Below are 57,671 nucleotides of genomic sequence, written 5' to 3'. Positions count from 1 at the left end.
GAGGCTGAAACGACACCTGCGCCTGCCCCGACAAGTGCGCCAAACCTTGGCGGCGGGGGCAGGTTTTTTCGCACGCGCGGGACGTGACGAAGTCGTTGGCAAACTGCCGCTTTCTGCGAGCGCGAGGCACTTTATCCGAAGCGACCGGATGGAACGTCTCGCCCGGCTGCTCACGGCATCGAATGAAGACGAATTGTTTCAGCGGCTGGCGCGGCCACAGGCTGAAAACCTGGGACATCGGCGGCCGACCGAACCAATCCACGGCTATGGCGGTCCGCCGCTTGACGACCTGCTCTCCCGTCTTCTGTGCGATGACATGACGGGCTATTTGCCCGGCGATATCTTGGTGAAGCTGGACCGTGCCACCATGGCCAACAGCCTTGAGGGCCGGTGTCCTCTGCTTGACCACCGCGTTGTCGAATTCTCCTGGCGGCTGCCATCCAACATGAAAGTTCGTGATGGCGCCGGCAAATGGATCCTTCGTCAATTGCTGCGCCGCTATCTCCCGCAGCACCTGATCGAGCGTCCGAAACAGGGCTTCGATGTCCCTATCGCTGCATGGCTACGGGGTCCGCTGCGCAACTGGGCCACCGATCTTCTCGCCGACATGCGAACCGAAAGCAGTGACGTATTGGACCCTGCGAAGATCGACGCCTGCTGGCGCGATCACATTGATGGCCAGAACCGCTCGCGCGAATTGTGGTCCGCGTTGATGTTCCAGGCGTGGCGGAGCCAAGCCAACCGGCAAGCACAGCAAACCGGCCCAACTCATGAACTCGACCTAGCAGGAGTGTAACAATGGTAGGTTCCGCAATCAGCCCGATCCAGCTGCCACGGGTCAATCAACCGCCGGCACCGGTTCTCGAAGGCAGAGTGCACGTGCGGTCATTGCGTGAATATGTCGAGCCGCCCACCGCATCGCGCCAGCTCTTCGTGATTCTGGCAAGGCGAAAATGGTCCATTGTTGCCTTCGCTGTGTTGGGCGGCCTGCTGGCGGGGTTGCTGGGAAGCCTTCGGCCGGTTCTCTACGAGGCAACTACCCAGCTTATCATCGATGCCCCTTCGCGCGGTTCACTGCCCGTCGGCGCCCCGTCTTCGCAGGACCTCGTTGATTCAAGCATAGATGACCACATCACGATGCTATCGTCGCAAGATCACCTGCGCCGCGTCATGGCGGCACTGCGCAAGACAGGTGCGGCGGACACCGGAAAGGACAATTCCGCCACCAAGAATTCCCGGCTTGAGCCGTCTGCCATCCCTCCCCCGAGGACACGCTCACTTGCCGGTGGTCTACTGGACCGGCTGTGGCCAGGAGCGGACGAAACAATCAACGATTCACAAGCCGCGGATGCCTCCGAATTGAGAGCCCTGCGGCGAGGAATGCGGGTCGGGCAGGAGCTGCGATCGAGAGTAATCTCCGTCGCTTTCGCCGATGACAGTCCCGCACGGGCAGCGCTCGTGGCCAACACATTCGCTCAGGTCTATGTCGACAATCTATTAAGGAGAAGGCAGGCATCCGACCAGCAAGAACTCGATGCGATCACCACCAGCCTGCCTAGGCTGCAAAACGATCTTCAAGCAGCGGCCGACCGCCTCGAGAAATATCGGCTGAGCCACGGAGCCATCGACCAAGGCTCGGCGGACAATGCAGCCAGGGAACGGGCTGACCTCAGCCAGCAATTATCGATGTCAAACGCGGATCTGGCCGCTGTGGAAACTCGGCTGCGACATGTTCAGGAGCTTCGAACGCAGGGGGCTTCTTTCGCCTCTGTGGCTGAAGCTATTGGCGGGCCTGAACTTGCCGACCTTGCGGCTCGACAGGCTCGCGCGCCTGCGGATCAGGAACTCAGAAACACGACCGAAAGCAAGATCGAACAAGGCATCGACGAGATTGCTGCGGACGCAAACATTTTCCGTGCCCAGATCGCCACTCTTGAAAGCCGGAAGGCCATTTTGGATGCGGTCATGGCCGACACCGCCAGCCGGCTTTCCGGGTTGCGGGCTCTCGAGCCGCAGGTCAGTTTGCTGACCCAGCGATATAACGAACTTCTTGGCCGGCAACAGGATTTGACGCGGCGTATCGGAGTTCCCTCGGCTGGAATTTCCATCCTATCGGCGGCGTGGCCGCCGACCATCCCGCAGACCTTGCCTGCCATCTTCCTTGTCCCGCCCGGGATGATTGTGTTCGCTATTCTGGGGGCGATTTTCGTCACGATGCGCAATCACTTCGATCGGACTTTCCGCGGCGAGGCCGAGGCGGAAGCGGTGCTCAAGGTTCCATGTATGGGGCAAATTCCCGAAGCAGGCAGGGTGCATGCCAAACGACTGCGAACCCTTGTCCTGGGCGAGCGCAGCTCCGCCTATAGCCGCGCTGTGACGTCGTTGCTGATTGCAGCAGCACCCAATGCGCTGAAGGCTCGTTCGTCGTACACGGCGCTTGTCACCTCCAGCGTGCCGGAGGATGGGGGGACCGAGCTCGCATGGAGTTTGGCGCTGGCTGGCACGCGGATGGGCGGTCGAGTCCTCTTGATCGATCTTGAACGCAAGGGCGTTCAACTCACGCTCGAGTTCCTGCATCAGTTCAGCGAGCGCAAGAACCGCCATTCCTTCGCTGACTATGTCTGTGATCGCAGCAACCTGGAAAATGCCGTGGCCAGTCTGCATGAAATCGGCATCGACGTGATGACCGCTGCTCCGTCGGACGATCTGCTGGCGGTGTTGTCCTGCGAGGATGGGGGCAAAGTGATGGCGGATCTGCACTTGACCTATCGCATCATCATCATAAACCTGCCGTCGGCGCTCGGGCGGCCGGAAGCCAAATTTCTGGCTGGATGGGCTGATGCGGTGCTTTTCGCCGTCCGATGGAGGAAAACGCCACGCACCCTCGCTCGCGGGGTGCTGGAACTCCTTCAGGCGAACGGGTCTCTTGCGACACCTGTCGGCAGCGTCCTCACACAAGTGAACTTGAAAAAACATGCCGGATATCGGCTTGAGGATAGCGCCGACCTCCTGCGCGAGCAAATAGCATGACCAGGCACAGGCTCGTCCTTGGGCTGCGGACGATTAGGCGCGGTTCATCCAGGGAGGCTAGGACGATTCGCGGTGCAGCCTGTCCGCAGAGTGCGTCATTCAGGTGAATGATGGCAAGGTCCGGTGTGCATCGTAGGCTGCGGCAATCCCCGATATTTGCCTCCCTCGGAAGCGCGAACCGATGGCATCAAGCGACCTTCTGAGACCCAAGATGGTTCCCGCGGCCGACACAGCCATCATCGCTGTTCGGCCGAGCACGATCGGTTCGATCATTCGTGCAGCTGGTGAAGTGTCGGCGATGGCAATTGCCGGCCAACTCACCCTTCTTGCTGCAATTCCGGTTTTGGCGCGTCTCTATTCGCCTGCGGATTTCGGCATCTTTACGATTTATCTGTCGATCGTGAACATACTCGCCGGGGTCGCGGCATTGCGCTTCGAGGCGTCACTCTATGGGGTGAAGGGCAGCGCGCAGGCCTATGTGACGGTCAAGCTTATCCTTTTGGCTGTGTTCATGACGACCGTCCTGGCCTTTTCGGTCGGACAGATGCTGTCGCACCTTGCTCCCAATCGCCTCGGCTCGCTCGCCTGGCTCATTCCGATCGGAATGGGAGGCGCAGGTCTGGTCGAGGCCATGAACTGCTGGAGCCTGCGTGCCGGGCTTTTGCGCGACTTTGCCCTGGGGCGGCTGATCCTGCCGGCGAGCATGGCTGCACTGCAATTGGTCTTCGGCATCGCCAACCTCGGCGGCGAAGCGATGATCCATGCGCATATTTTGAGCCAGTTCGTCTTTATCGGGTATATCGGTTATCGGGTGACGAGCTGGGAAGATTTGCGCGGCATCGCCCGGGCACCTTGGCGCGCGGTGTTCGAAAAGGCTCGGCGAGAATACAAATTTCCTCTGTTCGATATCCCCGCAACGCTCGCGAGCATAGCGATCAACAATCTTCCGGCAGTTCTTGTCGGTGGGCTGTTCGGCACCGCATTTGCCGGATATTTGGGCGTAGCAACGCGCCTGGTTACCGGTCCAGTGACGCTGATCGCTTCACCGCTCAGCAATGTTTTTGTCGCCGAAGCAAACCAGAACAACAATCGTGGACACCTGCTTGGTGTGGCACGCGGGCTTCTCCTGCTGGCCGCCGGCTTTACCGCGGTGCCGATATTGCTGCTTGGACTCGCCGCGCCCTATGTGGTCGTTCCGCTCCTGGGCAAGCCTTGGATGCCCACTGCGGAAATCATGACCGCACTGGCGCTGATGGGCGCGGCACAAGCGTTGTCGACTCCGCTTAGCGATGTTCCCGCTCTGTTGCGTCGGCAAGGAACGAGACTGGTCATCGACCTCGCACGAGCGGTTCTCGTGTTTGGCCCGCTGCTCGCCGGCGCCCAGGCGGGCTGGCAGCCAGTCACCGTCATCTATTTCATGGCCGCCGGCGGCGCGGCGGGTTTCGCTCTGAAATTGGCAGCATCGCTGTATCTGTTGACCCACGACCCTCAACCAGCAGGCGCTGCAACGTGCATCCAACATGAATGTCTCGAGGAAAAAACACCATGAATTCGTCGTCGGTTGACAACCTTCAAACGGCAGTTGCGGTCACCCAGCATGACCGCGCCGATGTCTCATGGTCATGCCCTTTTATCTCGGTCGGGATACCAACCTTTCGCCGACCGGATACGATCCGCAGGGCGATCGACAGCGTCCTGGGTCAGGACTACGCCGATTGGGAATTGGTCGTGAGCGACGACGAGGGACCGGAGGGCGAGACCTGGGCTATCGTGACCGACTATGCACGAAGCGAACCTCGCATTCGCATCATCGAAAACAGCCGAGGTCGCGGTCAGGTGGAGAACACCAACAACGCTATGCTGGCTTGCTCCGGACGGTGGATCAAGTTGCTGCATGACGATGACTGGCTTGCGCCAGGTGCACTCAGGACATTCGCCGAAGTTGCCAATCAGCATCCCTCGGTCGCCTTCATGACGTCTGCCGCAAACATAATCGAGGACAAGCGAGTGAGATTTCGCCAAGTCCCCAAGGAGCAGGAACCGATCTCGTTTTATTCCAGCCAGCAGTGCCTGATGGACCTCTATCTGGTGCGCGCGACACGCTGCCTGGGGATCATTCCATCCACATTGTTGATCAACAGCGAGGTCATTCGTGCCGGCTGCTTGATGCGCACGCACAAAGAAATTCCGGCCGGAGTGGATCAACTGTTCTTTGTCGATCTAGCCAGCCATGGGGACATGGTGGCGATAAGCGATCCGCTTACCTTTTACGATGCAACGAACCATCCAAGCATTACCACGTCAAAGAGTTTCCGCGAGGTCGACGAAGTGACCCTCGCCGTCAAGCAGCTTAACTGGAATCTCATCAAGGATCGCAACCATCTCCCGCCTCCCGAGACATTGCTGCGGGCGTTGCGGGTTGCTCGTATTCCCATGAGGTTCCACCAGCAGTCCTGGTTGACCACGTTCCTGGATGGCATTCAGATCTTCCGGCCTTCGGTCATGAAGGTGGCGAGCTGGCACGTGCTCAACCACGTGTTTGCAATCCGCCCGAGATTGGGCCGGGTGCGCACGCGACGGCGGTAAGGTGGGGCTGGGCCAACAAGCACACAGGCGACAGATTGCGCGCGCACAAGCCTCTTGTGCGCGCGCATCGTGCGGGCGTTTACCTTACGGCAAGACGCATATGCGCCCAAGAAGAGCTACCAGTTCCGCCTGGCGCCGTGTATCGGTCTTGGCGAACAGCGACGCCAGCTGCGACCTTATCGTGGTCCGGCTCAAGCGCCGGTTACGGGCTATTTCCAAAGGGGCATCGCCCTGCGCCAAGCGCAGCGCGAGCTGCGTTTCGGCACTGGTCAGGCCAAACATTCTTTGCAGCGTCTGGGGATTTGGCCCGGACCTGTTTTCACGATCCAGCAGCGCCACGATACTTGTCGCGTCAGGCGTTGCTATGCCCTTCTCGTTCAGGATCAAGGGCCTGTCGCCCATGCCGCGGATCACCACCCATGAAAGCGTGCCGGGAAGGAAATTGCCCGGCACGTTTGCGATCAGCCGTCTAAGAGCAACAGACACCTTGCCGGCCGTATCAGCTGCCTCGCCCTCGCGCTCCAAGGTGTTTTGAGCGGCTGAATTCCACTCCATGACCTTCCTGTCGCTGTTCAGGATCAGATAGCCACAACCGATGCGATCAAGCATTCCTACAACAGATGCAAGGCTGCTCTGCCGTGGCTCGACAGCCACGCCGTCGAACCTTTCTGGCGTTTGATGCCAGGTGGAACCATGGCCACCTTGCGTTCTCAAGACGGAGACGGGCTTTCCCCCGAAACTCCCATATTGGCGACCAAGAACTCCATCATCTTGCCTACCAACCAATGCCATTTTCTTACCTCCCGCAAAACGGCAACGCCTCCCAGTCAAAAGGAGGTTCCTTAAACATGTCAGTCAGGTCGCTTGGAGAGTTGCGGTCCGATCCGCCCCCGACATTGTACAAAATGCGCGCTACAATTCCGGGGAACAATCGTGCGGTCGGACTAGTCTGTACGCTTTTCGGTCTAATCTCGACGGACTAGTCAGAAGGTTATAGTCTGGCACATGCGTCTGCATTCGCTCAGTTTGCATCCGAACAGCTCAGGCAAGTTGCTAACCCACCTTGCCTCGATCTCGCTCCTGATCGCGACACTTGCGGTCGAGACAGCGCTGCCCACCTCCACGGCATACGACATTGGTTTTTCTGAGTTTGTTCCCACCATTATTGCCATCTCATATCTCGAAGATCGCCTGATCGCCCTTGCGGCAACGTTTGTGATGGTGGTCGTCGGCTTGTTGGCGCGGGATATCCTGCACAATCCAATCGACGTCGACGTTTGGATTCAGGCCATTCTGCTGCTGGTTGCAGGGGGGATGATCGCCCTGACTTTCCACCGGCAGAGGCAAGACTACCGCACCCTTTTGCAGGTTGCCGAGGATAGACTCGTGGCCTTAGAGGCAACCGAAAACAGCTATCGTTGGGCATTCGAACGTGCCGCCATTGGCTTTGCCAACATGAGCGAGAACGGAGAGTTGCAACGGTCCAACAAACGCCTTTGTGAGATGACAGGGTATGCCGAGGAGGAGCTTTCTAGTATGCCGCTCAGCGCACTCATCCATCCTGACGACAACCACACTTTGGCGGAAGCGTTGACTCGCCTCAAAGACACGACTTCGTTCGGCTCGGAAATCCGTTTCCGGAGAAAAGACGGCACGGTTTTGTGGACAAGACTGGCACTGTCTTTGGCCGTGCCAGCCGATGCTCTCCCTCAAACCATCTTTGTAGTAGTGGACGATATATCGGGAGAGCGAACCGCCCGTGAGGCACTCCGGGCTCAGAAGGAATGGTTGGACTTAGCGCTATCGTCCAGCCGGTTGGGAACATGGCGCATAGATTTCGAGAGCGGGTCCGTGAACGGCTCTGCCGCGTTCTGGGACATGATGGGACTGGCACCCGCGCCGAGCCGTCCATTGCAGGAATTGGCCGCGGTCGTTCACCCCGCCGACTTGCCGAATCTGACCACACCGGGAGAGCTAGCATCAGGCGCCAACTATGACGCGGAGATCCGCATCAGGCGAACTGGCGGGCATATCCGCTGGATTGCTCTTCGGGGACGGGACGAATTGCGCGATGGACGTGCACAGCGAATAGGGGTCGCCGCGGATCTCACCGATCGGCGCATAACCATTCTGCTGCGGGCTGCGGCAAAGAAGCGAGAGCGGGCCATGCTTGAACAACGCCATAGGCTCAACAATCTGTTTCCGGTGATCACGGCGCTTGTAAATATGGTTGGTGACCCCGACAACGATATCGCCCGTTATAAGCAGACATTGATCGAAAAAATCGGCGCACTCCAGGCGACGCATCTGCTTCTTTCACGCGATGGCAGCCTGTCGGCTTCCCTGCGCGACCTCATCGTTCAGGAGTTGCAGCCCTATATCGGGACGCACAACATTTCGATCAGTGGACCAGAGCTTAAAATGGCTGAGGGTTCGGCTGAGAGCTTCGCAATGATCGTTCACGAACTTACGACCAATTCCGTTAAGCATGGGGCTCTCGGCACTCCGGCGGGCCGGATCGAGGTCGTGTGGCAATTCGCAGCCCAGGAGCCCGGCGCCGACATAGTGTTTGAATGGTCGGAATCGGGAGAGCGCCGGGTCTTCACCTCGGCTCGGCGTGGTTTTGGGTCGTTGATCATTGGAGCCGACGGTGAGCCTATCGTGGGCCACTCTTCCAAGCTTGAGATGCAGGATCACGGACTGAAATATTCGGTCCGGCTGCCGCCAAAAGCAATCGGCGCTAGTTGATGTCTCTGGCGGCCCATGTCTTCAGCAAGACCGCGGCTTCCGTCCGATTTCGTGCCCCAAGTTCGCGCAGGACGGCGGCAGCATGAATCTTCGTCGTCGCTTCTGCAATTTCGAGAGAGCGGGCAATCTCTTTATTCGAGTAACCCTCGGCCATCAACCTGAGGACTTCCCTCTGTCTGGACGTAAGTCTGCCCAGATTGTTGACGCTGATGGTCCTGTGGGGCATTTGCGTGGGAGCCTCGGATGGAAGGCGTACCGATTCCTTAGACCTTTGTGAAAGAAGTGCCGGAACGTAAATACGGCCGGCCAGGATTTCGTTCACCGCCAGGAGCACCTCCTCGTCCGTTTGGGACTTTACGATATAGCCATGAAGCCCAATCGAAAGGGCAGTCAGAATCTCGGCGCGTGAATCCGTCCCCGAGACAATTGCAAACCGTGTGTCGGGATGAGCCGGTAAGACGTCGCGAAGATCATCCTGACCGGACAGTCCCGGCATGTTCAGGTCGATGATGGCGAGATCAACGGGCGCCTGATCTTCAAGCAGGCTTATGACGGTATCAAAACACGCCGCTTCGAATATTTCCAAGTCTGGAATGCCGGCTGTCAATGCCAGTCGCAGCCCACGGCGATACAAGCCGTGGTCATCGGCGATGATAATTCGATACATGAACCACCCACCTTTTGGCAGCCCGCATGTGTCCCTAGCTGCCGAAACCTCCCTTTGGATGGACTACACGGTGACCCAACACGGATCAGCCGCCCGCTGATCCCCCGTATGTCGACGCTCGCCGCCGCCCATCCGCACATATCAACCTGCTAATATAGCTTACAATCGCACACATTTCAGGGCCAGATAGCAAAGTGTTTTTTTCGTACGAACGATAGCGATGCCCTTCCGAGAAGGTCGCTACCGGCGCCGGGCATGCGCGCAGTAGTTGCCAATCGAGTGGCCACAGCTCCCCCGCTCTGATTGATCGCCCTGTCGCGCCCATGTCCTGCCAGCTGGAATATTGAATCAAAAGGCCGGGAAAGTGCCATTCAAATGCACGACGACGCCTTCCCGGGCGCCACTTACCATCGCTGCACTCCGGAGAGGCGAAACCAACACTGGCGTACCTTCCGGCCGGTGGGCTGGACCCATCACACCGCGACAGTCGTATCAATAGGAGGACGAGATGAAAGCGGTCATTCAGTGCGGTGGAATGGGAACACGCCTTCGGCCTTTCACATCCATCTTGCCCAAGCCTCTCATGCCGATCGGTGCTCGACCGGTTCTTGAATTGCTTTTGAAGTGGCTGCGACGGAACGGCATTCAGGAAGTCTACGTCACGACCGGCTATCTGGGGCACTTGATCCGCACCGTATGCGGAGACGGATCACAGTGGAACCTAAGGATACGCTATACTCAGGAGCTGGAACCTCTCGGCACTATTGGCCCGCTCTCCCTAATCAGGGAGGAACTGGACGAGCCGTTCATTGTTCTCAATGGGGACGTACTTACCGATCTCAGTCTCAGCCGGTTTGTGGCATCACATCGCGCTCACACGGATCCAGTCACCATAGCCACCGCTTCGCGCGTCATCAAGATGGACTTCGGCGTAATCGACGAGATCGACAATACTGTGAAGGTATTTCGTGAAAAACCGACGCTATCTCATCTCGTAAGCATGGGAATATATTGCATGAATCCAGACGTTTTCCGCTTTATCCCTGACGGAATCGCCTTCGGATTCGACGACCTCATGCTGCAGATGATGCAAAACGGCACGAATGTCCACGTCTACAAACATGACGGGCTTTGGCTGGATATCGGACGCGTTGAAGATTTTCAAAACGCACAAACCATCGCTTGGGAAGAGCAGTCCGCATCGATCGAGGTCTCGGCAGCGGCCGCTTAGGGCTGGGCTGAACGCTCGACCGCGCCAACATGAGGAGGTCGTAATGCTCTTGGTCAGCGCTCCTATTCTTGGCTTTCCGGAAAAGGCGGCCCTGGCCAAAGTTGTCGACAGTGGATGGCTGACGATGGGGGACCAGGTACGAGCCTTTGAAGAGGCCTTCGCGGCCGTGCATGATGCGGCCGATTGCGTTGCCGTCAGCTCTTGCACCGCCGCCCTGCATCTCATTCTCCATGCACTTGGGATCGGCCCCGGAGACGAAGTGCTGGTTCCCTCGCTGACCTTCGTGGCGACCGCGAATGCAGTGCTTTACGTGGGAGCAACACCGGTATTCGTCGACATAGAGTCGGCCGAAGTGCCACTGATGTCCCTAAGCGACGCGGAAGCCAAGTGCACCGGACGTACCAAGGCTGTCATTCTCGTCCATTTTGCCGGCTACCTCGCCGACCGGGAAGAATGGCAGAGATTTGCCCGTGTGCGAGGACTGCATATCGTCGAGGATGCCGCGCATGCTCCCGGCCTTAAGGAGGTGGGGACTTATGGTGCCGCCGCGGCCTTTAGCTTCTACGGCAACAAGAACATGACCACCGCGGAAGGTGGGGCCGTTATCGCCCGGGATGCACGGCTCCGTGAAGCGATCCGCCAGGCTCGCGGACATGGGATGACCAGTGGCACACATCAGCGGCTGAACAGCCGCACGCCGCAATACGATGTGACGATGCTCGGTTTCAATTATCGCATGGATGAATTGCGCGCCGCTATTGGCCTGGTCCAGCTTCAGAACCTGCAAGAATGGAATGAAATCCGGCGCATATTGGTCGTCCTTTATCGACGCCTGATCGCAGACTATTGCTCGGCCGTGACAGTCCCGTTCTGCAAACCGCGGACGTCGGCCTACCACATCATGCCTGTCCTCCTGCCACATGACGTCGACCGGCAAACGGTGATCGACCATCTGCGAACGAAGGGAATACAGACCACAATCCACTATACGCCCGTGCACCAGATGACGCTCTATCGCCAAATGTTCACTGAGATCCATCTCCCGAAGACCGAGGACTTCGCGCAGCGGGAGTTGACGATTCCACTGCACCCGCAAATTACGGCAAGTGCGATCGAGTCGGTGGTTGTTGCATTGGCCACCGCGATTGAAAGCAGCGGGCGTGCGGGAGCGGCGGCATGAACGCACTCGACGTGACGATGCATCGGCCCGCCGTAGCTGGCACCAGCCACGGAATTGCCAGACGCTCGATGGACATCATCCTCGCCGCAGCAGGGGGAATGGCACTCGCTCCACTGATGCTGCTGATTGCTGTTGCACTCTTTGTCGAAGGTGGTTGGCCCGTGCTTTTCGCACAGACGCGCCTGGGCGCTGGCGCAAAACCGTTTCGCATGTACAAGTTCCGCAAATTCAAGACGACGGCCGATCCTTTCGGCCTTGCGCTGACCATGAACGATGACAGCCGCATGACGCGAATAGGTCGTTTTCTCGCGGCAACGAAACTTGATGAGTTGCCCCAACTGTGGAACGTTTTCACGGGAGACATGGCAATTGTGGGCCCGCGGCCGGAAAGCCTTGCTTTCGCCGACTGTTTCCGCGGCGGCAATGAAGCTGTTCTACAGTGGAAGCCTGGCCTGCTCGGCCCCACCCAGGTTCTCTTCCGTCACGAAGCCTGTTTTTACCCGCCCTCCCTTGATCCGCTCCTGTTTTATCGAGAGGTCCTGTTCCCGGCCAAGGCAACGATCGACCTCGCCTACTACCCGCGGCGCACGATTGTATCGGACCTGGTCTGGATAATGCGAGGCTTCAGGGCGGTTTTCGGCGTGTCCCTGCCTCCCGCGGCAAGTGGGTAGAGTTGGCAAGTGAGGAGAGTTTGGCATGAATGGATTGTTGTTCGTTCGCCAGTTTGACGGCTCACACGATCGAAGGAGTGCACGGTCGTGAGCTATCACGGCAGGAAGGTCCTGGTCACGGGTGCGGATGGATTTATCGGATCCCATCTCACGGAAGCGCTGGTGCACGAAGGTGCCGATGTCACGGCCCTGGCCCTCTACAACTCGTTCGACAGCCATGGCTGGCTGGATGATTTGCCCGACCACGTTCGAAGCCAGTTGCAATGCATTCGAGGGGACGTTCGTGACAGCGCGTTCATCAACAGGATCGTGCGCGGCCAGGCGGTGGTGTTTCATCTGGCTGCGCTGATTGCGATTCCCTATTCCTACGCGGCTGCCCAATCCTATGTGGAAACCAATGTGCTGGGCACAGTGAATGTCCTTGAAGCGGCACGCCACTGGGAAACCGAGCGCATTGTGCATACGTCCACAAGCGAGGTTTATGGCACCGCCCTGACCATGCCGATCCACGAATCCCACCCGTTGCAGGGACAGTCCCCCTACTCTGCATCCAAGATCGGGGCGGACATGATGGCGGCGTCCTATGCCAGGTCGTTCGATGTGCCGGTGGTCATCCTGAGGCCGTTCAATACATACGGGCCGCGCCAGAGCGAGCGGGCCATCGTGCCGACCATCATAAGGCAGGCTCTGGACGAGAACTGTCCGGCGATCATGGTCGGCGACACCAGCCCTATTCGTGACCTTACCTTTGTGGAAGACACTGCGGCGGCATTTGTGGCGGCAGGGGCGGCCGAGCTTGAATTTGGCCGTGCCTACAATGCCGGCAGCCAGCGCGCCGTCAGTGTCTCGGACGTTTTGGAGTTGGTGCTCGAGTTGAGTGGCACCAGGAAACCGGTCCGCCGCGATGAGAGCCGGATGCGGCCGCAGAACTCCGAGGTTCGCGCGTTGCTCGCCGATTCCTCAAACCTTGAAAATAAAGTCGGATGGCGGGCACGTACGAGCCTGCGTGATGGTCTGGAAAGAACCATCGAGTGGTGGCGCTCGCGCCTCAGCGAAGGCCGCGTCCGGCGCGAAATGAGCTACATGACATGACCTTGCCGCGGCTCATACCAGCCATGCTGTTGATGGCCGCTCTGCTGGCGCTCCACACGGCCGGGAACCGGCCGAGCGGTGCGGCAGGCACGGAGCCGGCAATGGATCTGCCCGCTTATCTGAAACCTGCAACTGATCCGGCGACAGGGATCAGCTTTACTCGGATCACACAGCCCGGAGCTCTTGGCAACGGAATTGTCTGCGGCAAAATCTATTGCAGTCATCGTTACTCGAGCGCGCAAGCCTGGAATGCGGATCAGAGCCTCCTCGTCCTCATGAACGGCTGCAACGGCATGTGCTTCCTCGACGGGAAAACCTACCTCCCTTTGTTTCATCGCAACAAGTCGGGTGAGTGCGAATGGCGCCCTCGAAATGCGGAGCTAATGATCTGTGTCGACGGTCAAAAGATCTCGACCTGGGCACCCCGCACCAATCGTGAGGACATAGTATTTGCCGCAACGAAATATCGGGATCTCGAATTCGGCCCGTCCAAGGGAAATCCTAGTCGTGACGGCAACCGCATTGCCGTACGCGCGACCCGCGATGATGGAGCTGCCGTCGTCTTCGCATACGACATCGACCGGCGTCTGAAATACCCGGACATCGATCTCGCCCAAGTTGCCGGAACGACCAGTGCCTGCACCATTTCTCCGCTCGGAGAGAACATCCTGTGTTTCCAAAACCTGATCGACGGCACCGAGCAGCGAGCCATTTTCGCTGTCGACGGCACCCTGCGCCAGAGGTGGAAGGACCATCATCGGCCCGGCCATGGCGATTTGACCCTCGATGCGGATGGCAGCGAAATTTACGTCGGAACCAGCAAATCCGCTCCGGACGAATATCAGGTGATCAAGCGTCGGCTGTCCGATGGAAAGGTCACGTCGCTCACGAAGTACGGTGAGGCCGAGCATACGTCGCTGCGTGCTTTGGACAGGCCCGAATGGGCGTTTATAAGTTACGGGGGCAATCCTGATGAGGTTCGGAGCCATCCGAACTGGGCGCCATACACGCGCGAAGTGATCGCGCTGCGTGTCGACGGCCGTCAGGAGGTCCGACGCATCGTGCAGACGCGAAACATTCCGTTTGACTATTGGAGCGAGACACATGCCTCACCGTCCCCTGATGGGTCGCAAGTGATCTGGTCGAGCAATTGGGGAGTGCCTGGTGGGCCGATCTACGAATTCGTCGCCCATCTCGACTGGCCGCAGCAGCCGGGCTTGAATTAAAAGGGAGATTGCCATCAATGGCCTTCGTTAGCCGAATTTTCTTTGCAGCCCTTGCCGGCTGCCTGGTCCTGGATATCGCAGCCGCAGCTGAAGCGCCGGTCGCCTATAAGCTGTCGCCCGGCGATACGGTGGAGATAGGAATTGCCTCCATAGCGGAACGAACGCAACGCGCGATCGTCCAGATGGATGGCTCGATCGCGCTGCCCGAGTTCGGGATGATCCCGGTTGGCGGGCTGACGCCGGCCGAATTGCAGACACGCATGGAGGCGGTGCTGCCAACCAAAATAGTCCACCAGCGCCTGCCTGATGGCCGGGAGCAAATGATCGTCATCAAGCCGAGCGACGTCACGGCCGTGATCGCGGAATACCGCCCGATCTATGTGACTGGTGATGTGCTGACGCCAGGACAGCAGGCCTACCGACCACTCATGACTGTCCGGCAGGCAATTGCGGTCGCCGGCGGTATCAGCCTCCTGCGGTCGCGGGCAAGCCAAAGCGGACCTGATCCCGTTGATCTGCGACGCGACTACGAATCGATCTGGGGCGATTACATCCGGGACTATTTTCATGGCGCCCGCACCCGCGCCGAACTTCAGAACCAGGCAGAGTTTGACATGCAGCCGCCGCAAGGCTCGCCCCTGTCGAATGCATTGGTGTCGGCGGTGGCGCAGGCGGAAGCGGAAGGTCTCAAAATTTCACTGAACAATTTTCAACAGGAGCAAAGCTATCTCGACAAGGCCGCCAAGGATGCCGAGGCTCAGGTCGAGGTTCTGCTCAAGCGCGAGCAGACGGAAGCGGCCGCGGTGAAACAGGATGAGGACGATCTGGCGCGGGTCACCAAATCGTTCGAATCGGGCAACCTGACCAACAGCAGGCTCGCTGACGTCAGGCGTGCCGTGCTGATGTCGTCGAGCCGGGCGCTCGAGACCTCGGTCGAACTCATGAGAACGCGGCGCCAGCAGGAAGACTTCGTCAGGCAGCAGGAACGCAATGAAAATCAAAGAAGGATTGGCCTTCTGAACGAGTTGAGGGACACCGACCTTCGTCTCGCCGAGACCACTGCAAGGCTCCACGCAGCCAGCCAGAAGCTTCAGCCATCAGGGGCGTCCGCTCTTCCGCTGCCGGTCGCCGGCGAAACCTTTCAGGCGCGGATCACAATAACCGGTGGAGCCGGCGGCGCGTCGAGAGGTCGACCGGTCGACCAGGACACTGAGGTCGCGCCTGGAGACACCATCGAGGTGAGGTTCAGCAGTGAATTGCAGAGCGCGGCGATCCAGTAGTTGCGCGGACGTGAACCGAGCCCGAACCACGTGGTTGATGGCTCGCCTCACGGCGTGAAGACCGGGCGCCTGAGAAGTCAACAAGGGAAAAATCAAGAAAGCGGGTTTGCCGTGATTGGTGAAATAGATGTCGCCAGCGCCTACAGCACCGGCCGCACCGACTTCATGGGACTGAAGTTGGTTGTCGCGCCCGGCGTGCTCGTCCCTCGCCCGGAGACCGAACTGCTCGGCAGCGCCGCCCTCAATGTGCTGCGTGAACTTAATCGGCCGGTACCGCGTGTCGTGGACATGTGCTGCGGGGCGGGCAATCTCGCCTGCGCCATTGGATACAAGATCCCCACCGCGCGTGTCTGGGCGAGCGATGTAACTGACAGGTGTGTCGAAACCACCTGCCGGAATGTCGCCCATCTTGGCCTGGCCGGACGCATTTCGGTGCTGCAGGGCGACCTGTTCAATTCCTTCTCGGGTCTGGAACTCGAAGGCACGATCGATCTGGTCGTCTGCAACCCGCCTTATATCTCGGAGAAGCGGCTCGAAAATGACCGCGCGCATCTGATGGAGCTTGAACCACGTGAGGCCTTCGCTGCCGGGCCCTACGGCCTGAGCATTCATATGCGGGTGATCAAGGAGGCGCGGCGCTATCTGCGGCAAGGTGGGATGCTGCTTTTCGAGGTCGGGCTTGGCCAGGACCGGCAGGTCATGAGTTTGGTTGAGCGTTCCAAAGCCTACGAGAGCATTCGCACGGTTGCGAACAAAGCCGGTGAAGCCAGGGTGGTTTGTGCACGGGCCAAAGCGCCAGCGTGAGCTGCGCCATGGGTGTGCGCTCGGCGGGGGAGACGCCTTAAACCTAGCCCGGCGATCAGTTTTCCTTGCTGACCACGTAACGTGCAATTCCCTGGATGGAATCGAAATTCTCAGGCAGAAGTTCACTGTCCTCGACGGTGATGCCGAATGTCTCCTCGACGAAGCCGATAACTTCAAGCACTCCAGTCGAGTCTATGATGCCCTGGTCGAGCAACGACGTTTCAATTTCCAGCGCACGCGGGTCGGCCACGTAGAAGTTTGAGGCCAGAAAGGCGCGGATTTGATCGCTGTAGGTGTCAATTCTGTTGTTCGTGCTCAGCATTGAATTGGCCTCCGATCCAAATGATTTCCGTGAATCGCATTATGACAACGCTATTTTCTTGAGCTTGCCGGTGTCCGTCATCGGCAGACTGGACACAATGTGGATGGACTTCGGAATCATGAAGTTTTCCAACCGCTTCTGACATTCCATCCGCAGCTGCTTTTCGCCCATGATCGTTCCTTGCTCCATGACGACAAACGCTTTCACTGCTTGCCCCAGCAGGTCGTCGGGAACTCCGACAACCGCGGCTTCCCGTACTCCCGGGATTTCCATCAGCACATTTTCGACTTCCTTAGGCGCCACCTTTTCTCCCCGCGATTTTATGATCTCATCGCTGCGGCCGACAAAATAGAGGTACCCTTCCTCGTCCATTCGGCAGTAGTCGCCGGTGTACAGAACCTGCTCGCCGGGCAAAGGGCCAGGCTTGAGCTTCCTCGCGGTGGCCTCCGGCTTACCCCAGTAGCCCTTCATGACTGTTGCCCCGCGAATGACCAACTGGCCGACGACATCGGGACCGACCTTTCGGTCATCCTCATCGACAATCCACATTTCGGTGTTCGGGATGGCGATCCCCACGCTCAAGGGTTTTCGAGCAAGATCGTCCGGCGGAAGATAGGTGCAGCGTTTGCATTCGGTCAGGCCGTACATCGAATAGATGCGGGCGTCGGCAAACAGCTCCTGGAGCAGGCGAATGTGCTTGAGCGGCAGGGCCGCGGCCGTGTTCGTGACATACCTTATGCTTGCAAAATCATTTGCCTTCAGCGTCTTGAGATCCGACAGCGCGGCAAAGATGGTTGGCACGCCGGGGAAGCCTGTAACTCTCTCCCTTTCAATGACCGCAAGTATCTGTGCGGGGAAGGCAAACGAGCGCTCGAGGACCAACCGCGCCCCGGTACGGAATGCCATTATCATCTGATAGAGGCCGTAATCGAAGGCCAGGGGCAAGACATTGAGGATCACGTCGTCTTCGCCAAGTTCAAGGTACGAAGCAATCGACGTGCATGCTGTCATCATGTTCCTGTGCGTCAGCATCACGCCTTTGGGTTCGCCGGTCGAGCCCGACGTGTAGATGATGGCTGCGAGATCGATATCGATGCGGCGGCGGGCCGGCGCTTTGCCGTGGCTGGCAGCCGCCTCATTCCAGCGCACGGCATGCGGCAATTCCCGAAGTTCGGCGTCGTCCACCGGACCGGAGACGATGAGCCGCCGCAGCGACGGACAGTTACGCGCCGGCTCAGTAAAGATCGGCTGCAAATGTTTGTCGGTGATCAATGCTGCCGGAAGGCAATCGTTGAGCAAATACCCCAGCTTGTCGCTCTTGGTGAGCGGATTGACGACGCATACAACGGCGCTCGCCTTGAGAACCGCCCAGAAGCTGACCACGGTCTCGACGGTGTTGTCGGCGAAGATCATGACGCGGTCGCCGGGGGTGATCCCGGACGCGACAAGATGACAGGCGACCGCGCTGGAACGTGCCTCAAGCTCGTCATAGGTGAGCCGATGTTCGCCGCACACCAGCGCCATCTTGTCGCCGAGCCGGCCGGCCGAATGGCTGAGGTAATCGTCCAGCAGAGGTACGGCGCCATGCATCATACCAGCACCTCTTCCCTGTGCAGGTGATCGACATCTATCCTGAGGTCGACCGCACGCCCACTCGATGGGCGGCTTGCGACAAACTGCTGATGGAGGAGCTGCGTCGACAGCACGCCGACCAACGCCATGTTGTCCGAGTTGGACAGATCGCCATCGCCGGTCTTGGCAGCGCATTTGCCCAGCAGGCGCGCGACCGAGTTCGGATCAAAGACATTCGCCGCGCGCAGCGCAGTCTCCGAGAGTGCTTCGCGGACATAGGCGGGTGCGCCATCGCCCGTGAAGCAAAGTGCGTTGGGCGCCCGGTAGGGTTGCTTCTTGCGGGCCACGATTTCCGCGGGCACGATTGATTTCGCCACACGTTTCAGCACGTGTTTCTCATCCAGAATGCGCAGCTTGTAGTCGGCCGGAAGCGAATTCGCCAAGGCCACGAGCTTATCGTCCAGGAACGGGAAGCGCCCCTCGACCGAGTGGGCCATCAGCATCCTGTCTCCTTGCGAGGAAAGCAGGTAGCCCGACATCAGCGTCCTGATCTCAAGGTACTGGTCCTGCGCGAGAGGACCCCATCGTTGGAACTCTTCGGGCAGGCGGCCGAGCAGGTCCGCCACCGCGTTGTGGCGCGCCGCTTCGGCGTGCATGTCGGCCGAGAACAGCCGTTTGATGGCGCTGGTGGTGCGCCAGCGGGTGTCATGCGCGAAGCCGGGAGCGCCAAATGCATGGATACCGTGTCCGAAGAACTGGCGCGCCATCGCCTGCTGCTTGACCGGCGAGCGGCTCAGATAAGGGTAGAGACGTTCCAGCAGTCGCGCGCGGCGGGCGGATGTGGGCTGCCGTCCCCAGAAGCGGCGGACCTTGCCTTCACGGAACAGGTCGTAGCCGGCGAACATCTCGTCGGCTCCTTCGCCGGTCAGCACGACCTTGATGCCATGTTCGCGCACCAGCCTCGAGAGAAGGAACAACGGCGCCGGCGCGGTCCTGAGAATTGGACGCTCGGCGTGACGGATCACATCTGGGAAAATGTCGGCGATGTCACCGCGCGAAACCATCACCTCGTGGTGCTCGCCGCCGCTCGCACCGGCAACCAGCCGCTGGTAACGGGTTTCATCATATTCGGCGTCAGCAAAACGCAACGAGAAGGTCTGGAACGGCGCGCCGGCGAAGCGCCTCCCGAGCATGGCGACAAGCGAGCTGTCGAGCCCGCCGGAGAGGTAGCAGCCGACCGGCACATCCGCCTTCACCATTCTAAGCGCCGTCGCGGCCTGCAAGGCGCTGCGCACTTCGTCCACCGCATCGTCCAGTGAGCCCGTGAAGGTGCCGTGGGCCGGGTCCGCGATCTCGGGATAGCAAGGTTTCCAGAAAGCGTGCTCACGAACGCTGCCATTGTCGTAGATGCGTACATGGCCGGGGGTAAGTTCCTTTACTCCCTGAAATACGCCTTGCGGCGGTACGACCGTCCAGAGCGTGAAGGTCTGGTCGACGCCCGCCGGATCGAAGGCCCGCGGTATCGCGGGGTCGGCTGCGAAAATTGCCTTCACTTCGCTGGCGAAGTGAAGGCGGCCAGCGTGTTCGCACAAATGCAGGGGGCAGATGCCGAACCGGTCGCGCGACAGGACGAGGCGGCCTGTCAACGAGTCCCAGATGGCAAGTGCCCACTGCCCGTTCAGCCGCTCGAACGCAGCCACGCCCCAGGCGCGGTAGGCGTGCACGACGACCTCCGTATCGCTGCGGGTGCGGAAACGATGTCCCAGAGCCATGAGTTGTTCACGCAGCTCGACGTAGTTGAAGATCTCGCCGTTGAACACGATCCAGGTGGTATCGCCTGTGTCGGCGAGGGGCTGCTGCCCGGTCGAGAGATCGATGACCGACAGGCGGGTATGCGCCAGTCCCGCCCGCCTATCGCGGTAAAGGCCGCTCTCGTCTGGGCCTCGATGGGAGAGCGCGGCTGCCATTCGTAGAAGCGCGGCTCGTGAAGGAGGCTCCGCAGCCGCGTTCAGCGCCACAATTCCGGCGATGCCGCACATGGGTCAATCCCTGTCCATCGCAGCGGACAGCAGCGGCCGTGCGTGAAGGTAGCGTGCGGCGCGGCGTTTGCTGACGATATCCTTATAGACCTTCTCGACTTGCTCGGCCGTGAGGCCGGCGGCGGCGGCAACCACGCCGGCCGAGATTCCGTGATTCATGCCGTAGAGGCACAAATCCATCAGTTGATAGGGCAAGGCGAAGTAGAATTCCTCCTGGGTTTGCGCCATGGAAAACGTATCCGTGGTCGGCGGCCTTGTTCGGACCTCCTTGTCAATACCGAGATATTCCGCCAGTTGGTAAACCTGGGTCTTGTAGAGATGTACGATAGGCATCACGTCGGCGACGCCGTCGCCCTGCTTGACGAAGAAGCCCTGATCATATTCGAGCCGGTTTGGCGTGCCTGCCACTGCATAGTTGAGGCGGTCCGCATGATAGTATTCAGTCATCTTGCGAACCCGCTGCTTGTAGTTGGTTGCAGCGACAATCTGCAGGTAAGCCGCCGGCGACAGACGCACGGTGTCGATCTTTCCGTCCGGATCCTCGACCGTAAGGCGCGTGATATTGAGGCCGCTGCTCTCCAGCACCGATGCCATGACCAGCTTACATTTCCAGCCTTCGCCATATCCAGGGACGGCAGTTCGAATGGCCTCCATCTGTCGGGCGTAGGCGCCGATGCCCTCGAGCGCCGGCTGTATATCTTCAAGGATTGTGTCGATGCCAAGCTGCCCAGCGACGCTGCGGCCAAGCCTCAACGAGTCGCCGGACGAATCGCGCTCCGGCATGAACAGGCCCAGTACCTTATCCCTGCCGAACGCCCGTGCGCACAGCGTTGCGACGACCGAACTGTCGATGCCTCCGGAGAGCCCGACGACCACTCCGCGACGCCGTTGTGTGCCGAGAACCTGTTCGCGCAAGGTCTCGACGATGCGATCGATCTCCAGCCGGGCATCGAGCGCCAGCACGTCGCTGCTGAATTCGCCGATCAGGTCGATGACACTGCCTCCTGTTTGCGTGACTCGATTGAAGAGTAGGTCTCAGTCACAGCGTTTTCGATGAGCGGGCGATTGACGGTCAAATGAGGCTCCACGACCATGTCGATGTGGGTGCCGGCGATCGGAATGACGTCCAGATGGACGAATGCCCGATCCCACCCAAGTGCAAGCGGCATTCCGGGCCGCGCGCAACGGAACAAGGTGCCGGTGATCGGCAGTATCGGCCTGGGTTCTGTCAGCCATTGGAAGAAGGCGCGCGCCCGCAGAACTTCCTGTAATTCCAGTTTGGTTCTGAAGCTCGTCGGGTTGAACTGACCCTCGGCATGGCGGTCGAGGAAGCTGGCAAGCCGGGATTCGCAGTGCATTTTGACCGCGACCTTGGCAAGCGCGCGGCACGCCACCCGACTAGCGGATATACGATTGGTTCGAATCCGGTGAAATGTCCGGGTAATGGTCTCCCAACGCTTGCTGCGCTCGCCAACCAGGCTGGTATCCAGAATGCCCGTGAACGCTACCGCTCGCCCTTGATCAAGCAGACGCGCGGCAACCTCAAAAGCGACCGCTCCTCCGAGCGAGTGACCAAGCAGGCGAACACAGCCGGTCGGCTGCACGCGGTTGATATGATCGATTGCAGCTTCGACCATTGCGGCGACAGTGTTCTGACCTTGCAGGATCATGCCCAGGGCGGGATATCTGATGGGAGACACCCTGGCGACCTTGCTTATTGCTGATGCGAACGAAGCAAGGCTCGGACCATAGCCGACCGACCCGGGGAAAAGGAAAAGCAGCGGAGGCTCATGTTTCCAAGCGGGCGAATGCTCGCCGCCTCCTTGAGCGGAAATGACCGCTGCAACCATCTCATCGAAGCTCATTCCAACCGTGAAGGCTTCCAATCCGAGCTCCTGCCCGATCGCGCTTTCGATTTCCATGACGCAATGCAGCAGCTTCAGCGAATCCCCCCCCGCTTCATCCCAGCAGCCCAGGGCGACCCGCGTCTTGAGGACCTTGGTCCAGGCACGCCGTACGATCTGATGAGCAGGAACTTCATTTCGCGCATGGGGGATTTGCGGTGGGGGCGTTGTTTCCCGAACCGAAAGGTCGATTGCAGCCAGCATTGCCATATCGATCTTTCCGCTGGCCAGTCGCGGTATCTCGGCGCTTGCATGGAGCCGCAGCGGGCAAAGCGCCGGCGGCAATTTTGTCCTGGCAAGTTGGCGCAGCTCGTCGCAAAAACCGGCTCCCTCCCCGCCGTGCGGTACGGCGAACGCAACCAGTTCATTGGCCGGAGTGACGATGACCACGGCATCCTTCACCGACGGCGCGCCACGCAGAACCCGTTCGAGTTCGGCCGGCTCAACGCGCCGTCCATTGACCTTTATCTGGCGCCCTTTGCGACCGATGATCCGCAACAGGCCATCACTGCCAATTTGCACAAGATCGCCCGTCGCAAAGACGCGAACCGTCTGGTCTTCGGGATCTGCTTCAAACGGAACAACAGCCCCGTCTTCCCAATATCCAAGCGCGACATACGGGCTTCTGATCCACAGTTCTCCGATCTTGCCGGGCTGAACCGGATAACCCTCTTCATCGACCACCGCGAAGCTGATTCCCGGAAGCAGCCAACCGACGGGAGCTGAAGAATCGAATTCCGGCCAATCGTGCGGCAAGAACCACTGCGATCCAGTCGTTTCCGTCGATGAATAGCCGATCTGCACCAGGCAATTTGGCGGGACAGCCTTGCGCACGAGGCGGATGTCGGCCGACGACACCTTCTCGCCTCCAATTCGGGCAACCCTGAGCGAACCAAAGGCGTCCGCGGGCTCATCCGCCAGGAGAGCGCGAAGCAGTGCCGGCACCAGATAGGTGATCGTCACGCCTTCCGACTGCATACGGCCGCGAACCGCGCGCAGGCCAACGGCTTCGACCTCCACAAGCTGCAACGTGGCACCCGTGAGAAGAGCGGCAAGGATTTCCCGACAACCGGCGATGGTTGCCGGGCCGGTCAGGGGCAGGAAAACATCCTGTGCATTGATGTGGCACGCGTCGACATATTGCTGCACTCGGCACAGCAAGCTCCGCTGGCTGTTGACAATCCCCTTGGGACGGCCCGTGCTGCCGGAGGTATAAAGCACGATTGCCGGTGCATCGACAGAAACGATACGGTGTGCGGCTGGACGAGGCGTTGCCTGCAACGATTGCGCCATCTCGATCCGGGCAACGTGCTGGGGCAGATCAAGGCCGTGGATGCCTTTGTCGCCAATTATGGCGGAGAGCCTCGCGTCGGCGACGATTTCGTTGATGCGCGAGTCCGGATCTCGCACGTTAAGCGGCACTGACGGTCGGCCGGATGCCATGCTGGCCAGCATCGCAACGGTGTACCAGACCGAGTTGGCCTGAAGTATTCCAACCGCATTTCCGTCGGGAACCACGGCTTCAATCCAGCCGGCCAATGTCTCGACCGCCCGAAAAAGCTCGGAATAGGTCAATCGGTTGGTGCCGTCGCTGGCGGCTAATTTTTCGGAATAACGCCCGGCGATTTCCCTCAGATGATCAAAGACAGGGACGTCGGCGAAGCCGGTTCCCATCCGTTGATGCAGACGTAGAACAGGCCCGCCATGGTCAAGAGCATGATCGGGAGCTTTTGACCATCGACAAGAGACCACCGCTTGGTAGTCAGCCTGCACCGTTTGAATCGCCCTAGAAGATTCTAAATGCGCCAGAGACATAAGGGCCCCACGCTAGGATTGTTGCCGCTTATCGCCCCGCGGCATGATCTTTTCATCAATCATTCGGATGATGCGCGAAGCGGTCTTGATCGCTTGAATCATTCGAGGTTGAGCATGCCAGCCTGCGCTCGCTCGGCTGTGCTACCTTACCGCAGTGTCGGGCTGTGCGCTGCCGTCCGCTTCGCCAGTGCCTGAAACGAAGCAGTATGCGAATACTTCCCCTCCAAGCTCATCCGTGACACGAACCCAATTGTTTTCCCATATCCGCAGGGTAACCTGGCGTCCCGTTGACATAGTCGCCGCCGTGAACGGGCTGGACGCATTGACATTACTCGCCGCGACCACGTCGTCCCCCTCCATTTGTTCCACCAGATATGTTTGCATCACTGCTCCTGACTGCAGGGCATGGCCGGTCAATTGCGTGTAGCTGGAGGCATGAACTCCCAACCGCGGGGAACGGATTTCGTTCCATGCCACAGGCACCACTATGCCGGCAGTCAGCGCTCAGCCCCCCTGGCAGGACCGTAGCCCTAGCCGCTGAATGACTTGGTCAGGACTGAGCTATGTTTTGGCGGAGATGGACCCTCGCGCGGCGAAGCCGCATACTTCTGGAATAGTGCAATCTTGTCGGGATAGGTAATCCGGATTTCGCTGTGACACCCCTCACAGCGATATTTGGATGCAACCTGGAACCAACGCCCGGGTTTCAGCAGAGCCAATCCGCAACGCGGACATTTGAATGTCATTTCAAGAGGGCATAGATTCTGACACAGCGGCATTTCGCAACTTCCATAAGGGATGCCTAATGCTAGGCAACGACAGCCGGCTGAAATCGTTCCTGGACGTCGTTCTTTTCGTCAGGCCGATGACCAACCCCAGACGCCAGGAGATTATTGGGTTATCCGCGATGCCAGATTCACTGGCGCAGGCCTGAACTCAAACGCACCACGATTACTGGTGGCGTCGCGCCGTTGCAGCTGTTGAGTGGTGCCAGGAACTTGAAATCTGAACGAGCAAAGCCCGGAGCGCCTCACTGCGTGGGCAGGACGAAAAGCGGCCAACCAGGCGGCAATCCTCGAGCATCTCGCCTATATCGTTGCGCTCGGCAGCCGCGATCCCGACCGAATTGATGGATATGGAGGCGCTGTTGAAGGGAACCGACGCATTCCTTGGCGAATGCGTCGGTTCCAGAAGCTTATGCGTGGCGGATTTCCGTTCCCAGCACCTTCAAACATTCGCGGATGAACGCAGCAAGCGCCGTCCAGCCTTTGGCCGAAACCATTGTCCCGTCCACATAGGCCTCGGTCGGCGACAGGTCGATATAGGTGCCACCCGCCAGTGTCACCTCAGGCTCGCAGGCGCCGAGTGCTGCGACCTTCTTGCCACGCACCACGCCGTCGACAGCGATCAGGATCTGCACACCGTGGCAGATAGTGAAGATCGGCTTCTTGGCCTCGTGAAAATGGCGCACGATCGCCTGCACGCGCTTGTCGGTGCGGATGTATTCGGGGCCGCGGCCGCCCGCGCAGTAGACGGCATGATATTGATCGAGCTGCCTCTCGGCTTCCGAGAAAGTCTTGTTGATCAGCGCATAGTGGCCGAGCTTTTCGGTGTAGGTCTGGTCGCCCTCGAAGTCGTGCAGCGAGGTCTTGATCAGATCTCCGGCGTTCTTGTCCGGGCATACCACGTGGATGGTGTGACCTACGGCTTCCATCGCCTGCTGATAGACAAAGATTTCGTATTCTTCGGTGAACTCACCGGTCAGCATCAGTATCTTTTTGCCTGGCATGGCTCTTCCTCTCAGTGTTTTGAGCTACGCAAGGCGCAGACCGCGCCCTGCCTTTCGGTGAAATCGGATAGGGTCAGAATGGCGAGTCCGGGAAATAGTATTCCTTGGCGTTGGCCTGGGTGATCAACGGCGCGTCGAGCTTGACGGTGCCACGGACGGGTGCCTGGCCGATCAGGTTCGCAACGGTCATGTAGATCGCGGTCTTGATCATCGACGGCGGATATGGCGTCTCGACCGGCGTCATGGCGTCGCCGTCGATCACTTTCTTGACGATGTCCTTCATGCCGTTGCCACCGAGCGCTAGCTTGATATCGGTCCGGCCCGACTGCTTGACCGCCTCGAGCACGCCAAGCAGCATGTCGTCGTCATTGGCCCACACCGCATCGATACGCGGGTACTTGGCCAGATAGTCCTGCATCAGCTTGAAGGCTTCGTCGCTGTTCCAATGCGCGTACTGGATGTCGAGGACTTTCAGATCAGTGCCCTTGATCGTGTCCTGAAAGCCCTTGATGCGCTCGTCGTCGATGACGGTCGGAATGCCGCGCAGCACAACGACGTCGCCCTTGCCGCCGAGCTTGTCGATCATGAACTTGGCTGTGTTGGTGCCAACCGCGATATTGTCGCCGGCGAGGTAAAGATCCTGGACGGAGGCGTCAGTCAGACCGCGATCGACGACGGTGATGAACGTGCCCATGTCCTTAATGGCCTTGACCGGCTGAGTCAGCTCTTCCGAGCTGTAAGGCAGGATCACCAAGGCGTCCAGCTTGCGGCTGGCCGACAGGTCCTCAAGCGCGCTGACCTGCTCCGCCGCGGACGGCGACGTCTTCACGACCACTTCGACGTTCGGGAACGCCGCGTTGATTTCCTTGGCCGCCGCTTGTGCGTGATAGACGATGCCGGCCGTCCAACCGTGATCAGCTGCCGGTATCGACACCGCGATGACCTTCTTGTCTTGCGCCATCGCCTGGCCGGCCAGCAGCAGCGCGCCAAGTGTCGCCGCCGCAATCCATTTTCTACTGAACATTGTCTTCTCCCTTGGACCTACAAGAACGTTAATCCGCGTGGTCCGGACGCGGCGCTATTTCGAATTCGAAAACCGCTGGATGAGCATGGCGATGATGATGATGACGCCCTGAACAGCGGCAACGAGGTATTCAGAGACGAAGTCCGACAGCACCATGAGGTTGGCGATGAGTTCCAGGATGACGGCGCCGGCGACTGTTCCCCACACATGGCCCTTGCCGCCGCGCAATGCGGTGCCGCCAATCACCACGGCTGTGATGACCTGCAGTTCCCAAAGCTGTCCGGTCGTCGGCGTTGCGGCGCCCAGGCGCGGCACGTAGCAGATCGCGGCAATCGCCACGCAGACACCCTGGACGATATAGGCCACGGTCCGTGTCCTGATCACCGAGATGCCGGAATAGCGGGCGACATCCTCATTGGCGCCGACCGCCGCACATTTGCGCCCATATTTCATCTTGTAAAGGATGAAGGATGCGACCGCGGCGACTGCGATGGATATGAGGATTGGAACCGGGACGCCGGCAACCGTGCCGAAATAGACAGGCCGGTAGGCCTCGCGCAGCGACCGGTCGATCGATATCGTGCCGCCGTCGGTCAGATAGGTTATCAGCGCCCGGAAAATCCCCATCGTGCCCAGCGTGGCGATAAACGGTTCGATCCTCCCGACCGTGACGATGAGGCCGTTGGTAAGCCCACACAGCAGGCCGACCAGGATCGCCACCGCCATACCGGCGGGAATAGCCCAGATGCCGGCATGCGGCGCCACCGCGTTCATGAACATGATGGTGATGCCGGTGATGAAGGCGGCCATCGAGCCGACGGAAAGATCGAGCCCCCCGGACGAGATCACAAATGTCGCGCCGACAGCGATGATAGCGATGAAGGCGCTTCGGGTGATGACGTTGGCGAGGTTGGTGGCGGACAGGAAATCGGGGTTGATGAGGTAACCCACGACCAGGAGGGCCGCCAGCGCAAGGAAGGGTCCGATGTCGGTCCAACTGATGTTGAGATCGAGGGGGCGACGCCTGGGTGCGGATTCGGTCATGACAGCCATTCTGTGCCTCCCTTGGCTTTTGGCCCTGGCTTGGGGCCGCTGGTCGCCAGTACCGCCACATTGCTTTCGGTCATTTCGGCGCCACTGACCTCGCCGGTGATGCGGCCTTCGCGCATCACCAGGATGCGGTCGCAGATGCCGATCAATTCCTGCATCTCCGAAGAGATGACGATGCAGGCCTTGCCCCTGGCCACAAGCTCCTGGATGAAGGCATAGATCTGCGCCTTGTTGGCGATGTCGATGCCACGCGTGGGCTCGTCGATAATGACCACCGAAGGATCGGTCAGCAGCACCTTCGCCAGCAGCAGCTTCTGCTGATTGCCTCCGGAAAGCTGGCCCGCCTTGGCGCCGAGGCTCTTCAGCCTGATGTCATATGTCTCCACGGCCTGTTCCAAGGCCTCCGCTTCGCGGCGCCGACCTACCGAGAGGCCGGGATGGAACACACCGAGCGCCGACAGCGTCAGGTTAGGCGCCAGGTGCTCTTGCAGCAGCAGTCCCTTGCCCTTGCGATCCTCGGTCAGGTAACCGACGCCGGCGTCGATCGCCGCGCGTTGCGACTGGAAATGGACCGACTTGCCCTTGAGTTCAACGGTGGCGGTCGCCGGGCGCAGGCCGATAATGCCCTCGAAGAGTTCGGTGCGGCCCGCCCCGACCATGCCGGCAAACCCAAGGATCTCGCCCTTGTGGACCGTGAACGACACGTCCTCTGCATAGCCGGGAACGGAGGCGTTGCTGACGCTCAGCATCGGCACATCCGAAGGCGCCACGGTTTTTTTGGGATAGAGTGCTGCCAGTTCGCGCCCGACCATCAGCCGCGCCATATCCATCTGGCTCAGCGTCCTGCCGGGATAGGTGCCGACCATCTTGCCGTCGCGCAGAACGGTCACCTTGTCGGCGACCCGTTGCACCTCGTCCAATCGGTGACTGATATAGAGCACGGCGGTGCCGTGAGCCTTCAGTTGCAGGACGATCTCCAGCAGGCGCTCGACCTCGCCACCGGTCAGAACGGCGGTCGGCTCGTCGAAGATAACCACCTTATGGTCGTCAAGCAGGGCGCGAGCGATCTGCACCATCTGCCGGTCTGCCAGCGAGACGTCGCCCACCAGTGCCCTTGGCGAGACCGCGCAGCCGATCTGCGCCAGTTTCTCGGCTGCCAGCCGGCGCATGGTGCGGTCATCCACGACATGGCCACGCGAAAGCTCTCGCCCGAGAAACAGATTGTCGGTGACCGTGAGCCCCTCGGCGAGCAGGATCTCCTGATGAACCAAAGCGATACCCGCATCCTGTGCCTGGCTGGGCTTGGCAAATTTCACCGTGTGTCCGCTCATCGACAATGTGCCGTGGCTTGGCTCGACATAGCCGGACAGCAGCCGCATCAACGTCGACTTGCCGGCACCGTTCTCGCCAATGATGGCGTGGATCTCACCGGACAGGACGTCCAGGGTGACGTCCGACAACACCGTCACCGGGCCGTATTGCTTGGACAATTCCTGAGCGCGCAGCACCGGTTCGAGCGAACCAGGCGCATCGCTGGACAACGTGCTTCCGCCCTCCCCGGCGATATTCGCGGCAATGGACATCCGTTCCGACCTCAATCGAATGCCGGCAGCAGGCGATCGCGCGAGTGCTCTATGTGGATGCGCATCGCCTTTTCGGCGGCATCGGGATCGGCCGAGCCGAACGCGGCAAGGATCGCCTCGTGTTCGTCAAGCGCCTCCTCGGTCACGCGTGCATGGAACATCAGGCGGAAGATGTGGAAGTGCGTGTGCTGATGGCCCAACGTCTCGCGGATGAGTTCGTTTTGAGAAAACTCCATGATCTTGTCGTGGAAGATCGCATCCTGCCTGGCGAAGTTCGAATAGCGTACGCGGTCGTCCTTGCCTTCGCGGCGCGACATCACGCCGGCGGCTTCGAGCAACAGATCGAGCTTGGCCTCGTCCATCGTTGCGGCGGCCTTTGCGGCGCCATGCGGTTCGAGCAGCAGACGCATCTCGTACAGTTCGTCGAAGCGGCGCCGGGTGATCTGGGGCGCGGCACGATAACCGATCAAATGCGTCTTGAGCACCAGACCTTCGCCTTCGAGCCGGCCGAGGGCTTCGCGGATCGGCGTGTGCGAGACGTTGAATTCCTTGACCAGGCTGTCGACTGTAATGCGTGAGCCTGGCGGGATCTTCAGCGCCATCAACTGCCCGAAGATGGCTTCATAGACATCTTCGACGAGACTGTTGGCGCGCTGGATGCGACCAGCTCCAATGCTGGCGTCACTTGGGTCGGGTAAGTTTGCGGTCTGCATATTTTGCCTCTTGACAGTGAGGACTGCTAACACGATGGTTCCGCAGATGCAATCCTATATCCTATACGATTTTAAAGCGGATATGTTTTAAGTGCGAGAGACACACGCTCAGACCGCCCCTATCCAGACCGAGTTCAATGCCTCCGTTTCCAGTCAGCCGCCGTCAAAGGACCGATCATGACCCTCTTCGCCGCCCTGCGGTTGCCGCGTGAAATCCTGTTCGGGAAGGGGCAGCGCCATGTGCTGCCGACGGTCGCCGCCCGGTTCGGCCGACGCGCGCTGGTCTGCACCGATGAGCGTTTCGCGGGCACCACGGTATTCGCCGACATCATCAAGTCCCTTCAGTCGGCCTCGATCGAGGTCCTGGTGCATGATCGTGTTCTGCCCGACGTGCCACGCGACACAGTCGGCATCTGTGTCGAGGAAGCGAAGGGGTTCAGGCCGGACATGGTGATCGGCATCGGCGGCGGCAGTTGTCTCGATTTCGCCAAATGCGCCACCTTGCTGCTCAGCCATGGCGGCAAGCTCCAGGACTACTATGGCGAGTTCAAGGTGCCGGGCCCGACGCTACCGCTGATCGCCGTGCCCACCACAGCCGGCACCGGTTCCGAAGTGACACCCGTCGCGGTGATCTCGGATCCGGACCGGACGCTCAAGGTCGGCATATCGAGCCCTTATCTGATCGCTGCGACTGCCTTGTGCGACCCCGAACTGACAATGACCTGCCCCCCTGCCCTGACCGCGATAGCCGGCGCCGACGCGCTAACCCATGCGATCGAGGCATTCACCGCCATGCGGCGCGGAGAAGACCCCAACCTGCCGCAACAGCATGTCTTCATTGGTAAGACTGCGCTGACCGACCATTTCGCGTTGCTCGCGATAAAACTGCTTGGCCGGAGCCTGGAGAAAGCCTGCAGCGACGGCACCGATGCCGACGCGCGTGCCGATGTCATGATGGGCGCGCTGGCGGCGGGCTGCGCATTCGGCACCGCCGGCACGGCGGCGGCGCATGCCGTGCAATATCCGGCAGGCGCCCTCACCCACACCGCCCATGGTTTGGGCGTGGCGACAATGATGCCTTACGTGATGACCTATAACAGCCGCGTCGCCGCTCACGAGATGGCAGAGATCGGCGCGGCACTTGGCTTGGAGACCAAGGCCAGAACCGCCGCCGAGACGGCAGCCGCCACAATCGCGGAGATCAGGCGATTGTTCGCGGCGATCGGCATTACGCCAACACTGGCGGATCTAGGCCTCCCTGCCGACAAGCTTGACTGGACGGCTGAGCAAGCGCTCGGCATCGACCGTCTGATCAAGAACAATCCGCGTGCCTTCGATCTCGGCACGATGCGACGCCTCGTCCAGGCTGCCCATGACGGCGACCTCGCCGCCTGCGTTATGTGAAAAACGGAACAAAGCGATGAATTTGAATGCTCAGCAACTCGACCAGGATGGCTATGACGTGCGCGGTTTTTCGCACGGACTCTACATCGACGGCACTTGGCGACCGTCCTCCGACGGTCGGCTCATCGATGTCGTCGATCCCTCCTCTGGGGCGGTGATCGCGGCGGTTCCCGATGCGACAGTCGAGGACGCCACCGCCGCCGTCGAGGCCGCGGCCAAAGCAGCTAAGGGATGGCGGGAAACTGCGCCTCGCAAACGCTCGGAAATCCTTCGGCGCTGTTTTGAGCTCATGGTCGAACGGTCCGAAACGCTTGCCATGCTGATCTCGCTGGAGAATGGCAAGGCGTTGCGCGACGCGCGTGGCGAGGTGGCTTATGCTGCCGAGTTCTTCCGCTGGAATGCCGAAGAGGCGGTCCGGATCACCGGTGAATTCGGCACTGCGCCATCCGGCACCAACCGGATCGTGGTCGATTATGAGCCGATCGGAATTTGCGTGCTGATCACACCGTGGAATTTTCCGGCCGCGATGGCGACCCGCAAGATCGCGCCGGCGCTGGCGGCAGGCTGCACTGTCGTCCTGAAGCCGGCCAGTGAAACACCGCTGACGGCCTATGTGCTGGCGGCACTCTACAGCGAAGCCGGCGTGCCTGCCGGCGTCGTCAACGTGCTGACCACGACCAGTCCCGGGCCGCTGACTTCGGCCATGCTCGCCGATCCGCGCGTCAGGAAGCTCTCCTTCACGGGGTCGACGGGTGTCGGCCGAACCTTGCTCGGCGAGGCTTCAAAGCATGTCATTTCTTGTTCGATGGAACTCGGCGGCAACGCCCCCTTTGTCGTCTTCGACGATACCGATCTCGACGCCGCCCTCGACGGCGCGATGATCGCCAAGATGCGCAACGCCGGCGAAGCCTGCACCGCTGCCAATCGCCTCTATGTGCAATCGGGAATCTATGATGCTTTTGCCGACGGGCTCCGCAAGCGCATGGCGGCACTCAAGGTGGGGGCGGGTCCGAATGCCGACACCGAGTGCGGGCCGATGATCACCAGAAAGGCTGTCGACAAGATCGACCGTCTGGTCAAGGACGCGGTGGGCCGGGGAGCCAAGGTGCTTTGCGGCGGGTCGATTTCAGAGGAAGAAGGATTCTTCTATCCGCCCACAGTGCTGTCCGATGTGCCGCCCGATGCGGAGATGGCGCACGAGGAGATTTTCGGCCCGGTGGCACCTATCACACGCTTCGACACCGAGGCCGAGGCCATCGCACATGCTAACAACACGGAATATGGCCTGGCCGCCTATATATACACACGCGATGTTGGGCGCGGCATGCGGGTGGCGTCGGGGATCGAGGCCGGCATGATCGGCCTCAACCGGGGACTGATGTCGGATCCGGCCGCACCATTCGGAGGCGTCAAGGAGAGCGGCCTTGGCCGCGAAGGCGGCCAGCACCACGGCATCGCCGAGTTCATGGAGGCTAAATATATTGCCGTCACCTTCTAAACCGCCAGTCATGTCAAAGGACCCTTTCCGCACGCGCGACCATGTGGCCGATTTTGACGATATCGTGGCCGACATAGTGACTCGCAGCGCCGAAACCCGGGCGACCCTGCCGATGTCGGCTGATATCGCCTATGGCGAGGGCGAGGGCGAAAGGTTGGACCTGTTCTTTCCGCCCGGCGCGCGCCGGGATCTTCCCGTGCACATCTTCATCCATGGCGGCTACTGGCGCATGTTCTCCAGGAGCGACTATTCTTATGTAGCGAACACAGTCACCGAGGCTGGGGCGATCGCGGTCATCGTCGACTATGCGCTGATGCCCGAATTCAGGATGGCGGCAATCGTCGACCAGATCCGGCGTGCCAAACAATGGGTGCTGGACAATATAGTCGCCCATGGCGGCGACCCTGCCCGGCTAAGCGTAAGTGGTCACTCGGCGGGTGCGCACCTGGCCACATTCCTGTTCGAAAAGACGCCAATGCCATCAGGCATAGGTGCGGCGCTGCTGCTAGGCGGCCTTTACGACCTCAAGCCCCTTCAGACGTCCTTCCTCCAGCCGCTAATCGGAATCACCGATGAGGAGGCAACTGCCTTCACCCCAATGACGCGGTGGCATGACCCGGAGACGGCAGCGACCATTCTCGTCGGAGATCAAGAAACGTCACCTTTTCACCAGCAGGCCGCCGACTTCGGAAAGCGCTTGCGCGCGCAGGGGCACCTTGTCCGCGACCTACGCCTGAATGACCGAAACCACATGAACAGCGTGCGTGATCTGGGCATCAGCGGCACACAAGCTGGCGATTGCTTGATGGCGATGATCGAGGGAAACGGCCAGCCGAGCCCCCCTTGACTGCCTGGCTTGACACTCCCGTCACTCAAGAAAGTACCGTCACGGGGATCGCGGCACACTACCGGCATCGGGCTGAGCTTTGCGGCAGGTGAAATCCGGCAGAGGACACAACCGACGATTCCTCATCCTCTTTCTCCACACTGCATGCGGGTAGAGCCGATCGACCATGCTCAGTCGGCATCATCACCGCGCGGGCTATGTGCACCACTCCTTCTCCGAATATCAGCGCACGCTCAGTCGGTCTGGATCCAGATCGACTTGGTCTCCAGATATTCATGCAGATGTTCGGTGCCGCCCTCGCGGCCATAACCGGACATCTTCATGCCGCCGAACGGCACCGCCGGGTCTATGGCGTGGTACATGTTGACCCACACCGAGCCGGCCTTGATGCGGCGGGCGAGCTTGTGGGCGGTGCCCAGATGACTGGTGAAAACGCCGGCCGCCAGGCCATAGGGCGTCGCATTGGCCCGCGCCACGGCTTCGTCGAGCGTGTCGAACGGCATCGCCGAAATCACCGGACCGAAGATTTCTTCACGCGCGATGGTCATCTTGTCCGACACCGCGCCGAAGACAGTCGGCGCGATGAAATTGCCGCCGTCGTAGAGGTCGCCGGTCAGTCGCGAGCCGCCCGCTATCAGTTCGGCGCCTTCGTCACTGCCAGCTTTGATATAGTCCACCACCTTGCCAGCCTGCCTGGCATTGATGAGCGGGCCGATTTCGGTTTCCGCCTCGATGCCATGGCCGATGCGAAGCCTGCCGGCAAACTCGGCGACCCGGCGCACGAATTCATCATGGATTTCGCGCGCCACGAACAGCCGCGATCCGGCGATGCAGATTTGGCCCGAATGCACGAACACCGCCATAGCGGCGACAGGAACCGCCTTGTCGATGTCGGCATCACGGCAGACGATGATCGGCGATTTGCCGCCGAGCTCCAGGGAAACGCGCTTGAGGTTGGTCACGCCCGCCCGCGCGATGGCCTGGCCGGTCAGCGTCGAGCCGGTGAAGACGATCTTGTTGACATCGGGATGTTCAGCGAGCCGCGCACCGGCCTCTGCCCCGGTGCCGGTGAAGACGTTGACAACGCCGTCGGGAACGCCAGCCTCCTGCATCAGCCTGGCGATCAGCAGCGGCGTCAATGAGGCATCCTCCGAGGGCTTCAGCACGATGGTGCAGCCGGTGGCGAGAGCCGGTGCGATCTTCCAGATCGACGCGGCGGTCGGAGCGTTCCAGGGGATGATGGCGCCGACAACGCCCACCGGCTCTCGCCTTGTAAAGCTGACGATCTCGCCAGGGATCGAATTGTCTATGGATTCGCCATGCAGCGCGGTCGCCATACCGGCATAGAAGCGCAGCATGCCGATGACGCGCCGCCGGTTGGCGAGCGTGCGCGTGATCGGCAGTCCCATGTCGAGAGTGTCGGAAACGCTCAGTTCTTCCCAATGGGTCTCGAAGAGATCGGCGATGCGCAGAAGCACGCACTGCCGCTCATAGGGCGAGAATTTTGACCACGGCCCTTCGAAACCCGTGCGCGCAGCGGCCACCGCCGCATCGACGTCGGCCGCCGAGCCACGCGGCACGGTGGCCAGCACTTCGCCAGTCGCCGGGTTGAGCGCTTGCATCTCCTGGCCGGACTGTGCCGGAACCCAGTTGCCGCCGACGAACATCGGCCGGAATTCGCCGTGGTAGAGCGCCGCGGCCTTCGCCCGCGGGTCGAAACTCAGCGTCATCCCTTCCTCCTACAATTCCGTGGCGCCCGTGCGGTCGTTGCTGGGCGATTGCCGCCACCCGGGCCATGGCCGTGGAACTCGCCCCCTTCGGCATCCGCGTCAACGCCATGAACCCAGTTGCCGTCGACACGCTGCTTCTGTCCACCTTTATCGGCTCCGGCGAAGAGAACCGCGCCCGCGTCGTCGCCACCATTCCGAGCCTGAGCCATAGCGCCTGAGTGGCGGCAGGAGGTTAGCCGCCGCCGCCCATGGTCACGGACATAAAGGCCCGGAAGGCCGCCGCCGCCGGTTCGATTGATCTGTCACGCGACCAGGCAAGGCCAACGTCCATGGTAGGGATGGGCTCGACAAGCCCGCGCACTTCGATGCGCTGCCCCTCCAAGGACCAGGGGCGGTAAACCATGTCGGACAGGACAGTGACCCCCATGCCGGCAGCCACGAGCGACCGCACGGCCTCGACCGAACTGGTGGTGAGGACGGCGCGGAGCGAAAGGCCCGCGGCATCCCAGTAACGGGCGGCCGTCGTACGTGCCTCGTCCACCGTCAGCATGACATAATCTTCCGCCGCCACATCGGCGAGGCTGATTTCCTGCCGCGCGAGCAGATGATGATCAGCCGAAAGCCAGAGCCGGCGGTTCGACCGCATCAAGACCTCCTGCGCCAACTCCTTGGTGTGCTCCAGGTTGGACACCAGCATCACGGCCATGTCGATGTCCCCGCACATCAGGCCGCTTTCGAGCGCGTCTCGGGGCAATTCCAGCACCTCGACCTCGATCTCGGGATAGGTCTTTCGAAACCGCGCGTAATGGCGCGACATGTAGTAGCCGACGACCGTGTAAGTCATGCCCAGCCGCAGCTTGCCCGCCAGGCCTTTCCTATCGCGCAACGGGCTTCGGACGGCAGCAGCGACGGCCCCGGTGATCACACGCGCATGTTCAAGAAACCGCGCGCCCTCCATCGTCAATCTTACGCCAGCGTGGTTACGCTCCAAAAGCCGTACGCCCAGATCAGCCTCAAGGGTCTTTATCGCCGCGGTGACCGCCGATTGCGAGATGTTGAGTTCCACCGCGGCATGACTGACCTGCCCGCTCTCGGCGGTCGCGATAAAATAATCAAGCTGTTTCAAGGTGATGGTCATGGTGCGCTCCGACCCAGAAGCATTATCTGTTTTTTTGATATGACAATCAATAAACTACTATTTCACAAACGCCCTCGCATGCGCAAAAAATGCTGCAACGCCGCAAAGACGGCAGCTTCGAGGGGTAACAATGTGATGGCGGTGACGCTAAACTGCGATATGGGCGAAAGCTTTGGCCTCTACAGGGTTGGCGATGATACGGGCATGATGCCCATCATCGACGTTGCCAATGTCGCCTGTGGTTTTCATGCCTCCGATCCGGATCACATGCACGCAGCCGTCCGCAGCGCCAAGGCGAGTGGCGTAAAGATCGGTGCCCATCCAGGCTTGCCCGACATTCAGGGTTTCGGCCGGCGCGAGATGCGGATGACCCGCGAAGAAGTCAGGAACACCATCATTTACCAGGTGGGAGCGCTTGCCGGCTTCCTTAAGGCCGAGGGTGTGGAACTCCACCACATCAAGCCGCATGGCAGCCTCTACTTCATGGCCATGCAGCAGGAGGCAATCGCCCATGGCGTGTGCGACGCGGCAGAGGTTTTCGGCGTACCCCTCTTCGGCATGACGGGCACCCTGCATGAGAAGATCTATCAAGGGCGCGGTATCCCATTTGTCGCCGAGTTCTATGCCGATCTCGACTACGATGCCTCCGGCAAGCTGATCTTGACACGCGTTCATGACGCCAAGGACCCCGCGGAGATGGCCGAACGGTGCGTACGCGCCATCAGGGAGGGCGAGGGTACGGCAGAGGACGGCAGTTTCTTCCCCGTACGCTGCGAAACCATCTGCGTGCATTCCGATACGCCGAACGCCATCGAAATCGCCAGGGCCGTGCGCACCGCAATCGCCCCTTGGCACTGAAGTCGACGAAACCGCCCGCACAGGCGGTTCTGAATTAGTCTGTCTGCAGTTTTTCGGAGCTTTTTATGGCCCAGATTCTTTCGCCTCTTCCCGGCACTTTTTATCGCAGCGCTTCGCCAGACCAGCCGCCCTACAAGGCGGATGGCGACGCGGTGTCCGCCGGAGACGTAATCGGTCTCATCGAAGTGATGAAGTCGTTCCACGAAGTGAGGGCCGAGACGGCCGGTACGAACATCCGCTTCATTGCCGACAATGAGGACCCCATCATGGCCGGCGCACCTATTGCGGATCTCGACTGATGCTGAAAAAGCTTCTGGTTGCCAACCGGGGCGAGATAGCGGTCAGGATCATCCGGGCCGCGCAAGATCTGGGGATCGCCACCGTGGCGGTGTATTCGGCCGCAGACGCCGAGTCGCTCCACGTCCAGCTTGCGGACGAAGCGGTCGACATCGGCCCACCAGCTGCAAAGAAGTCCTATCTCAATGTCGAAGCAATTCTGAAGGCTGCCCGCGACACCGGTTGCGACAGCGTTCATCCAGGCTATGGGTTCCTTGCCGAGAATGCCGCGTTTTCCGACGCGGTCACAGGCGCTGGATTGGTCTTCGTCGGCCCGTCGGGAGATGCGATCCGGATGATGGGAGACAAGGTCTCGGCGCGATCGGCCGCGGCCGCTGCAGGTGTCCCTGTGGTGCCTGGCTCGGCTGGTCGGGTGGAGGGCCTCAAGGCTGGCCACGAGGTGCTGACAGCAACCGGTTTTCCGGTGATGATCAAGGCGGCGGCAGGCGGCGGCGGGCGGGGCATCCGCATCGCGAACTCGCTCGCCGAGTTCGAACAAGCCTTTCCTCAGGCCGAAGCAGAAGCCCTCGCCGCCTTTGGCGACGGTGGTCTCTACATGGAAAAGGTGATCGGCAAGGCCCGCCATATCGAGGTGCAGGTGCTGGCAGACGGAAGCGATGCCATCCACTGCTACGAGCGCGAGTGCTCGCTGCAGCGGCGACGCCAGAAGGTTTGGGAGGAGGCGCCGTCGCGCGCACTTTCAGACAGGCTGCGCGAAGAGCTCTGCGCTTCGGCGGTCGCTTTGGCCAAGGCGGTCAAATACTCTGGTGCCGGCACGGTAGAGTATCTTTATGACGATGAAGCAGACCGCTTTTACTTCATCGAGATGAACACCCGTATCCAGGTCGAACACCCGGTCACCGAAGCGATCACCGGCATCGACCTCGTTGCGGAGATGCTTCGCATCGCCGGCGGCGAGAAGCTGCGGATTCGGCAAGGCGATGTCTCCGTCAAGGGGCATGCGATCGAAGTCCGGCTCAATGCCGAAGACCCGGCGAAGGAGTTCGCTCCATTCCCCGGGCAGGTGGCCGAGCTTCGCATTCCCGGCGGTCCGGGCGTACGCTTCGATTCGATGCTCTACCATGGCTATCAGGTGCCGCCCTTTTATGACTCGCTGCTTGCCAAGTTGATCGTGCATGCAGAGACGCGCGATGCGGCGATAGCGCGCCTGATCCGCGCGCTCAACGAGTTGAAGATCGGCGGGCTCAAGACCACCAAGCCGCTGTTTCTTGCGCTGGCCGCCGATCCGGCGGTGCGGGCCGGAGACGTACATACCCGCTGGCTGGAAGGCTGGCTCATCGAAAACGCCGCAGCATTGGCGGGTTAAGGAGCACCGATGTCGATACGATTCAACTTCGGCGGTGACGAACATATCTTCGGCGAGGTGTCCGAGGAAATGTCGCTCACCTCCTTCTTTACCGGTCTTTCGATGACCAATGCGGTGCGTACGGCAGGCATCCGAGGTGTCACCGAGATCTGCCCAGCCAACGCCAGCTTCCAGATTCGCTTCAACCCCGACATCGTCAAGCCGCAGGATTTGCTCAGCGAACTGAAGTCGATGGAAGAGGCGGCCTCGAAGGCGGACCCGGTGCTGAAGACCCGGATCATCGAACTGCCGGTTTACTTCCAGGATCCATGGACGCGTGAAACCTGCCTGCGCTTCCGCGAGCGCCATCAGGACCCCTCCTCCACCGATCTTGAATATTCGGCACGCATCAACGGCTACGCCACGGTGGAAGAGTTTATCGCGGCCTATTCCGGCCAGCCCTGGTTCGTGTCGATGGTCGGCTTCGTCGCCGGACTGCCCTTCCTGTACCAGATGGTTGAGCGCAAGAAACAGATTCAGGCGCCGAAATACTTGCGTCCACGCACAGACACTCCCAAGCTCACCATTGGCCATGGTGGCTGCTTTGCAGCGATCTATTCGGTACGCGGCGCTGGCGGCTACCAGATGTATGGCATAACCCCGGCCCCGATCTACGACCCGACCAGGAAGGTGTGCTACCTCGCCGATGACATGTGCCTGTTCAAGCCAGGCGACATCGTCAAGTTCAAGGCCATTGGTCGCGATGACTACGACGCCACGCTTGAGGAAATCGAAGCCAATCGGTGGCAGCCGACGATTCGCGAGTGCACCTTCAGCCTGAAGGATTTCAACAGCGACATTTACGGCACCAATGCAAAGCTGATGGAGCTTATCAATGGCCGTTAAGGTAATCTCTCCCGGCCTCTCCACTTCCGTGCAGGACCTTGGCCGACCAGGCCACTATCATGTCGGCATTCCAGAAGGCGGCGGCATGGACCGCTTTGCGACACGCATCGCAAACCTGCTTGTCGGCAACGATCCGGGTGCCGCGGTGCTCGAAGCCACTTTCATGGGCCCCGAACTCGAATTCACCCAATCCGCGGTCGTCGCCGTCACGGGTGGAGAGCTCCCACCCAAACTCAATGCCGAGGAACGGCCTACCTGGGAAAGTTTTCCGGTGAAGGCCGGTGACCGGCTTTCCTTCGGCTTCCTCAAGGGCGGCGCGCGCGCTTATCTGGCCGTCTCCGGCGGCATCGACGTACCCGTGGTTCTCGGTTCGCGCTCGACTTACATTCTGGGCGCACTCGGCGGCCATCATGGTCGCACGCTGAAGGCGGGTGATGAGCTTCCCCTCGGCGAAGGTTCCGGCAAAGCCGGTCTTTCACTGCCTGCAAATCTACGCCGCGCGCGCAATAGTCCGGCGGAACTCAGAATGCTTCCCGGCATGTACTGGCATCGGATCACTGAGGCTGCCGGCAATCGGTTCTTTGAGGAAACCTGGAAGGTCGCGCCCGAAGCCGACCGCATCGGCTATCGCTTCCGGGGCGGGACGCCACTGGAGTTCGTCGAGCGCGAGCAGCCTTTCGGTGCGGGCTCCGACCCCTCGAACATCGTCGATGCCTGCTATCCCTACGGATCCGTCCAGGTGCCGAGTGGCACGGAGCCGATCGTTCTTCACCGGGATGCGGTTTCGGGTGGCGGGTACATGATGCTGGGCGTGGTGATATCGGCCGACATGGACCTTATCGCCCAGCTCCAGCCACATACCCCGGCGCGCTTCGTTCCGGTGACGCTGGAAGACGCGCTTGCCGCGCGAACCGAACAGCGCGCCGCGCTGGCGCGTGCCGAAGGGCATCTGGCCGGCTGACGTCAGCCGGAAAATGCCGGCGGAGAAGCCGGAGGCGAGGAGATCGGCCGGCCAAAACCGACCGTGCGTGGCGGAAGACAAAATCCGGTGCGCGAAACGACAAGACGACGCCGGGCAACGGCGTGAATTTGGCACCCGAGCAGTCCGCTAGAGACCGCCGGAACCGACAGGGGAAGACATTTGCAACGTGACTGGCCGCAAGGCCGGATGCTTCGCGCCTTTCCGTCGGTAGAAAGAAGGAAAGGGTCGTGAGTCATCTGAGCGCGGAGAACGTCTCGGTATCGTTTGCGGGGCTGAAGGCCCTGTCATCGGTAGACCTCCAAATTACGCCCGGCCGCATCAGTGGCCTCATCGGCCCGAATGGCGCTGGCAAGACCACGCTCGTCAACGTGCTGACCGGCTTCCAGGCACCGACGGAAGGCACCATCAAGCTCGACGGGGCAGCACTCACGGGTCTCAAGCCGCATCAGGTCCGGCGGCGCGGCATCGCCCGCACCTTCCAGGGTGGGCGGCTTTTCCGCGACCTGCCTGTGCTGGACAATTTGGAGGTAACCGGCGTTGGCCTGGGAATGAGCAGGCGCGCTGCCATCGCCGAAGCGGAAGCGATGCTCGACTGGATAGGCATCGGCGCGCTGAGCACCCGCATCGCCGGAACGTTGCCATATACGGACGAGCGCCGCGTCGCCATTGGCCGCGCCCTGATGGGACGGCCCGCATACATTCTGCTCGACGAGCCCGCGGCTGGCATGAGCGCACTGGAGGCGCGGGAGCTTTCGGCTCTGATAAGACACATCGCCGCCGATCTCGGCTGTGGTGTCCTGCTCATCGAGCACAATGTCGGGCTGGTGCTCGGCCTTTGCCAGCACATCGTCGTGCTCGATTCCGGAGCGATCATCGAGGAAGGCCCGCCTGCCGCGATCCGCGACAGCGAGAAGGTGCGCCACGCCTATATGGGCACGGCCGCGAACACCGACCTGCCTGTGCTGGAGGCGATGGAATGAGCCTGCTCGCCCTTTCCGATATCACCATCCGCTACAGCCGTCTCACGGCGGTTCGAAATGTCTCCTTCTCCATGGATGAGGGAGAAATCCTGTTCATCACCGGCCCGAACGGAGCCGGGAAGTCTTCGCTGCTGCGCGCGATCGCCGGTGTTACGCCGGTGGCGGGCGGCCGGATCGACCTCGCGGGTCATGCGATCACCGGCCAGGCGCCGGAGAACATCGCCCGGCTCGGATTCTCCATGGTGCCGGAGGGGCGCGATGTCTTCGGCTCGCTGACGACCGAAGAGAACCTTCTGGTCGGAACCGGCATGCACGCCCGCGAACGCGGCTGGCGCAGCCGAGCGGCCGACGAACTCGAAGCCGTCTACGCAACCTTCCCGATGCTGAAAGAGAGGCGGCACGGGCAGGCGGGATTGCTGTCCGGCGGGCAGCAGCAAATGCTGGTCATCGGACGCGCGCTGATGACCAATCCGCGGCTTGTAGCCATCGACGAGCCTTCGCTGGGCCTCGCCCCCAACATCAACGACCAGGTCTACGAGCGGCTGATCGCGCTGCGTGCGCAGCGCCAGCTCACACTCCTGATCGTTGAGCAGAGCTCGGCCCGGGCGATGATGGTGGGCGGGCGGATGATCCTGATGCGTGGCGGACAGATCGTGCTCGATGGCGACGCGCGGACGCTCGGCAATGGCGAGGCGATCCAGGCTGCCTATTTCGGCTACGAGGACAATTGAGATGCTTCAGATCCTGTTCGACGCACTCTCGCTTGGTTCGCTCTACGCGCTCGGGGCGCTCGGCATTGCTCTCATCTTCGGCGTCATGCGGCTCGTGAACTTCGCGCATGGCGACGTCATCGCTTTCTGCGTCTTCGCCCTGTTGTGGCCGTCTACGGACGCAATGGCCATCGTCTTCGCCGGCCAGTTGCCGTGGTACCTGCTGGTGCCCTTCGTGCTCCTCTGCGGGGCCGGGCTGTCGGTGTTGTGCGAAATCGTCGTCTTCAGGCGGTTCCGCCAGGCAAATCCGGCAACCATGATGATCGCCTCCTTCGCGCTCGGTTTCGTAATTCGCTACTTCCTGCTCATGCTTTTCTCCAGCCGGCCGAAATCGATCTCGCTGCTGCCCGAACTGTCCCAGCCGGTGGAGATCCTTGGGGCCCGGCTTCCCCTCCTCCAGCTCATAACGATCGTCGCCACGATGGTCATCCTGATCGGCCTGACACTGTTCCTGCGTCAAACCCGCTTCGGCCTGGAGATGCGGGCGGCGGCCGAGAACTTCTCGATGGCCCGCATGCTGGGTGTGCGTGCGAACCGGGTTATCATGGGCGCGTTCGCCCTCTCCGGCGCGTTGGCCGCCGCCATTGCACTGATCTTTGGCGCCCAGACAGGCACGCTGGACATCCAGATGGGCGCCTCGATCATGTTGATGGCTTTCATCGCTACCGTCATTGGCGGCCTCGGCAGCCTCGGGGGAGCCGTGCTCGCCGGCTTCCTGCTGGGTGCCGCCTCGGTGATCATGCAGGTCATGCTGCCCATCGACGCCCGGCCATTCCGCGATGCCTTTGTCTATGGAGCGGTCATCCTCGTTCTCCTCTTCCGCCCGCAAGGGCTTATTGCCGCGCGCGGCACCAAGGAAAGGGTCTGATTTCATGGCTGTCGCCGCCTCCCCAGCCAACCCTACCGCTCCCAGTGCCGCGGCTGCCGAGCGAAAGCCCGCCCGCTTCGCGCTTGCCCGCCGCACAATCCTGACGCCGGTCCTGCTTTCTCTGCTGCTGCTGGCCATCGCGCTGATCACGGTGATGACCGGATCGCGGCCCTTCAACCAGACGGTGATCGACGTGTTCATCCGCGTCATCCTCGTCGTGGGCCTATACATCTTTATCGGAAATTCGGGCGTCCTCAGCTTCGGGCATATCGGCTTCACCTGTCTTGGCGCCTACGCAGCCGCGTGGCTCACCATCAATCCGATGATGAAACGCGGTTCGCTGCCGGGACTGCCCGAATGGCTGCTGGCGACCCGTTTGCCGTACTGGCAATCGGCTGTGCTGGCGGCATTGTTCGCCGCCCTCGCCGCTCTCATTTTCGGGCGGGTTCTGATGCGATTATCGGGCATCGCAGCATCGATCGCGACCTTCGCGATGCTCGCCATGATCAACACAATTTATTCCAACTGGGAGAGCGTGACCGGAGCGACCTCATCGGTCGTCGGCATTCCGATCGTGCGCGTGATTTGGCCGTATCTCATCGGTGCCGTGGTCGCAATCTTCATCGCCTGGGCGCACGCGATCTCCCGGTCCGGCCTGGCCCTTCGTGCTGCCCGCGACGAGCCCACCGCTGCTGCGGCTTCCGGAGTCGATATTCCCAGGGAAAGACTGGTGGCATTCGTCGTATCAGGCGCGGTGATGGGGCTGGGCGGTGCGCTCATGGCTCATTCCATCGGCGTGGTCACACCCGACACCTTCTATCTCGGTCTCACCTTCATCACTCTTTCCATGCTCGTCGTCGGCGGCATGGGCAGCCTGTCGGGGGGTGTGGTGGGTGTCGTCCTGCTGTCCGCCCTCATCCAGGCGCTGCGCTGGCTGGAGGCAGGCGTATCGCTCGGCGAGTCCACTTTCGCCCTCCCGAAAGGGGTTCAGGAAATAGCCCTTGGCGTCATCATGATCGTGATCCTCGCGCTTCGCCCATCCGGACTCATGGGCAACCGCGAGCTCACCTTACCCCGCAGCAGCCGCAACAAGTGACCGGCGGCACAAGCCCGACCGGAAAACAAAAAAGGAGACGTGCATGACATACAAAATGAGAATTGTCGCAATCGCCCTGGCCTCGATGTCCATCGCATACCCGGCCCTGGCCGACAACGACACCATCGTCATCGGCTTCGCCACTGCGGAGTCGGGCTTCATGGAAGCCTATGACAAGCCTGCTCAGGAGGCAGCCTTGATCCGCATCGACGAGATCAATGCGGCTGGCGGTCTGCTTGGAAAGCAGATCAAGGTCGTCAAGGCCGACACCAAGTCCGACCGGGCCGAAGGCGCCAAGGCGGGCCTCTCCGTGCTCGACCAGGGTGCGGATCTCGTGGTCGTCTCCTGCGATTACGACTTCGGATCGCCGGCTGCGCTCGCGGCCGAGGACGCGGGCCGCATCTCCTTCTTCCTGTGCGCGGAATCGGTCAAGGCCGGTATCCAGGGTGTCGGTCCGCACAGCTTCTCCGCGTCGGTGCTGGCGCCCGTGCAGGGCGCGACCATGGCCGAGTGGGCATTCAAGGAAAAGGGCGCAAAGGACTTCTACCGTCTGCTCGATACCTGGACGGCCTACAACAAGGGCATCTGTGACGGCTTCGACTGGATGATGCCGAAGCTCGAAGCCCAGGGCGCGAAGCTTGTCGGTGAAGACACCTTCAAGAACGAAGACGCCTCCATCGCCGCGCAGATCACCCGCATCAAGTCTCTGCCGAAGGAGCCGGATGCGATCATGCTTTGCACGATGATGCCGGGCGCCGTCTCGGCCATCAAGCAGCTTCGCGCCGCGGGCATCAACTCCATGATCCTGAACGGCTCGGGCGTCGACGGCAGCTATTGGCTCTCGGCTGTGCCCGATCTGACGAACTTCTACGTCCCCGTTCAGGGGTCGATCTATGGCGACGATCCCAATCCGGAAGTGCTGAAGTTTAATGCCACCTACAAGCAGAAGACAGGCGCCGATCCCTCGAGCCAGTATGTCTTTCCGGGTTACGTCATGGTCGACGTCTGGGCCAAGGCGGTGGAGCGTGCAGGCACGACCGATGCCGACGCCGTCGTCGCGGAACTGGAAAAGATGAAGAATGAGCCGACGCTGTTCGGGCCTCGTACCTTCACGCCGGAACTGCATCACCAGAACCAGACGCGGTACCTGATCGTCGAGACCAAGGCCGGCAAGCCGGGTGTTGTAGGCAACTGGACGATTTCCGAGCCGGTACCGATGGAAGCCTTGCTCAAGTAGGAGAAGATGGGCCGGGTAAGCCCGGCCCTTTCGTCTCTTGAGAATCTTGCCTTTGGACAAAAAATGAGGGCGGCCCGCTTGGACCGCCCTCGTCGTCCGATGAATTCAGATTTTCGCTACCCTCGCGCTTTGCGGTAGGAATCCTTGAGCGCTATGAGCTCCCCCGAGAAAGCGAAGATATCGCAGCCGTCGACTTCGATTTGCTGCCCCGCTGCCGTGGTGCCAACGAAGCGCCATGATGAAAGCCCGGTGTCGTCCGTCACGACGTGCCGTCCCCTGGTCCACGCGGCTTTCGGGAAAGCATCGAACAGCGCTGCATAGGCGGCACGCACGGCGTCACGCCCCATATGCTTGCGCCCTTCGGCATCGGGTCCAGCCGAGCCGTGGAACGCGCAATTCTCAGCCATGCAGTCCATCAGCGCGCCCACGTCGCGGGCGTTCCAGGCCGCGAGGAACCGGTCGAGTACGGCGAGCCGCCTGGCTGCGAGGTCGCCGGCCTCAACGACCTCGACCTCCAAAAAGGCGAGTGGCGCATCGCCGGCGTTGATGACGTTATGGGCCACACCCGTCCGCCGCGAATAGGGCACCCCTTGGGTGAGAGCGGCTTGCGATTGCGCACCGTCCGGACCTTCGAGATCGAGCTTGCCGTCCGTAAGCGGTACGATGACGTAGTCATGTCCATGGATGTGCCAGCCGGTCTCGGCCCCGGTGGCAAAGCGCCACTCGGTGACCCGGAAGCGTTCGTCGTCGATATGGACGACCGGTTCGGCTTTCATGCGGGTCATTCAAGTCCCTCCTTGGCAACCGCACCGGTCAGGCGCTCAAGCGTCCGGCCCATGCGCGTCATGATTTCCTTCACATCGTCTTCTGTCGAGATCATCGGCGGGCAGAGCGCGAGCTGATCGCCGATGGCACGGAAGATGAGGCCTTCCTCGTGGCCGATCCCTGCTGCGATACTCCCTGCGCGCCCAACCTTTGCGAAGGGGCGTTTCGTCGCCTTGTCCGCCACCAGCTCAACGGCGCCGATAAGACCGGTGCCCCGCGCTTCGCCGACAAGCGGGTGATCGGCAAATGAGCGGATGCCGGCCTGGAACGACGTCTCAAGGCGGGCCGCGTTTCCGATCAGGTCCCGCTCCTCGAAGATGGCGAGGTTTTCAAGACCCACTGCCGTCGCGACCGGATGGCCCGACGCCGTGAAGCCGTGGCCGAAATTGCCGATCGTGGCGGTGTTGTCGGCGATCGCCTGATAGATCGCATCGGAGAAAATGACGGCGGCAAGCGGCATATAAGACGACGTGATTTGCTTGGAGACCGTCATGATATCAGGCGTGAAGCCGTATTTCTGCGCGCCGAAGGGCGTACCAAGCCGCCCGAAACCACAGATCACCTCGTCTGCTATCAGAATGATATCATTTGCCCGGCAGATTTTCTCCACGCCTTCCCAGTACCCGACCGGCGGAGGCAGAACGCCGCCGGCTGCCATAAGCGGCTCTCCTATGAAGGCTGCGATGCTGTCAGCCCCTTCTTCCGCGATCACCGCCTCCAGCTCGGCGAGCAGACGCGCCGTGAAGGCGGCTTCGTCTTCGCCTTCCATGCCGAAGCGATAGAAGTGCGGGCAGGTCAGGTGGCGAACGGGAATCGCCGGCAGATCGAAGTCGCGGTGGTTGACCGGCAGGCCTGTCAGGCTGCCGGAGGCGACCGTGATGCCGTGATAGCCCTTGGTCCGTGCCAGGAATTTCTTCTTTTTTGGCCGGCCCAGCGCATTGTTCATGAACCACATCATCTTGACGATGGTGTCGTTGGCTTCCGAGCCCGACGACGTGAAGAAGACACGCGTCAGGTTTTCCGGCGTCATCTCCACGAGTTTCTCCGCGAGGCGGATGGATGGCTCATGCGCCTTGGAGGAGAAGGTGTGGTAGTAGGGCAGCTTCAGCATTTGCTGATAGGCAGCGTCGGCCAATCGCTTTTCCGAGAAGCCGACGCCCACCGACCACAGCCCGGCGAGCCCTTCGATGTATTCCTTGCCGCGTTCGTCATACACACGGATGCCGTCGCCGCGGCTGATGATCAGCGGCCCGGTTTCTTCGTGCTGACGCAGGTTGGTGTAGGGGTGCATGGTGGTGGCGATGTCGGCGGCGACGAGAGAGTTGGAAAGCGCATCCATGGAAGTCCTCAGCGGCTTGGGGAAATGGTTCGGGCAGTGAGTTCGAGATAGTCCTCGATCCCGTGCGTGGAGCTTTCACGATTGGGGAGAATGAATCATGGGAGGCCGTTGGAATGGGTGTCGATGATCCGCCGCATCAGCGCGGCGACGTCGCGCGCATTCGGCGGATCGGAGTGGATGCAGACGGTGTCGAAGTCGACCGGGCGGATCGTGCCGTCTGTCGTGACGAGCTCGCGTCGGGTAAGCGCCCCCACCATGCGGTGCTCGGCAAGCGTCAGGTCGATGGCCGACTGGACGCGCGGGATGATCAGGCTGCCGCCCGGAGCGTAGGCAAGATCGGGAAAGAACTCGCCCACGAAGGCAACGCCGAGTTCGGCTGCCGCCGTCTCGTGACAGGTTCCCGCCATACCGAAGAGAGGGACGCCGAACGGCTTGACCGCCGCGGCAATTGCCCGGGCAGTGTCCAAGTCGTGCGCGGCCATGCCGTAAATGATGCCATGCGGCTTGACATGGCTGAGCTCCCCGCCCTCGGCGGCCAGCATCCCTGTCAGCGCACCGATTTGGTAGAGGAAGGCGGCTGTCAGTTCCTCCGGCTGAAGTTTCATTTCGCGCCGGCCGAACCCCTCCCGATCGGGAAGGGAGGGATGCGCGCCGACCCGCTTGCCATACGAAAGCGCGAGCCGCACGGTCTTCAGCATCGTCCATGGATCGGAGGCGTGGAAGCCGCAGGCGATGTTGGCGCAATCGATATAAGGCATGATGCCGGCATCGTCGCCGAAGCGCCAGTTGCCGTAGCTTTCGCCCATGTCGCAGTTCAGGGTGACCATGGTTTTGCTTGCCTCAGCCCAGAGTGTTCGACGCCCAGCCGGGGGCGATGTGCGGGAATTCCGGCGGCAGTTCGCGCTCATGCAGCAGTCGAAGCACGCGCGGCGGCGTCAGTGGCAGTTGCCGCACCGGCTTGCCGATGGCGCGTGCCACAGCGCAGCCGATCGCCGCGCCCACGGCCAGGATCGGGACCTCGCCCGCGCCCTTGGTGCCTAGAGGCCCCATCGAAGGTGCGCCCTCGTAGAGATCGGCGGCGACCGGAATCACGTCCTGCGCCAGCGGCAGGCGATAAGTCTCGAAATCGTCCTGCGCGATGCGTCCGTCGGCGGTGAGCGTCACCTCCTCATGCAACGCATAGCCCAGCCCCTGCACCACGCCGCCCTGTATCTGGCCCAGGATGGCGCGCGGGTTGAGCGCGCGGCCGACATCTTGAACCACGCGATAGGCCAGCACCTCGACATGGCCGGTGTCCGGATCAACCGCCACCTCGGCCTCGTGAACGACGAAGACGGGAATGTCGAGCGCATCGATGAAATGCCCCATCGCGCAGCCGGACATTGCCGGAGTGTTTCTGGCGGTAAAGGCTCCGCTTCCTGTGATCGGGCCAGTGGTCGCCTGCGCATGGGCGACGACAGCGGTGATCGACATGCCGGAACCGGGACGTCCCGTGATCTCGACACGACCGTCCCGCAGCCCCAAGTCTTCCGGTCGGGTCTGCAGCATCTCGCCAGCGGTCCGCAGCAGCTTCTCCCGCACCTCCGCGCAGGCGGCCAAACTAGCGGCGCCGATGGATACGGTGGTTCGTCCGCCGCCAACACCCACATCGAGACCGGCGGCATCCGTATCGGCTTCGCGTACGATCACCTGGTCGGGAGCAAGGCCGAGCTGCCCGGCCACGATCTGTGGCAGGGATTGCACCATCGTGCCGGACCCGATCTCCACACCCGAGGTGACCAGCGTTGCGCTACCGTCGGCGTTCAAATTCACCGTCGCCGTCGAAGGCCCGACGAAAACGAACCATGTGCCGACCGTGGTCGCAATTCCATAGAGCCTGCCGTCGGCCTTCGCTTCTGATGTGCCGGCACTGGCACGCAACGCCTCCATGCGATCGAGCATCGGACCCAACACGTCGGCCTCGAAAACCTGGCCCGTGGCACCGAGATCGCCATCTCCCAGGACATTTTTCTTTCGGAACTCCATTGGGTCGAAGCCTAGCGCATCGCAGATTTCGTCAGTGTGTCGCTCCAGCGCGAAGGTGTTGTAGACGCCGTTGCAAGCTCGGAAAGCGCCGTTGGGTGGTGTGTTGGTGTACACGGCGCGGCTGACGAGCCGTGTTGCGCCAACCCTGTAATTGCCGCCCAGCGTGTGCGCCGTCATCGTCGTCAGAAAAACCTGTTCGCCTCCATATGCGCCGCAGTCCATCAGCACGACCGCCTCGCGCCCGGCGATGTATCCTTGGGCGGTGACTGCGGACCGAATGCGGATTTCCGCATTTTCGCGGCAGAGGCAGGTTGCCATCTCTTCTTGCCGGGTGTTTTCCAGGACCACCGTGCGCCCGGTCATCCGCGCCAGAAGTGCCGTGATCGGCTCGATGGACGCATCGAATTTCAGGCCGAACCCGCCGCCGACAGGCGGCACGGTGACCCGCACGCGCCCGGGCGCAAGCTGCATGACCCTTCCGGTGACGTTGCGCACGGTCCAAGGCACCTGCGTCGAGGTCTGGATGTGAGCACGCCCGTCCTCCCAGCAGCCGATGGCAACGCGCGGTTCGAAGGGCACATGGCTCTGCCGGCCGACGATGAAGCTGCTCTCGACAATGCGTATGTCGGGACGGGCGAAGGCCGCATCGACGTCACCCCGGCTGGATTTTGCCTCCCATGCGATGTTGCCCGCACGTGCACCGCCTTCGGTGATCACCTCATAGCCGCGCCAGCCCTCGTGGACGAGACGGGCGGCGGGCTGGAGCGCTTCGGCCATGGAGGACACCGGTGCCAGCGGCTCGACCTCGAGCACGATGACCGCAAGCGCCGCCCGCGCCTGCTTCTCCGTTTCGGCGGCAACGACGGCGATTGGCTCGCCATGATAGCGGATGGTGTCGATGGCCAGGAGCGGATGGTCGGCAATGCCGATGCCGTAGAGCCCTGGCGCGTCGGCGCCGGTCGCCACCGCGCGCACACCAGGACAGCGAAGTGCCGCCGAAACATCGAGCTTGCGGATACGCCCCGCGGGAACGGTCGACCGCAGCAGCACGGCATGCAACATGTCGGGGCGAACCCGGTCGTTGGTGTATTTCGTCCGCCCGCGCAGCTTGTCCTGCGCATCGCGGCGGGGAAGATTCATCACGGTGGCGGACAGTTCAGACATGGATGCCTCCCACCGACTGGCCAGCCTTCCGCGCTTGGTCGAGGCAGTCGGCAACGGCGTCGACGATCCGCTCATATCCGGTGCAGCGGCAGATGTTGCCGACCATCGCGGCCTTGATTTCGGGACGGCTCGCATGCGGATTGTCACGCACGAAAGCCGAAAGGCTCATGACCATTCCCGGAAAACACATGCCGCATTGCACGGCATCGGCGGCCTCGAAATTGGCCTGGAGCGGGTGCAGCGTCTGGTTCCCGGAACTCAATCCCTCGATGGTCGTGACCGCGCATCCGTGGACCAGGCCAATCGGCTTCAGGCAGGACGGCACCGCTTCGTCGTCGACATGCACCGTGCATGCGCCGCAGAAGCCTTCGCGGCACACGGCTTTGGTCCCCGTCAGGAATCGTTCCTGCCGCAGGATGTCGACGAGCGGTGTCATCGGATCGCCGTGAAAGCTGCAGTCCTCGCCATTCAGCTGGAATGTCACGGTCATGCCAAGCCCCCGGTCTTGAGAAGTGCGGCAACACCGCGCTTGACCAGCGGCGGGAGAACCTGGCCCCGGTACCAACCCTCCGCTTCCCTGCCGTCGCGGCCCTGAAAATCATTGTGCTCCAGTGCAAGCCCGGCAGCGCGTTCCGGATCGAGCGCGGAGGCCTGTGCCCTCATGGCCTGTTCGAGCGCCGTCCAGCGCCGCGCTACCGGCTCCACCGAGCCGACGGCGATGCGACATCGTTTGTCCTTGTCCACCGCGAGCGAGACGATGGCGACCGGGTAGTCGCCGGCTTTCCGAAGCGGCAGGCGGATATGCGCGCTTGCGACAAGGTCGCGGCGCAGATGAATTCTCGTTACGATCGCTTCGGTCAGCAGCATATGCCTGTCTTTGAGGAAATCCGAAATACCGAGGAGTTTTGGGCCTTCGAACGTCTCCAGCTCCACCGTCGCCTCACAGACGAGAAGCGCAGGGGCGAGATCGGCGGCGGCAAAGTCGAGGGCACAAAGGTTGCCGCCCACGGTGGCGACCCTTCGGATGCCGGGATTGGCCGCATTCTCCGCCGCGGCAACCAGACCTTCGAAGCCCGCTGCCCCATGCAACGCGCGGCCAAGGACTGCGTGGGTAACAGTTGCACCGATCACGACATGGTCCGAGCCGATTTCGACCTTCGACAAGGCCGGTATTCGGTGGAGGGCGACCACTGCCTCGGGAAGGTCGACCCCGCGCTGGGGATCACGCATCATCCAGGTGCCGCCGGCAAGCACCACCGCGCCTCGCCGGCGTGCGGCCATTGCATCTTCAAGTGTGCTGGCTGCGGTGAACGATCGTTCCACGCCTGGTGCCATCTGTCATACCCCTCGGAAGCAGCCAACTTTTACGGCGCTGCAGCATTGTTGCTCCAGCTTTGGGCTCCTGTGAAATAGTAATTCTTCGAATATGGTATCGAAAAAACAGATAACTTAGGCATCCCGCGAGCGCCGCAAGATTGCGGCGCGCTCGTTAGCGCTCAGACCCAGTGGGCGACGGTCCGTTTCTCAAAACTCTCCCGGAACTGGGCGGTGGTTCTGGGAAGCAGTTCGCCAGTCTGCCAGTCGAGGATCACGGCATACTGCCGAACCGCATCGAGCGTATCGATCTCGCCGGAGCGGTATTTGCGCGCGACCTCCTCGGGATCCATGCGTGCCCAGCCCTTCCGTTTCGCCCGGATGTCGGCACGGCAGGCTTCGGTCGCCGTCTCGTCGATTTCGTACTGGCAAAGGTCGCGGTCGATTTCGCGGATCACCACGCCGTAGTCAGTCCTGGCACGCTCCAGGGAAACGTAGTCGTCGATCACGTCCTCCATCACCTTGCGGGGCTCGCGCTGCAGTGGATCGCCGAAACCGCCGCCGCCGGCCGTCGGACGAGCGAACTGGTCGCCTGTGTGGACAGAGTAATCGGAGAATACGGAGCCGAGCCAGATCTCGGTCTCTTCTCCGGCGCGCTTCATGGTCAAGCCGTGGGGCATCGACGGCAGGCCTCCTTCGACACCCCAGACGACAGCACGCTCGCGGTCGCAAATATAGGACATGACGGCATTTTCAGCCTCAAGCAGCAACGAGGTCTTCTGCACGCCGACGCCGCCCCGCCATTTGCCGGGCCCGGCCGAATCCTGCTTGATCTGGAACTCGAGCGTCCGAGTGGGATTGACCCGCTCGTTGCCTTCGTTGGGTTGCGACATCAGCCCGGTTCCGAAGCAGGCGGTGGTGACATCGGCACCATCCTTGCCGTTGCGCCCGCCCCAGCCGCCGGGCAGCCATTCGTAGAACATGAAGATCGGCTTTTCGGGTTTGCGCGCGTCCCGTCCCCCGGCCAGCAGATATTCGAGGTTGAAAGCGCAGGCGATAGCGCGTTCGGGCATGATCTTCGACCACATCTCGAAGATCGCGTTCATGATCTTTTCGAACGGCATCAGGAACCCGGTTACCGCCACCGGCCATTCCGCGCTGACGATGCTGTTCTTCGGCGCGGTCACCTCGATCATCCGGTAAAACCCGCTGTTGAGCGGGAGGTCCGGGAAGAAGGTCTTCATACCGGCGACCACGGCCGAGAAGGTCGCGCCCGGCGCGGAATTGTACATCGAGGCGATGGTCGAATGGCTTCCCGTAAAATCGTAGTGGATCGTGTCGCCCTTGATCGTCATCTTGATGCGGATCGGGATCATGCCTTCGCCGGCGCCGAGATCCCGGTCAATGTAGTCGACCGTCTCCCAGGTGCCGTCGGGCAGCTCCGCGAGACGCTTTCGCACGGCACGTTCGACGTAGTCCTGGACCTCCTCCATACCGCGCATGACCTGGCCGCGGCCGTACTTCTTGACCAGCCGCAACAGCTCGCGCTCGGCGGCCTGCGTCGCCTGCGCCTGGGAATGGATGTCGCCAATGATCGATGCGGGATCGCGCGTGTTGGCCGCGATCATGTTGGCGACGTCGGAGCAGAAGCGGCCGCGCTGGAAAAGGCGCAGCGGCGTGATGCGCAGGCCTTCGCGGAACATGTCGCGGGCGGTGACGTCGAAGGAACCCGGCACCGAGCCGCCAAGATCCGACCAGTGGCCGTTCGACTGTGAGAAGCCGATCAGCTTGTCTTCGTCGAAGATCGGCCGGACGAGTCGAACATCGCTGAAATGCGTGCCGCCGGCATAGGGATCGTTGATTGCGTAGACGTCGCCAGGTGCCATATCGCCTTCGAAGACCCGGATCACCTCCTTGCACGTGTTGTGCAGTGTGCCGACATGGACGGCGATGTCGTAGTTGCCCTGGGCAACGGAGTTGCCATCGGCGTCGTGCAGGGCGTTCGAAAAGTCTCGGTTGTAGATGACGAAGGAATAGCAGGTGCGAAGCATCTGTTCGGCCATCTGGTCGACGGTGGTGATGAAGGAGTTCTTCAGCACCTCGAACGTTACCGGATCGAGGCCAGGGCTCGTTTCAATCAGCTTTGTCATGTCTCAGCCTTTCGTCACGATGAGAATGTTCAGGAAGCCGTCGACGGTCGCGCTCATTCCCGGCGGGACCAAGGTGGTGGAATCGAACTGTTCGACGATGGCGGGTCCTGTAAAGGCAGCGCCGGCGCTGAGTTGGTCGCGTTCATAGACAGCCGCGTCATGAGATATGCCGTCGAACCAGACGCCGCGGCGTCCGAGGGGCTCGGGCACATGAGGCAGGACTTCATGCCGCGGTATCTCGGCTTTCGGGACGATGCCGATCGCCTTGACCGCGATGCGGAAGATCGACACCGGCGCCTCTTCGCGGCGGTAGTTGAACTCGCGTTCGTGCTCGTTGTGGAACGCCTCGATAAGCGAGCAGATGTTCTCGATGCGCGCCGGCGCCGACACCGCAAGCGAGCGCCACTGGCCCTGGTACATCATCTCGACCGTACGCTGCAGCGCCATGTCTTCCTGCGCCACGCCCTCATGGGCCAGACGCTCAACCGCCTGTTCTTCCATCAGAACAAAGGCTGTCTGCATTTCGGCGGGCGAGACAGTCGAAGCATCGGCCATGAAGCTTTCGGAGAAATCGTGTTGCACGTCGACGAGAAGGCAACCGAGCGCGGAGGTGACGCCGGGATTGGGCGGCACGATCACGGTTGGAATCGACAGCTCCTTGGCCACGGCCGCTCCGTGCAAAGCGCCAGCACCGCCGAATGCGACCAGTGCAAAGTCGCGCGGGTCATAGCCCCGGCTGATGGAGAGAAGCCGGACGGCATTGCCCATATTGGCGTTGGCGACGGCGATGATCGCCTCGGCCGCCTGGTGGAGTTCCATGCCGAAAGGTTCCGCCACCGTCTCCTGAACCGCCTGGGTGGCCAGAGCGGGGTCGAGCGTGATCTTGCCGCCCGCAAGGCTGGTGCCGAGACGGCCGAGCACGACATTGGCATCGGTATTGGTGGCAATGCGGTTGCCATTCTTGTAGCAGGCCGGACCTGGAAAGGCGCCGGCGGATTGCGGTCCGTTGCGCAAGCTGCCGCCCTCGTCCTGCCATGCCAACGACCCGCCGCCCGCACCGATGGTCAGCACCTCGATGGAGGGGAAGCGTATCGGATATCCGAATTCGATGTACCAGTCTTTTGTGATGCGCGACTCCCCGTTCCAGGCCAGCGAGACGTCGGTGCTGGTACCGCCCATGTCGAAGCCGATCGAGTTCGGGAAGCCACAGAGATTTCCGATGAAGCGGCTTGCGATCGCGCCGGCGGCGATGCCGGATCCCGCGAGCCGAGCCGAGAAATCCTTGACGCTCGCGGGCGTCATGACCCCGCCACCGCTGTGCAGCAACAGGAGATCTCGTTTGTATCCGGCGGCCGCGAGCTTTTCTCCAAGACGCGACACGTAATCGACGACAACCGGGGCACAGACGGCGTTCGCCATCGTGGTGGAAAAACGTTCATGCTCGAAGATTTCTGGCATCACCTCCGAGGAGATCGAGACCGGCAGATCCGGCATTGCCTCCTTCAGTATCTCACGCATGCGGCGCTCGTTGGCGCCGTTGACATAGGAGTTCATGAAGCAGACGGCGATCGACTTGACCTGTCGTTTCCTGAGAATCTCGGCGGCACGGCGCGCGGCCTCTTCGTCCAACGCTTCCAGGATCGTGCCCTCGGCACTGACCCGTTCCCGAACGGTCAGCCGGTCGCGGCGCGGGATATAGGGCTTGGCGACATCCTTGTAGGTGTCCCAGAGATCTTCCTTGTTGGCGCGGCGGATCTCTACAACGTCACGAAAACCCTCGCTGCAGACCATTGCGGTGCGCGGCAGGCGGCGGGTGATCAGCGCATTGGTGGCGACCGTCGTACCGTGAGAGAACATCGTCACTTCCGAAAGATCGATGCGCCCCTGCTCCACGCCATTCATGATGGCCTGCATGGGATCGTCAGGCGTGGAGGCAGTCTTTTCGATGCGGATCGCTCCGCTATCTTCGTCCATGATGCAGATGTCGGTGAAGGTCCCTCCGACATCGACGGCAACTCTGATTCGGCTCATGACAGTTCCTTCGCAGGTCTTGCGGGCAAAGCCCCGCCTTCGTCGCCCCTTGCCGGGGAGACGTCGCAATGAATGGTGGAATTGGCCCGGATTTCGTCGGGTCTAGTGGCGCTCTCGCGAGGCCGAAGAGCCGCCTGCCCGGTTCGCTGCTTCGCGACGGGTATCCGTCGGTGCGCAGCCGAACCGGGTCCGGTAGTGCTTGCAGAACTGGGACTGGTCGGCGAAGCCCCAGCGGTAAGCGATCTCAGCTACGCTGCTGATGTTGGTCACCGACATCAGCTCCTCGGCGCAAAGTTCAAGCCGGGCGTCGCGGATGAAGCCGTTGATGGACTGGTTGCTGTCCTGAAAAAGAACCTGCAGGTAACGCAGGGAGATGCCGCAGGCATCAGCCACCGCCTGCGGGCCGAGGTCGGAATTCTTCAGGTTGTCGCGAATATACTGCTCGGCGCGATGCAAATGGCCGGCCCGGATCGACGAGATGCTGCTGTCAAGCACGCGATCGTCACTCACGATCGACAGGCACAGCATTTCCAGGATGTGC

General features: G+C 61.3%; 49 protein-coding genes (2 of these 49 cut by a window edge). 26 read left to right on the top strand and 23 right to left on the bottom strand.

What is annotated here, in order from left to right:
• From asnB (LB558_RS03970) to LB558_RS03955, 4 genes are all read left to right on the top strand, one after another.
• Window positions 1-796: the 3' end of an asparagine synthase (glutamine-hydrolyzing) gene (gene asnB, locus LB558_RS03970; protein ID WP_224696320.1), read on the top strand. 1,202 nt of this gene lie to the left of the window's left edge; 796 of the gene's 1,998 nt are visible here — the last part of the coding sequence; its start codon lies off the left edge, out of view; the stop codon is at window positions 794-796.
• A gap of 2 nt (window positions 797-798) precedes the next feature.
• A complete protein-coding gene (locus LB558_RS03965) occupies window positions 799-3,030 on the top strand; it encodes a GumC family protein (protein ID WP_224696319.1) in 2,232 nt (743 codons plus the stop codon).
• A gap of 181 nt (window positions 3,031-3,211) precedes the next feature.
• Entirely contained in the window at window positions 3,212-4,579 is a 1,368-nt protein-coding gene (locus tag LB558_RS03960) for a lipopolysaccharide biosynthesis protein (protein ID WP_224696318.1), read from the top strand.
• Complete coding sequence (locus LB558_RS03955; RefSeq protein WP_224696317.1) at window positions 4,576-5,616, top strand: glycosyltransferase family 2 protein; 1,041 nt, start codon at window positions 4,576-4,578, stop codon at window positions 5,614-5,616. Before LB558_RS03960 ends, LB558_RS03955 begins: the two co-directional genes overlap by 4 nt.
• Window positions 5,617-5,700: 84 nt before the next feature.
• Here LB558_RS03955 and LB558_RS03950 read toward each other — a convergent pair whose 3' ends face one another.
• Entirely contained in the window at window positions 5,701-6,225 is a 525-nt protein-coding gene (locus LB558_RS03950; protein WP_224696316.1) for a helix-turn-helix transcriptional regulator, read from the bottom strand.
• 396 nt (window positions 6,226-6,621) lie between these two features.
• On the opposite strand from LB558_RS03950, the gene LB558_RS03945 reads away from it, so the two are divergent.
• Window positions 6,622-8,364, top strand: coding sequence for a PAS domain-containing protein (locus tag LB558_RS03945; protein ID WP_224696315.1), 1,743 nt, complete (start codon window positions 6,622-6,624; stop codon window positions 8,362-8,364).
• Here the strand turns inward: LB558_RS03945 and LB558_RS03940 are convergent.
• Window positions 8,357-9,031 carry a LuxR C-terminal-related transcriptional regulator gene (locus LB558_RS03940; RefSeq protein ID WP_224696314.1) on the bottom strand — a complete coding sequence of 225 codons (675 nt, stop codon included), beginning with the start codon at window positions 9,029-9,031 and terminating at the stop codon, window positions 8,357-8,359. The genes LB558_RS03945 and LB558_RS03940 overlap by 8 nt on opposite strands.
• A gap of 508 nt (window positions 9,032-9,539) precedes the next feature.
• Here LB558_RS03940 and LB558_RS03935 point away from each other — a divergent pair.
• The 7 genes from LB558_RS03935 (at window position 9,540) to LB558_RS03905 (ending at window position 16,515) form a co-directional block, all read left to right on the top strand.
• Window positions 9,540-10,262, top strand: a complete 723-nt coding sequence (locus tag LB558_RS03935) for a nucleotidyltransferase family protein (protein ID WP_224696313.1) — start codon at window positions 9,540-9,542, stop codon at window positions 10,260-10,262.
• Window positions 10,263-10,305: 43 nt separating this feature from the next.
• The gene (locus LB558_RS03930; protein ID WP_224696312.1) at window positions 10,306-11,442 is read left to right on the top strand and encodes a DegT/DnrJ/EryC1/StrS family aminotransferase; all 1,137 of its coding nucleotides are present in this window, start codon (window positions 10,306-10,308) and stop codon (window positions 11,440-11,442) included.
• Window positions 11,439-12,113 carry a sugar transferase gene (locus LB558_RS03925; RefSeq protein WP_224696311.1) on the top strand — a complete coding sequence of 225 codons (675 nt, stop codon included), beginning with the start codon at window positions 11,439-11,441 and terminating at the stop codon, window positions 12,111-12,113. Before LB558_RS03930 ends, LB558_RS03925 begins: the two co-directional genes overlap by 4 nt.
• A gap of 87 nt (window positions 12,114-12,200) precedes the next feature.
• Entirely contained in the window at window positions 12,201-13,205 is a 1,005-nt protein-coding gene (locus LB558_RS03920; RefSeq protein WP_224696310.1) for an SDR family NAD(P)-dependent oxidoreductase, read from the top strand.
• Complete coding sequence (locus LB558_RS03915; protein WP_224696309.1) at window positions 13,202-14,431, top strand: hypothetical protein; 1,230 nt, start codon at window positions 13,202-13,204, stop codon at window positions 14,429-14,431. The genes LB558_RS03920 and LB558_RS03915 overlap by 4 nt, the downstream gene beginning before the upstream one ends.
• A complete protein-coding gene (locus LB558_RS03910; RefSeq protein WP_224696308.1) occupies window positions 14,356-15,711 on the top strand; it encodes a polysaccharide biosynthesis/export family protein in 1,356 nt (451 codons plus the stop codon). Before LB558_RS03915 ends, LB558_RS03910 begins: the two co-directional genes overlap by 76 nt.
• 111 nt (window positions 15,712-15,822) lie before the next feature.
• Window positions 15,823-16,515 (top strand): N5-glutamine methyltransferase family protein, encoded by a 693-nt coding sequence (locus tag LB558_RS03905; RefSeq protein ID WP_224696738.1) that lies wholly within the window; start codon window positions 15,823-15,825, stop codon window positions 16,513-16,515.
• 55 nt (window positions 16,516-16,570) lie between these two features.
• On the opposite strand, the gene LB558_RS03900 is transcribed toward LB558_RS03905, so the two are convergent.
• The 10 genes from LB558_RS03900 to LB558_RS03855 form a co-directional block, all read right to left on the bottom strand.
• Window positions 16,571-16,837 carry an acyl carrier protein gene (locus tag LB558_RS03900; RefSeq protein ID WP_127294349.1) on the bottom strand — a complete coding sequence of 89 codons (267 nt, stop codon included), beginning with the start codon at window positions 16,835-16,837 and terminating at the stop codon, window positions 16,571-16,573.
• 39 nt (window positions 16,838-16,876) lie between these two features.
• Entirely contained in the window at window positions 16,877-18,430 is a 1,554-nt protein-coding gene (locus tag LB558_RS03895; protein WP_224696307.1) for a class I adenylate-forming enzyme family protein, read from the bottom strand.
• Window positions 18,427-20,448 (bottom strand): asparagine synthase (glutamine-hydrolyzing), encoded by a 2,022-nt coding sequence (asnB, locus tag LB558_RS03890; RefSeq protein ID WP_224696306.1) that lies wholly within the window; start codon window positions 20,446-20,448, stop codon window positions 18,427-18,429. Before asnB (LB558_RS03890) ends, LB558_RS03895 begins: the two co-directional genes overlap by 4 nt.
• 3 nt (window positions 20,449-20,451) lie before the next feature.
• Window positions 20,452-21,435: an NAD(+) synthase gene (nadE, locus tag LB558_RS03885; RefSeq protein ID WP_263494691.1), complete on the bottom strand. Its 984-nt coding sequence runs from the start codon at window positions 21,433-21,435 to the stop codon at window positions 20,452-20,454.
• Window positions 21,432-24,026, bottom strand: coding sequence for a non-ribosomal peptide synthetase (locus tag LB558_RS03880; RefSeq protein ID WP_224696304.1), 2,595 nt, complete (start codon window positions 24,024-24,026; stop codon window positions 21,432-21,434). The genes nadE and LB558_RS03880 overlap by 4 nt, the downstream gene beginning before the upstream one ends.
• 1,336 nt (window positions 24,027-25,362) lie before the next feature.
• Window positions 25,363-25,956, bottom strand: a complete 594-nt coding sequence (locus LB558_RS03875; protein ID WP_013533129.1) for a DJ-1/PfpI family protein — start codon at window positions 25,954-25,956, stop codon at window positions 25,363-25,365.
• Window positions 25,957-26,029: 73 nt separating this feature from the next.
• A complete protein-coding gene (locus LB558_RS03870) occupies window positions 26,030-26,980 on the bottom strand; it encodes a substrate-binding domain-containing protein (RefSeq protein ID WP_224696303.1) in 951 nt (316 codons plus the stop codon).
• A gap of 54 nt (window positions 26,981-27,034) precedes the next feature.
• Window positions 27,035-28,033: an ABC transporter permease gene (locus tag LB558_RS03865; protein WP_412033432.1), complete on the bottom strand. Its 999-nt coding sequence runs from the start codon at window positions 28,031-28,033 to the stop codon at window positions 27,035-27,037.
• A complete protein-coding gene (locus LB558_RS03860; protein WP_224696302.1) occupies window positions 28,021-29,613 on the bottom strand; it encodes a sugar ABC transporter ATP-binding protein in 1,593 nt (530 codons plus the stop codon). Before LB558_RS03860 ends, LB558_RS03865 begins: the two co-directional genes overlap by 13 nt.
• A gap of 11 nt (window positions 29,614-29,624) precedes the next feature.
• Window positions 29,625-30,326 carry a GntR family transcriptional regulator gene (locus LB558_RS03855; RefSeq protein ID WP_224696301.1) on the bottom strand — a complete coding sequence of 234 codons (702 nt, stop codon included), beginning with the start codon at window positions 30,324-30,326 and terminating at the stop codon, window positions 29,625-29,627.
• A 177-nt stretch (window positions 30,327-30,503) separates the two neighbouring features.
• On the opposite strand from LB558_RS03855, the gene LB558_RS03850 reads away from it, so the two are divergent.
• The 3 genes from LB558_RS03850 to LB558_RS03840 are packed head-to-tail and all read left to right on the top strand — an operon-like array spanning window position 30,504 to window position 34,075.
• Entirely contained in the window at window positions 30,504-31,730 is a 1,227-nt protein-coding gene (locus tag LB558_RS03850; RefSeq protein WP_224696300.1) for an iron-containing alcohol dehydrogenase, read from the top strand.
• Window positions 31,731-31,746: 16 nt separating this feature from the next.
• Complete coding sequence (locus tag LB558_RS03845) at window positions 31,747-33,228, top strand: NAD-dependent succinate-semialdehyde dehydrogenase (protein WP_224696299.1); 1,482 nt, start codon at window positions 31,747-31,749, stop codon at window positions 33,226-33,228.
• Between the two features lie 10 nt (window positions 33,229-33,238).
• Window positions 33,239-34,075 (top strand): alpha/beta hydrolase, encoded by an 837-nt coding sequence (locus tag LB558_RS03840; protein ID WP_224696736.1) that lies wholly within the window; start codon window positions 33,239-33,241, stop codon window positions 34,073-34,075.
• Window positions 34,076-34,308: 233 nt separating this feature from the next.
• On the opposite strand, the gene LB558_RS03835 is transcribed toward LB558_RS03840, so the two are convergent.
• On the bottom strand, window positions 34,309-35,805 hold the full coding sequence (locus tag LB558_RS03835; protein ID WP_224696298.1) for an aldehyde dehydrogenase family protein: 1,497 nt from the start codon (window positions 35,803-35,805) through the stop codon (window positions 34,309-34,311).
• Between LB558_RS03835 and LB558_RS33015 the strand changes: the two genes are divergently transcribed.
• Complete coding sequence (locus LB558_RS33015; RefSeq protein WP_224696297.1) at window positions 35,712-36,023, top strand: SDR family oxidoreductase; 312 nt, start codon at window positions 35,712-35,714, stop codon at window positions 36,021-36,023. The genes LB558_RS03835 and LB558_RS33015 overlap by 94 nt on opposite strands.
• A gap of 14 nt (window positions 36,024-36,037) precedes the next feature.
• Here LB558_RS33015 and LB558_RS03825 read toward each other — a convergent pair whose 3' ends face one another.
• On the bottom strand, window positions 36,038-36,943 hold the full coding sequence (locus LB558_RS03825) for a LysR family transcriptional regulator (protein WP_013533150.1): 906 nt from the start codon (window positions 36,941-36,943) through the stop codon (window positions 36,038-36,040).
• Between the two features lie 135 nt (window positions 36,944-37,078).
• Between LB558_RS03825 and pxpA the strand changes: the two genes are divergently transcribed.
• The 10 genes from pxpA (at window position 37,079) to LB558_RS03775 (ending at window position 46,282) form a co-directional block, all read left to right on the top strand.
• Complete coding sequence (gene pxpA / locus LB558_RS03820) at window positions 37,079-37,801, top strand: 5-oxoprolinase subunit PxpA (protein ID WP_224696296.1); 723 nt, start codon at window positions 37,079-37,081, stop codon at window positions 37,799-37,801.
• Window positions 37,802-37,866: 65 nt separating this feature from the next.
• Window positions 37,867-38,100, top strand: a complete 234-nt coding sequence (locus LB558_RS03815; RefSeq protein ID WP_013533152.1) for an acetyl-CoA carboxylase — start codon at window positions 37,867-37,869, stop codon at window positions 38,098-38,100.
• Entirely contained in the window at window positions 38,100-39,464 is a 1,365-nt protein-coding gene (locus LB558_RS03810) for an acetyl-CoA carboxylase biotin carboxylase subunit (protein ID WP_224696295.1), read from the top strand. Before LB558_RS03815 ends, LB558_RS03810 begins: the two co-directional genes overlap by 1 nt.
• A gap of 9 nt (window positions 39,465-39,473) precedes the next feature.
• On the top strand, window positions 39,474-40,349 hold the full coding sequence (locus LB558_RS03805; RefSeq protein WP_224696294.1) for a 5-oxoprolinase subunit B family protein: 876 nt from the start codon (window positions 39,474-39,476) through the stop codon (window positions 40,347-40,349).
• A complete protein-coding gene (locus LB558_RS03800; RefSeq protein WP_224696293.1) occupies window positions 40,339-41,310 on the top strand; it encodes a biotin-dependent carboxyltransferase family protein in 972 nt (323 codons plus the stop codon). Before LB558_RS03805 ends, LB558_RS03800 begins: the two co-directional genes overlap by 11 nt.
• A gap of 248 nt (window positions 41,311-41,558) precedes the next feature.
• Complete coding sequence (locus LB558_RS03795) at window positions 41,559-42,311, top strand: ABC transporter ATP-binding protein (RefSeq protein ID WP_023808980.1); 753 nt, start codon at window positions 41,559-41,561, stop codon at window positions 42,309-42,311.
• Window positions 42,308-43,042 carry an ABC transporter ATP-binding protein gene (locus tag LB558_RS03790; protein ID WP_224696292.1) on the top strand — a complete coding sequence of 245 codons (735 nt, stop codon included), beginning with the start codon at window positions 42,308-42,310 and terminating at the stop codon, window positions 43,040-43,042. The genes LB558_RS03795 and LB558_RS03790 overlap by 4 nt, the downstream gene beginning before the upstream one ends.
• A gap of 1 nt (window position 43,043) precedes the next feature.
• Window positions 43,044-43,949 (top strand): branched-chain amino acid ABC transporter permease, encoded by a 906-nt coding sequence (locus tag LB558_RS03785; RefSeq protein WP_027036291.1) that lies wholly within the window; start codon window positions 43,044-43,046, stop codon window positions 43,947-43,949.
• Window positions 43,950-43,953: 4 nt separating this feature from the next.
• Window positions 43,954-45,045, top strand: coding sequence for a branched-chain amino acid ABC transporter permease (locus tag LB558_RS03780; protein WP_224696291.1), 1,092 nt, complete (start codon window positions 43,954-43,956; stop codon window positions 45,043-45,045).
• Between the two features lie 43 nt (window positions 45,046-45,088).
• Window positions 45,089-46,282, top strand: a complete 1,194-nt coding sequence (locus LB558_RS03775; protein WP_224696290.1) for an ABC transporter substrate-binding protein — start codon at window positions 45,089-45,091, stop codon at window positions 46,280-46,282.
• Between the two features lie 116 nt (window positions 46,283-46,398).
• Here the strand turns inward: LB558_RS03775 and LB558_RS33010 are convergent, their stop codons facing one another.
• From LB558_RS33010 to LB558_RS03725, 9 genes are all read right to left on the bottom strand, one after another.
• Window positions 46,399-47,067, bottom strand: a complete 669-nt coding sequence (locus LB558_RS33010) for a nuclear transport factor 2 family protein (protein WP_318011607.1) — start codon at window positions 47,065-47,067, stop codon at window positions 46,399-46,401.
• The gene (locus tag LB558_RS03760) at window positions 47,064-48,446 is read right to left on the bottom strand and encodes an aspartate aminotransferase family protein (protein ID WP_224696289.1); all 1,383 of its coding nucleotides are present in this window, start codon (window positions 48,444-48,446) and stop codon (window positions 47,064-47,066) included. Before LB558_RS03760 ends, LB558_RS33010 begins: the two co-directional genes overlap by 4 nt.
• Window positions 48,447-48,541: 95 nt before the next feature.
• A complete protein-coding gene (locus LB558_RS03755) occupies window positions 48,542-49,273 on the bottom strand; it encodes a LamB/YcsF family protein (RefSeq protein WP_224696288.1) in 732 nt (243 codons plus the stop codon).
• A 13-nt stretch (window positions 49,274-49,286) separates the two neighbouring features.
• Complete coding sequence (locus tag LB558_RS03750; RefSeq protein WP_224696287.1) at window positions 49,287-51,635, bottom strand: xanthine dehydrogenase family protein molybdopterin-binding subunit; 2,349 nt, start codon at window positions 51,633-51,635, stop codon at window positions 49,287-49,289.
• The gene (locus LB558_RS03745; protein ID WP_224696286.1) at window positions 51,628-52,125 is read right to left on the bottom strand and encodes a (2Fe-2S)-binding protein; all 498 of its coding nucleotides are present in this window, start codon (window positions 52,123-52,125) and stop codon (window positions 51,628-51,630) included. Before LB558_RS03745 ends, LB558_RS03750 begins: the two co-directional genes overlap by 8 nt.
• On the bottom strand, window positions 52,122-52,970 hold the full coding sequence (locus LB558_RS03740; RefSeq protein ID WP_224696285.1) for an FAD binding domain-containing protein: 849 nt from the start codon (window positions 52,968-52,970) through the stop codon (window positions 52,122-52,124). The genes LB558_RS03745 and LB558_RS03740 overlap by 4 nt, the downstream gene beginning before the upstream one ends.
• Window positions 52,971-53,131: 161 nt before the next feature.
• A complete protein-coding gene (locus tag LB558_RS03735) occupies window positions 53,132-55,099 on the bottom strand; it encodes a hydantoinase B/oxoprolinase family protein (protein ID WP_224696284.1) in 1,968 nt (655 codons plus the stop codon).
• 3 nt (window positions 55,100-55,102) lie between these two features.
• Window positions 55,103-57,130, bottom strand: coding sequence for a hydantoinase/oxoprolinase family protein (locus LB558_RS03730; RefSeq protein ID WP_224696283.1), 2,028 nt, complete (start codon window positions 57,128-57,130; stop codon window positions 55,103-55,105).
• Window positions 57,131-57,232: 102 nt separating this feature from the next.
• Window positions 57,233-57,671: the end of a helix-turn-helix domain-containing protein gene (locus tag LB558_RS03725; protein ID WP_127255018.1), read on the bottom strand. The gene runs 542 nt beyond the window's last position; only the last 439 of its 981 coding nucleotides appear in the window; its start codon lies beyond the right edge, outside the window; its stop codon occupies window positions 57,233-57,235.

This window comes from Mesorhizobium sp. CO1-1-8 (assembly GCF_020164875.1).
Classification (GTDB): domain Bacteria; phylum Pseudomonadota; class Alphaproteobacteria; order Rhizobiales; family Rhizobiaceae; genus Mesorhizobium.
Note: the sequence above shows the minus strand (reverse complement) of the source record. Positions and strands in the feature narration are given on the sequence as shown.

Coding starts and splice junctions, on each gene's coding strand:
- LB558_RS03825 (WP_013533150.1), bottom strand. CDS start 36,943: ATGACCATCACCTTGAAACAGCTTGATTATTTTATCGCGACCGCCGAG.
- LB558_RS03810 (WP_224696295.1), top strand. CDS start 38,100: ATGCTGAAAAAGCTTCTGGTTGCCAACCGGGGCGAGATAGCGGTCAGG.
- LB558_RS03865 (WP_412033432.1), bottom strand. CDS start 28,033: ATGGCTGTCATGACCGAATCCGCACCCAGGCGTCGCCCCCTCGATCTC.
- LB558_RS03900 (WP_127294349.1), bottom strand. CDS start 16,837: ATGCTGAGCACGAACAACAGAATTGACACCTACAGCGATCAAATCCGC.
- asnB (WP_224696306.1), bottom strand. CDS start 20,448: ATGTGCGGCATCGCCGGAATTGTGGCGCTGAACGCGGCTGCGGAGCCT.
- LB558_RS03945 (WP_224696315.1), top strand. CDS start 6,622: ATGCGTCTGCATTCGCTCAGTTTGCATCCGAACAGCTCAGGCAAGTTG.
- LB558_RS03750 (WP_224696287.1), bottom strand. CDS start 51,635: ATGTCTGAACTGTCCGCCACCGTGATGAATCTTCCCCGCCGCGATGCG.
- LB558_RS33010 (WP_318011607.1), bottom strand. CDS start 47,067: ATGACCCGCATGAAAGCCGAACCGGTCGTCCATATCGACGACGAACGC.
- pxpA (WP_224696296.1), top strand. CDS start 37,079: ATGGCGGTGACGCTAAACTGCGATATGGGCGAAAGCTTTGGCCTCTAC.
- LB558_RS03960 (WP_224696318.1), top strand. CDS start 3,212: ATGGCATCAAGCGACCTTCTGAGACCCAAGATGGTTCCCGCGGCCGAC.
- LB558_RS03815 (WP_013533152.1), top strand. CDS start 37,867: ATGGCCCAGATTCTTTCGCCTCTTCCCGGCACTTTTTATCGCAGCGCT.
- LB558_RS03775 (WP_224696290.1), top strand. CDS start 45,089: ATGACATACAAAATGAGAATTGTCGCAATCGCCCTGGCCTCGATGTCC.
- LB558_RS03745 (WP_224696286.1), bottom strand. CDS start 52,125: ATGACCGTGACATTCCAGCTGAATGGCGAGGACTGCAGCTTTCACGGC.
- LB558_RS03785 (WP_027036291.1), top strand. CDS start 43,044: ATGCTTCAGATCCTGTTCGACGCACTCTCGCTTGGTTCGCTCTACGCG.
- LB558_RS03930 (WP_224696312.1), top strand. CDS start 10,306: ATGCTCTTGGTCAGCGCTCCTATTCTTGGCTTTCCGGAAAAGGCGGCC.
- LB558_RS03760 (WP_224696289.1), bottom strand. CDS start 48,446: ATGGATGCGCTTTCCAACTCTCTCGTCGCCGCCGACATCGCCACCACC.
- LB558_RS03800 (WP_224696293.1), top strand. CDS start 40,339: ATGGCCGTTAAGGTAATCTCTCCCGGCCTCTCCACTTCCGTGCAGGAC.
- LB558_RS03735 (WP_224696284.1), bottom strand. CDS start 55,099: ATGACAAAGCTGATTGAAACGAGCCCTGGCCTCGATCCGGTAACGTTC.
- LB558_RS03840 (WP_224696736.1), top strand. CDS start 33,239: ATGTCAAAGGACCCTTTCCGCACGCGCGACCATGTGGCCGATTTTGAC.
- LB558_RS03915 (WP_224696309.1), top strand. CDS start 13,202: ATGACCTTGCCGCGGCTCATACCAGCCATGCTGTTGATGGCCGCTCTG.
- LB558_RS03965 (WP_224696319.1), top strand. CDS start 799: ATGGTAGGTTCCGCAATCAGCCCGATCCAGCTGCCACGGGTCAATCAA.
- LB558_RS03855 (WP_224696301.1), bottom strand. CDS start 30,326: ATGCAGACCGCAAACTTACCCGACCCAAGTGACGCCAGCATTGGAGCT.
- LB558_RS03895 (WP_224696307.1), bottom strand. CDS start 18,430: ATGATGCATGGCGCCGTACCTCTGCTGGACGATTACCTCAGCCATTCG.
- LB558_RS03870 (WP_224696303.1), bottom strand. CDS start 26,980: ATGTTCAGTAGAAAATGGATTGCGGCGGCGACACTTGGCGCGCTGCTG.
- LB558_RS03940 (WP_224696314.1), bottom strand. CDS start 9,031: ATGTATCGAATTATCATCGCCGATGACCACGGCTTGTATCGCCGTGGG.
- LB558_RS03860 (WP_224696302.1), bottom strand. CDS start 29,613: ATGTCCATTGCCGCGAATATCGCCGGGGAGGGCGGAAGCACGTTGTCC.
- LB558_RS03925 (WP_224696311.1), top strand. CDS start 11,439: ATGAACGCACTCGACGTGACGATGCATCGGCCCGCCGTAGCTGGCACC.
- LB558_RS03755 (WP_224696288.1), bottom strand. CDS start 49,273: ATGGTCACCCTGAACTGCGACATGGGCGAAAGCTACGGCAACTGGCGC.
- LB558_RS03845 (WP_224696299.1), top strand. CDS start 31,747: ATGAATTTGAATGCTCAGCAACTCGACCAGGATGGCTATGACGTGCGC.
- LB558_RS03835 (WP_224696298.1), bottom strand. CDS start 35,805: ATGACGCTGAGTTTCGACCCGCGGGCGAAGGCCGCGGCGCTCTACCAC.
- LB558_RS03950 (WP_224696316.1), bottom strand. CDS start 6,225: ATGCTTGATCGCATCGGTTGTGGCTATCTGATCCTGAACAGCGACAGG.
- LB558_RS03875 (WP_013533129.1), bottom strand. CDS start 25,956: ATGCCAGGCAAAAAGATACTGATGCTGACCGGTGAGTTCACCGAAGAA.
- LB558_RS03935 (WP_224696313.1), top strand. CDS start 9,540: ATGAAAGCGGTCATTCAGTGCGGTGGAATGGGAACACGCCTTCGGCCT.
- LB558_RS03955 (WP_224696317.1), top strand. CDS start 4,576: ATGAATTCGTCGTCGGTTGACAACCTTCAAACGGCAGTTGCGGTCACC.
- LB558_RS03805 (WP_224696294.1), top strand. CDS start 39,474: ATGTCGATACGATTCAACTTCGGCGGTGACGAACATATCTTCGGCGAG.
- LB558_RS03740 (WP_224696285.1), bottom strand. CDS start 52,970: ATGGCACCAGGCGTGGAACGATCGTTCACCGCAGCCAGCACACTTGAA.
- LB558_RS03730 (WP_224696283.1), bottom strand. CDS start 57,130: ATGAGCCGAATCAGAGTTGCCGTCGATGTCGGAGGGACCTTCACCGAC.
- LB558_RS03790 (WP_224696292.1), top strand. CDS start 42,308: ATGAGCCTGCTCGCCCTTTCCGATATCACCATCCGCTACAGCCGTCTC.
- LB558_RS03780 (WP_224696291.1), top strand. CDS start 43,954: ATGGCTGTCGCCGCCTCCCCAGCCAACCCTACCGCTCCCAGTGCCGCG.
- LB558_RS03880 (WP_224696304.1), bottom strand. CDS start 24,026: ATGGGAACCGGCTTCGCCGACGTCCCTGTCTTTGATCATCTGAGGGAA.
- LB558_RS03850 (WP_224696300.1), top strand. CDS start 30,504: ATGACCCTCTTCGCCGCCCTGCGGTTGCCGCGTGAAATCCTGTTCGGG.